This window comes from Streptomyces toxytricini, assembly GCF_014649915.1.
Lineage (GTDB): Bacteria > Actinomycetota > Actinomycetes > Streptomycetales > Streptomycetaceae > Streptomyces > Streptomyces toxytricini.
Genome location: NZ_BMTY01000017.1, coordinates 62,431 through 119,447 on the forward strand (window position 1 = coordinate 62,431; position 57,017 = coordinate 119,447).

The 57,017-nt window shown below is 74.4% G+C and carries 51 protein-coding genes (2 of these 51 only partly in view); 23 read left to right on the plus strand and 28 right to left on the minus strand.

The window, feature by feature from the left end; translation table 11 throughout:
• Positions 1–12, plus strand: partial view of a GNAT family N-acetyltransferase gene (locus tag IE170_RS21645; RefSeq protein WP_189811098.1) — the final stretch only. It extends 684 nt beyond the left edge of the window; 12 of the gene's 696 nt are visible here — the last part of the coding sequence; the start codon falls outside the window, past its left edge; the stop codon is at positions 10–12.
• Positions 13–182: 170 nt separating this feature from the next.
• On the plus strand, positions 183–2,153 hold the full coding sequence (locus IE170_RS21650) for an ATP-dependent DNA helicase (protein WP_189811099.1): 1,971 nt from the start codon (positions 183–185) through the stop codon (positions 2,151–2,153).
• 78 nt (positions 2,154–2,231) lie between these two features.
• Here the strand turns inward: IE170_RS21650 and lexA are convergent, their stop codons facing one another.
• Positions 2,232–3,029: a transcriptional repressor LexA gene (gene lexA / locus IE170_RS21655; RefSeq protein ID WP_189811100.1), complete on the minus strand. Its 798-nt coding sequence runs from the start codon at positions 3,027–3,029 to the stop codon at positions 2,232–2,234.
• A gap of 474 nt (positions 3,030–3,503) precedes the next feature.
• Between lexA and nrdR the strand changes: the two genes are divergently transcribed.
• From nrdR to IE170_RS21695, 8 genes are all read left to right on the plus strand, one after another.
• On the plus strand, positions 3,504–4,016 hold the full coding sequence (nrdR, locus tag IE170_RS21660; protein ID WP_114054505.1) for a transcriptional regulator NrdR: 513 nt from the start codon (positions 3,504–3,506) through the stop codon (positions 4,014–4,016).
• Positions 4,017–4,169: 153 nt separating this feature from the next.
• Positions 4,170–7,055 carry a vitamin B12-dependent ribonucleotide reductase gene (locus IE170_RS21665; protein WP_189811101.1) on the plus strand — a complete coding sequence of 962 codons (2,886 nt, stop codon included), beginning with the start codon at positions 4,170–4,172 and terminating at the stop codon, positions 7,053–7,055.
• Positions 7,056–7,218: 163 nt separating this feature from the next.
• The gene (locus tag IE170_RS21670; protein ID WP_189811102.1) at positions 7,219–7,824 is read left to right on the plus strand and encodes a YdbC family protein; all 606 of its coding nucleotides are present in this window, start codon (positions 7,219–7,221) and stop codon (positions 7,822–7,824) included.
• 73 nt (positions 7,825–7,897) lie between these two features.
• Positions 7,898–8,557, plus strand: coding sequence for a histidine phosphatase family protein (locus IE170_RS21675; RefSeq protein ID WP_189811103.1), 660 nt, complete (start codon positions 7,898–7,900; stop codon positions 8,555–8,557).
• A gap of 11 nt (positions 8,558–8,568) precedes the next feature.
• Positions 8,569–9,486: an ADP-ribosylglycohydrolase family protein gene (locus IE170_RS21680; protein WP_189811104.1), complete on the plus strand. Its 918-nt coding sequence runs from the start codon at positions 8,569–8,571 to the stop codon at positions 9,484–9,486.
• 1,040 nt (positions 9,487–10,526) lie between these two features.
• Positions 10,527–12,056, plus strand: a complete 1,530-nt coding sequence (locus IE170_RS32815) for a DUF4153 domain-containing protein (protein WP_373299035.1) — start codon at positions 10,527–10,529, stop codon at positions 12,054–12,056.
• A 547-nt stretch (positions 12,057–12,603) separates the two neighbouring features.
• Positions 12,604–13,314 carry a ribonuclease HII gene (rnhB, locus tag IE170_RS21690; RefSeq protein ID WP_189811106.1) on the plus strand — a complete coding sequence of 237 codons (711 nt, stop codon included), beginning with the start codon at positions 12,604–12,606 and terminating at the stop codon, positions 13,312–13,314.
• A 59-nt stretch (positions 13,315–13,373) separates the two neighbouring features.
• Entirely contained in the window at positions 13,374–14,012 is a 639-nt protein-coding gene (locus IE170_RS21695) for a hypothetical protein (RefSeq protein WP_189811107.1), read from the plus strand.
• Between the two features lie 125 nt (positions 14,013–14,137).
• On the opposite strand, the gene IE170_RS21700 is transcribed toward IE170_RS21695, so the two are convergent.
• Positions 14,138–14,767 (minus strand): hypothetical protein, encoded by a 630-nt coding sequence (locus IE170_RS21700; RefSeq protein WP_189811108.1) that lies wholly within the window; start codon positions 14,765–14,767, stop codon positions 14,138–14,140.
• A gap of 348 nt (positions 14,768–15,115) precedes the next feature.
• On the opposite strand from IE170_RS21700, the gene IE170_RS21705 reads away from it, so the two are divergent.
• Positions 15,116–17,275, plus strand: coding sequence for a RecQ family ATP-dependent DNA helicase (locus tag IE170_RS21705; RefSeq protein ID WP_189811109.1), 2,160 nt, complete (start codon positions 15,116–15,118; stop codon positions 17,273–17,275).
• Positions 17,276–17,296: 21 nt separating this feature from the next.
• Here the strand turns inward: IE170_RS21705 and IE170_RS21710 are convergent, their stop codons facing one another.
• From IE170_RS21710 to IE170_RS21815, 22 genes are all read right to left on the minus strand, one after another.
• A complete protein-coding gene (locus IE170_RS21710) occupies positions 17,297–17,905 on the minus strand; it encodes a response regulator transcription factor (RefSeq protein ID WP_189811110.1) in 609 nt (202 codons plus the stop codon).
• A 94-nt stretch (positions 17,906–17,999) separates the two neighbouring features.
• Positions 18,000–19,235 (minus strand): sensor histidine kinase, encoded by a 1,236-nt coding sequence (locus tag IE170_RS21715; protein ID WP_189811111.1) that lies wholly within the window; start codon positions 19,233–19,235, stop codon positions 18,000–18,002.
• Between the two features lie 82 nt (positions 19,236–19,317).
• Entirely contained in the window at positions 19,318–21,666 is a 2,349-nt protein-coding gene (locus tag IE170_RS21720) for a TOMM precursor leader peptide-binding protein (RefSeq protein WP_189811112.1), read from the minus strand.
• A complete protein-coding gene (locus IE170_RS21725) occupies positions 21,663–21,857 on the minus strand; it encodes a hypothetical protein (protein ID WP_189811113.1) in 195 nt (64 codons plus the stop codon). Before IE170_RS21725 ends, IE170_RS21720 begins: the two co-directional genes overlap by 4 nt.
• A 182-nt stretch (positions 21,858–22,039) precedes the next feature.
• A complete protein-coding gene (locus tag IE170_RS21730; RefSeq protein ID WP_189811114.1) occupies positions 22,040–23,236 on the minus strand; it encodes a cytochrome P450 family protein in 1,197 nt (398 codons plus the stop codon).
• Between the two features lie 83 nt (positions 23,237–23,319).
• Complete coding sequence (locus tag IE170_RS21735; RefSeq protein ID WP_189811115.1) at positions 23,320–24,270, minus strand: carboxymuconolactone decarboxylase family protein; 951 nt, start codon at positions 24,268–24,270, stop codon at positions 23,320–23,322.
• Between the two features lie 86 nt (positions 24,271–24,356).
• Entirely contained in the window at positions 24,357–25,208 is an 852-nt protein-coding gene (locus tag IE170_RS21740; protein ID WP_189811116.1) for a methyltransferase domain-containing protein, read from the minus strand.
• On the minus strand, positions 25,202–26,032 hold the full coding sequence (locus IE170_RS21745; RefSeq protein ID WP_229885038.1) for an alpha/beta fold hydrolase: 831 nt from the start codon (positions 26,030–26,032) through the stop codon (positions 25,202–25,204). Before IE170_RS21745 ends, IE170_RS21740 begins: the two co-directional genes overlap by 7 nt.
• Positions 26,029–26,679: a LysR substrate-binding domain-containing protein gene (locus tag IE170_RS21750; protein ID WP_189811117.1), complete on the minus strand. Its 651-nt coding sequence runs from the start codon at positions 26,677–26,679 to the stop codon at positions 26,029–26,031. Before IE170_RS21750 ends, IE170_RS21745 begins: the two co-directional genes overlap by 4 nt.
• A 1-nt stretch (position 26,680) precedes the next feature.
• A complete protein-coding gene (locus IE170_RS21755; RefSeq protein ID WP_229885043.1) occupies positions 26,681–27,505 on the minus strand; it encodes a DUF6182 family protein in 825 nt (274 codons plus the stop codon).
• An 8-nt stretch (positions 27,506–27,513) separates the two neighbouring features.
• A complete protein-coding gene (locus tag IE170_RS21760; protein WP_189811118.1) occupies positions 27,514–28,683 on the minus strand; it encodes a hypothetical protein in 1,170 nt (389 codons plus the stop codon).
• Positions 28,680–30,164 (minus strand): NAD(P)/FAD-dependent oxidoreductase, encoded by a 1,485-nt coding sequence (locus IE170_RS21765; RefSeq protein WP_189811119.1) that lies wholly within the window; start codon positions 30,162–30,164, stop codon positions 28,680–28,682. Before IE170_RS21765 ends, IE170_RS21760 begins: the two co-directional genes overlap by 4 nt.
• 2 nt (positions 30,165–30,166) lie before the next feature.
• Positions 30,167–31,021 (minus strand): class I SAM-dependent methyltransferase, encoded by an 855-nt coding sequence (locus tag IE170_RS21770; RefSeq protein ID WP_189811120.1) that lies wholly within the window; start codon positions 31,019–31,021, stop codon positions 30,167–30,169.
• 52 nt (positions 31,022–31,073) lie between these two features.
• Positions 31,074–32,756: a GH3 family acyl-acid amido synthetase gene (locus IE170_RS21775; protein WP_189811121.1), complete on the minus strand. Its 1,683-nt coding sequence runs from the start codon at positions 32,754–32,756 to the stop codon at positions 31,074–31,076.
• Entirely contained in the window at positions 32,753–33,382 is a 630-nt protein-coding gene (locus tag IE170_RS21780) for a nucleoside/nucleotide kinase family protein (protein ID WP_189811122.1), read from the minus strand. Before IE170_RS21780 ends, IE170_RS21775 begins: the two co-directional genes overlap by 4 nt.
• Positions 33,379–34,062, minus strand: coding sequence for an HAD family hydrolase (locus IE170_RS21785; RefSeq protein WP_189811123.1), 684 nt, complete (start codon positions 34,060–34,062; stop codon positions 33,379–33,381). The genes IE170_RS21780 and IE170_RS21785 overlap by 4 nt, the downstream gene beginning before the upstream one ends.
• A gap of 79 nt (positions 34,063–34,141) precedes the next feature.
• Positions 34,142–34,975, minus strand: coding sequence for an AfsA-related hotdog domain-containing protein (locus tag IE170_RS21790; RefSeq protein ID WP_189811124.1), 834 nt, complete (start codon positions 34,973–34,975; stop codon positions 34,142–34,144).
• Positions 34,976–35,063: 88 nt separating this feature from the next.
• Positions 35,064–35,282, minus strand: a complete 219-nt coding sequence (locus IE170_RS21795) for a tautomerase family protein (RefSeq protein ID WP_125542910.1) — start codon at positions 35,280–35,282, stop codon at positions 35,064–35,066.
• Between the two features lie 48 nt (positions 35,283–35,330).
• Complete coding sequence (locus IE170_RS21800; protein WP_189811125.1) at positions 35,331–36,233, minus strand: hypothetical protein; 903 nt, start codon at positions 36,231–36,233, stop codon at positions 35,331–35,333.
• On the minus strand, positions 36,226–36,846 hold the full coding sequence (locus tag IE170_RS21805) for a hypothetical protein (protein WP_189811126.1): 621 nt from the start codon (positions 36,844–36,846) through the stop codon (positions 36,226–36,228). Before IE170_RS21805 ends, IE170_RS21800 begins: the two co-directional genes overlap by 8 nt.
• Before the next feature lie 196 nt (positions 36,847–37,042).
• The gene (locus IE170_RS21810; RefSeq protein ID WP_114054533.1) at positions 37,043–37,285 is read right to left on the minus strand and encodes a phosphopantetheine-binding protein; all 243 of its coding nucleotides are present in this window, start codon (positions 37,283–37,285) and stop codon (positions 37,043–37,045) included.
• A 281-nt stretch (positions 37,286–37,566) separates the two neighbouring features.
• Positions 37,567–38,427, minus strand: a complete 861-nt coding sequence (locus tag IE170_RS21815; RefSeq protein WP_189811127.1) for a helix-turn-helix transcriptional regulator — start codon at positions 38,425–38,427, stop codon at positions 37,567–37,569.
• A gap of 187 nt (positions 38,428–38,614) precedes the next feature.
• Between IE170_RS21815 and IE170_RS21820 the strand changes: the two genes are divergently transcribed.
• From IE170_RS21820 to IE170_RS21835, 4 genes are all read left to right on the plus strand, one after another.
• On the plus strand, positions 38,615–39,409 hold the full coding sequence (locus IE170_RS21820) for a thioesterase II family protein (protein WP_189811128.1): 795 nt from the start codon (positions 38,615–38,617) through the stop codon (positions 39,407–39,409).
• A 143-nt stretch (positions 39,410–39,552) separates the two neighbouring features.
• Positions 39,553–40,380: a helix-turn-helix transcriptional regulator gene (locus tag IE170_RS21825; RefSeq protein WP_189811129.1), complete on the plus strand. Its 828-nt coding sequence runs from the start codon at positions 39,553–39,555 to the stop codon at positions 40,378–40,380.
• Between the two features lie 403 nt (positions 40,381–40,783).
• Complete coding sequence (locus IE170_RS21830; protein WP_189811130.1) at positions 40,784–41,818, plus strand: beta-ketoacyl-ACP synthase III; 1,035 nt, start codon at positions 40,784–40,786, stop codon at positions 41,816–41,818.
• Between the two features lie 135 nt (positions 41,819–41,953).
• Positions 41,954–42,616 carry an NADPH-dependent F420 reductase gene (locus IE170_RS21835; protein ID WP_189811131.1) on the plus strand — a complete coding sequence of 221 codons (663 nt, stop codon included), beginning with the start codon at positions 41,954–41,956 and terminating at the stop codon, positions 42,614–42,616.
• Between the two features lie 105 nt (positions 42,617–42,721).
• On the opposite strand, the gene IE170_RS21840 is transcribed toward IE170_RS21835, so the two are convergent.
• Positions 42,722–43,969 (minus strand): acyltransferase family protein, encoded by a 1,248-nt coding sequence (locus IE170_RS21840; RefSeq protein ID WP_229885047.1) that lies wholly within the window; start codon positions 43,967–43,969, stop codon positions 42,722–42,724.
• A gap of 530 nt (positions 43,970–44,499) precedes the next feature.
• Here IE170_RS21840 and IE170_RS21845 point away from each other — a divergent pair.
• The 4 genes from IE170_RS21845 to IE170_RS21860 all read left to right on the plus strand — a co-directional run bounded on the left by IE170_RS21845 (position 44,500) and on the right by IE170_RS21860 (position 47,895).
• Positions 44,500–45,798: an MFS transporter gene (locus tag IE170_RS21845; RefSeq protein ID WP_189811132.1), complete on the plus strand. Its 1,299-nt coding sequence runs from the start codon at positions 44,500–44,502 to the stop codon at positions 45,796–45,798.
• Between the two features lie 270 nt (positions 45,799–46,068).
• Complete coding sequence (locus IE170_RS21850; RefSeq protein ID WP_189811133.1) at positions 46,069–46,713, plus strand: NADH oxidase; 645 nt, start codon at positions 46,069–46,071, stop codon at positions 46,711–46,713.
• A gap of 114 nt (positions 46,714–46,827) precedes the next feature.
• The gene (locus IE170_RS21855) at positions 46,828–47,331 is read left to right on the plus strand and encodes a flavin reductase family protein (protein ID WP_189811134.1); all 504 of its coding nucleotides are present in this window, start codon (positions 46,828–46,830) and stop codon (positions 47,329–47,331) included.
• Between the two features lie 138 nt (positions 47,332–47,469).
• A complete protein-coding gene (locus IE170_RS21860) occupies positions 47,470–47,895 on the plus strand; it encodes a nuclear transport factor 2 family protein (protein ID WP_189811135.1) in 426 nt (141 codons plus the stop codon).
• A gap of 141 nt (positions 47,896–48,036) precedes the next feature.
• Here the strand turns inward: IE170_RS21860 and IE170_RS21865 are convergent, their stop codons facing one another.
• The 3 genes from IE170_RS21865 to IE170_RS21875 all read right to left on the minus strand — a co-directional run bounded on the left by IE170_RS21865 (position 48,037) and on the right by IE170_RS21875 (position 51,361).
• On the minus strand, positions 48,037–48,843 hold the full coding sequence (locus IE170_RS21865) for an AfsR/SARP family transcriptional regulator (RefSeq protein WP_189811136.1): 807 nt from the start codon (positions 48,841–48,843) through the stop codon (positions 48,037–48,039).
• Positions 48,844–49,095: 252 nt separating this feature from the next.
• A complete protein-coding gene (locus IE170_RS21870; protein WP_189811137.1) occupies positions 49,096–50,082 on the minus strand; it encodes an aldo/keto reductase in 987 nt (328 codons plus the stop codon).
• Positions 50,083–50,203: 121 nt separating this feature from the next.
• On the minus strand, positions 50,204–51,361 hold the full coding sequence (locus IE170_RS21875; protein WP_189811138.1) for an acyl-CoA dehydrogenase family protein: 1,158 nt from the start codon (positions 51,359–51,361) through the stop codon (positions 50,204–50,206).
• A gap of 260 nt (positions 51,362–51,621) precedes the next feature.
• Between IE170_RS21875 and IE170_RS21880 the strand changes: the two genes are divergently transcribed.
• The 4 genes from IE170_RS21880 to IE170_RS21895 all read left to right on the plus strand — a co-directional run.
• Complete coding sequence (locus IE170_RS21880; protein WP_189811139.1) at positions 51,622–52,872, plus strand: DUF4192 domain-containing protein; 1,251 nt, start codon at positions 51,622–51,624, stop codon at positions 52,870–52,872.
• 464 nt (positions 52,873–53,336) lie between these two features.
• Positions 53,337–55,304 carry a glycogen debranching N-terminal domain-containing protein gene (locus tag IE170_RS21885; RefSeq protein ID WP_189811140.1) on the plus strand — a complete coding sequence of 656 codons (1,968 nt, stop codon included), beginning with the start codon at positions 53,337–53,339 and terminating at the stop codon, positions 55,302–55,304.
• Between the two features lie 87 nt (positions 55,305–55,391).
• Complete coding sequence (locus IE170_RS21890) at positions 55,392–56,138, plus strand: NUDIX hydrolase (RefSeq protein ID WP_189811141.1); 747 nt, start codon at positions 55,392–55,394, stop codon at positions 56,136–56,138.
• A 132-nt stretch (positions 56,139–56,270) separates the two neighbouring features.
• Positions 56,271–57,017, plus strand: partial view of an ATP-binding cassette domain-containing protein gene (locus tag IE170_RS21895; protein WP_189811142.1) — the beginning only. 1,095 nt of this gene lie beyond the right edge of the window; the window shows 747 of its 1,842 coding nt (coding positions 1–747); the start codon lies at positions 56,271–56,273; the stop codon falls past the right edge of the window.

Sequence of the window (57,017 nt, forward strand, 5' to 3'; positions counted from 1 at the left end):
AGCCTCATCTGAGCCCGGCTCCCGCAGCGCGCCCCCGCCCTGCCGGGCCGCCTGCCGTCCTTCCCCCCGAAAACGGCCGGCGCGTGCCGCGGGGTTCCCGCCTCCCCGTCGCCCTTTCCGGTGATCGGCCATCCCGGTGATGGCCGTCACCGTCGGTGGCGCCCCGTAGGCTGGGGGGTGCTATGACGAAGCCCTCCCTCCCCGACCTGCTGCACGCCGCCGTCTCCGCCGTCGGCGGCACGGAGCGGCCCGGCCAGGTCGCCATGGCCGAAGCGGTCGCCGAAGCGATCGACGACAGCACGCACCGGCTGATCCAGGCCGGCACCGGCACCGGCAAGTCCCTCGGCTACCTGGTCCCCGCCCTCGCGCACGGCGAGCGCGTCGTCGTGGCCACGGCGACCCTCGCCCTGCAGCGGCAGCTCGTCGAGCGCGACCTGCCCCGGACGGTCGAGGCACTGCACCCGCAGCTGCGCCGCCGGCCGCAGTTCGCCATGCTCAAGGGCCGGTCGAACTACCTGTGCCTGCACCGGCTGCACGAGGGGGCCCCGCAGGACGAGGAGGAGGGCCTCTTCGACCAGTTCGAGGCCGCCGCCCCCACCAGCAAGCTCGGGCAGGACCTGCTGCGGCTGCGCGACTGGGCCGACGAGACGGACACCGGCGACCGGGACGACCTCACGCCCGGCGTCTCCGACCGCGCCTGGAGCCAGGTCTCCGTCTCCTCCCGCGAATGCCTCGGCGCGACGAAGTGCCCGTACGGCGCCGAATGCTTCGCGGAGGCGGCCCGCGAGCGGGCCAAGCTGGCCGACGTGGTCGTCACCAACCACGCCCTGCTCGCCATCGACGCCATCGAGGGCGCGCCCGTCCTCCCGCAGCACGAGGTGCTGATCGTGGACGAGGCCCACGAGCTGGTGTCCCGCGTGACCGGCGTCGCCACCGGCGAGCTCACCCCCGGGCAGGTCAACCGGGCGGTGAAGCGGGCCGCGAAGCTGGTCGACGAGAAGACGGCCGACTCCCTCCAGACCGCCTCCGAGTCCTTCGAGCGCGTGATGGAGCTGGCGCTCCCCGGCCGGCTGGAGGAGGTCCCCGAGGAGCTCGGGTACGCGCTGGCGGCGCTCCGCGACGCCGCACGCGACGTGATCTCCGCGATCGGGTCCACCAGGGACAAGTCCGTCGCCGACGAGGACGCCGTCCGCAAGCAGGCCCTGGCCTCCGTGGAGAACGTGCACGCGGTGGCCGAGCGGATCATCGCAGGCTCCGAGTACGACGTCGTCTGGTACGAGCGCCACGACCGGTTCGGGGCGACGCTGCGGGTCGCCCCGCTGTCGGTGTCCGGGCTGCTGCGGGAGAAGCTGTTCGAGGACCGCTCGGTCGTCCTCACCTCGGCAACCCTCAAGCTCGGAGGCGACTTCAACGGGGTCGCGGCCTCGCTCGGCCTGTCCCCGGAAGGCGTCGAGGCGGACGACGCGCCGGTCTGGCGGGGCCTGGACGTCGGCTCCCCGTTCGACTACCCGAAGCAGGGCATCCTCTACGTCGCCAAGCACCTGGCGACGCCCGGCCGCGAGGGCACCCGCGGCGACATGATGGACGAGCTCGCCGAGCTGATCGAGGCGGCCGGCGGCCGCACCCTCGGCCTGTTCTCCTCCATGCGCGGCGCCAAGGCGGCCGCCGAGGAGCTGCGCGGCCGGCTCGACCACCCGATCCTGCTCCAGGGGGAGGAGACCCTCGGCGAGCTGATCAAGAACTTCGCCGCGGATCCGCGGACCTGCCTGTTCGGGACGCTGTCCCTGTGGCAGGGCGTGGACGTCCCGGGTCCCAGCTGCCAGCTCGTGATCATGGACCGCATCCCCTTCCCCCGGCCCGACGACCCGCTGATGAGCGCCCGCCAGAAGTCGGTCGAGGAACACGGCGGCAACGGCTTCATGGCCGTCGCCGCGACGCACGCGGCGCTGCTGATGGCCCAGGGGGCGGGCCGCCTCGTCCGCGCCGCGGGCGACCGCGGCGTCGTCGCGGTCCTGGACCCGCGGCTCGCGACGGCCCGGTACGGCAGCTTCCTGAAGGCGACGCTGCCGAACTTCTGGTACACCACGGACCGCAACCAGGTCCGCCGCTCCCTCGCCGCGATCGACACGGCGGCCAAGGCCGACGGCAAGTAGCCCGGGTTCCGGGCCCGGGCATGGAACAGCTCCGGGACCGGCGCAGTGGGTCCCGGAGCTGGCTGGCGGTCGCCGGGTTCAGACCCGGCGCAGGACGGCGACGACCTTGCCGAGGATGGTGGCCTCGTCACCGGGGATCGGCTGGTACGCCGCGTTGTGGGGGAGCAGCCAGACGTGGCCGTCCTCGCGCTTGAAGCGCTTGACGGTGGCCTCGCCGTCGAGCATGGCGGCGACGATGTCGCCGTTCTCGGCGACGGGCTGGCGGCGGACCGTGACCCAGTCGCCGTCGCAGATCGCGGCCTCGATCATGGAGTCGCCGACGACCTTGAGGACGAAGAGCTCACCGTCGCCGACGAGCTGCCGGGGGAGCGGGAAGACGTCCTCCACGGACTCCTCGGCGAGGATCGGGCCGCCGGCCGCGATCCGGCCGACCAGGGGAACGTACGAGGCGGCGGGCTTGCCGGTGGTGTCCGTGGGCTGGGAGCTGGGCTGGTCCGAGCCGCGCACCTCGTACGCCCGGGGCCGGTGCGGGTCGCGGCGGAGGAAGCCCTTGCGCTCCAGGGCCATGAGCTGGTGGGCGACGGACGAGGTGCTGGACAGGCCGACCGCCTGGCCGATCTCCCGCATGGACGGCGGGTAGCCCCGGCGCTGTACGGAGTCCCGGATGACCTCGATGACCCGCCGCTGCCGGTCGGTGAGCCCGGAGCTGTCGGCGCGGATGCCTGGGGGGCGTCCTGGAAGGGAGCGAGCGGGGCGGATGGCGTCCGCCTCCTGGGTCAGGCTTGCGGTTGCGTCGTTCATGGCATGCACCGGCTCGAGTCGGCTTTGGGAGCGGTTCTGGGCAGTGATGGCGGCACTGTCTGCGGTGGTGGTCACGTCGGCGGCCCCTCTCGAAATGTTCTCCCTAGCTGGACAACGGTAATTGCTTTCGAAAGGTTGCGCCAAACACACGTTCGAGTGAAAAATCGCAGATCGCCCTGCGTGATCACCGTGGCAGGTGTATTGGGTTGTGTAATTCCGAACGGAGGTTCGGACGGTTCTCCGGTGCCTACGCTACCCTTCCCGGTCGGGTCGCGGCCCTCCGGTCCGGCCCCAGTGTGGCACCGCGCGCGGCCCCGTCCCGCACCGCGCTCCGCGACACGCGGTAGCGGACCCAATCCGCGGCGCCACAAGATCTAGTGGTTGTATGGGCGGCGCAACCCATACCTAGTGGTGCGGGGGAGCGCAGGGGTCTCACAGGCCCCATGGATCGCATATGCTTGGGCCTGCTCCACGGACCCCGGCAGAGTGACTCCGCCGCACAGGGCCCGGAGGGGTGATTCAGTCGTGCCTAGAGGAGGGTGAGGGACCATGCACTGCCCCTTCTGCAGGCACCCCGACAGCCGCGTCGTCGACAGCCGCACCACGGACGACGGCACGTCGATCCGCAGACGCCGCCAGTGCCCGGACTGCTCCCGTCGCTTCACGACGGTCGAGACGGCCTCGCTCATGGTGATCAAGCGCAGCGGTGTCACCGAGCCCTTCAGCCGCACCAAGGTCATCTCCGGCGTCCGCAAGGCGTGCCAGGGCCGGCCCGTCACCGAGGACGCCCTGGCCAAGCTCGGCCAGCGGGTCGAGGAGGCGGTGCGCGCCACCGGGAGCGCCGAGCTGACCACCCACGACGTGGGTCTGGCCATACTCGGTCCGCTCCAGGAGCTCGACCTCGTCGCGTACCTGCGCTTCGCGTCCGTGTACAAGGCGTTCGACACCCTTGAAGACTTCGAGGCCGCCATCGCGGAACTGCGCGAGCGGCGGCCCCGCCCCGAGGAGTGCGGGCCCGCCGGGACCCCCCAGGTCCCCGTGCCCGCCTCCGCCTCCGACTGACCGGACGGCCGCGCGCTCCGGCGCGGCCCGCCCGCTCGGCCCGGAGGCCGCCCGGCCCTGCCGGGAGAAGGAACGTAAAAAGACACAGCACTGTGCCTCGGAATAGCGCTGGCACTTTAGGGCGTTTTTGCCCGTATATGGGAGGCAGGCGGCATGACAGAGACGGCGAGCAGCTCGGCACGCGGTTCCCGCGCCAAGGGGACCAAGGGCGCCAAGGGCGGCCTGCGGATCGAGCGCATCCACACCACCCCGGGCGTGCACCCGTACGACGAGGTGAGCTGGGAGCTCCGTGACGTCGTCATGACGAACTGGCGCGACGGCTCGGTCAACTTCGAGCAGCGCGGCGTCGAGTTCCCCGACTTCTGGTCGGTGAACGCGGTCAACATCGTCACCAGCAAGTACTTCCGCGGCGCCGTCGGCACGCCGCAGCGCGAGACCGGTCTGAAGCAGCTCATCGACCGCATCGTGAAGACGTACACGAAGGCCGGTGAGGACTACGGCTACTTCGCGTCCCCCGCCGACGCGGAGATCTTCGAGCACGAGCTGACCTACGCCCTCCTGCACCAGATCTTCAGCTTCAACTCCCCGGTGTGGTTCAACGTCGGCACGCCGCAGCCGCAGCAGGTCTCCGCCTGCTTCATCCTGTCCGTCGACGACTCCATGGAGTCGATCCTCGACTGGTACAAGGAAGAGGGCATGATCTTCAAGGGCGGCTCCGGCGCCGGCCTGAACCTCTCCCGCATCCGCTCCTCCAAGGAACTGCTCTCCTCCGGCGGCAACGCCTCCGGCCCCGTCTCCTTCATGCGCGGCGCCGACGCGTCCGCCGGAACCATCAAGTCGGGCGGCGCCACCCGCCGCGCCGCCAAGATGGTCGTCCTCGACGTGGACCACCCGGACGTCGAGGACTTCATCGAGACCAAGGTGAAGGAAGAGGAGAAGATCCGCGCCCTGCGCGACGCGGGCTTCGACATGGACCTGGGCGGCGACGACATCACGTCCGTCCAGTACCAGAACGCCAACAACTCCGTCCGCGTGAACGACGAGTTCATGACGGCCGTCGAGAACGGCACCTCCTTCGGCCTGCGCGCCCGCATGACCGGCGAGGTCATCGAGCAGGTCGACGCCAAGGCGCTCTTCCGCAAGATGGCGGAGGCCGCCTGGGCGTGCGCCGACCCCGGCATCCAGTACGACGGCGTCATCAACCACTGGCACACCTGCCCCGAGTCCGGCCGCATCACCGCGTCGAACCCGTGCAGCGAGTACATGCACCTGGACAACACGTCCTGCAACCTCGCCTCCCTGAACCTGATGAAGTTCCTCGACGACGACGGCAAGGGCGACCAGTCCTTCGACGCCGAGCGCTTCGCCAAGGTCGTCGAGCTCGTCATCACCGCCATGGACATCTCCATCTGCTTCGCGGACTTCCCGACGCAGAAGATCGGCGAGAACACCCGCGCCTACCGCCAGCTCGGCATCGGCTACGCCAACCTCGGCGCCCTGCTGATGGCGACCGGCCACGCCTACGACTCCGACGGCGGCCGCACCCTCGCCGCGTCCATCACCTCCCTGATGACCGGTACGGCCTACCGGCGCTCCGCCGAGCTCGCCGCCATCGTCGGCCCGTACGACGGCTACGCCCGCAACGCCACGGCCCACAAGCGCGTCATGAAGCAGCACGCCGACGCCAACGCCGCCGCGCCGCGCACCGACGACCTCGACAACGCCATCTGGGCGGCGGCCACCGAGGCCTGGCAGGACGTCCTGCGCCTCGGCGAGAAGAACGGCTTCCGCAACTCGCAGGCCTCCGTCCTGGCCCCCACCGGCACCATCGGCCTCGCCATGTCCTGCGACACCACCGGTGTCGAGCCGGACCTGGCGCTGGTGAAGTTCAAGAAGCTCGTCGGCGGCGGCTCGATGCAGATCGTCAACGGCACCGTCCCGCAGGCCCTGCGCCGCCTGGGCTACCAGGAGGAGCAGATCGAGGCGATCGTCGCCCACATCGCCGAGCACGGCAACGTGATCGACGCCCCCGGCCTGAAGACCGAGCACTACGAGGTCTTCGACTGCGCCATGGGCGAGCGCTCCATCTCGCCGATGGGCCACGTCCGCATGATGGCCGCGATCCAGCCCTGGATCTCCGGCGCGATCTCGAAGACGGTCAACATGCCGGAGTCGGCGACCGTCGAGGAGATCGAGGAGATCTACTTCGAGGCGTGGAAGCTGGGCGTCAAGGCGCTCGCGATCTACCGCGACAACTGCAAGGTCGGCCAGCCGCTCTCCGCCAAGAAGAAGGAGGAGGAGAAGGCCGAGGTCACCGAGAAGACCGAGGAGACGATCCGCGCGGCCGTCGAGAAGGTCATCGAGTACCGGCCCGTCCGCAAGCGCCTCCCCAAGGGCCGCCCGGGGATCACCACCTCCTTCACCGTCGGCGGCGCCGAGGGCTACATGACGGCCAACTCCTACCCGGACGACGGCCTCGGCGAGGTCTTCCTGAAGATGTCGAAGCAGGGCTCGACCCTCGCCGGCATGATGGACGCCTTCTCGATCGCCGTGTCGGTCGGCCTCCAGTACGGCGTGCCGCTGGAGACCTACGTCTCGAAGTTCACGAACATGCGCTTCGAGCCCGCCGGCATGACGGACGACGCGGACGTGCGGATGGCGCAGTCGATCGTCGACTACATCTTCCGCCGCCTCGCCCTGGACTTCCTGCCGTTCGAGACCCGCTCGGCGCTCGGCATCCACACCGCCGAGGAGCGCCAGCGCCACCTGGAGACCGGCTCCTACGAGCCGCTCGACGAGGAGATCGACACGGAGTCCCTGGCCCAGTCCGCCCCGCTCGCGGCGGTCACCGCGGCCCCGCAGGCCCAGCCCGCGGCGGTCCCGGCCCCGAAGACGGCCCACTCCAGCGCCGAACTCGTCGAGATGCAGCTCGGCGTCTCCGCCGACGCCCCGCTCTGCTTCTCCTGCGGGACGAAGATGCAGCGCGCAGGCTCCTGCTACATCTGCGAGGGCTGCGGCTCCACCAGCGGCTGCAGCTGATGCCGTGAGAAGGGGGCCGACCGGTGGCGGTCGGCCCCCTTCGCCGTGCCCCGGGCCGGTCGCCCGTTCGGGATTCGGGCGCGGGTGCGGGTGGGGGAGGGGCGGTACGGGCCAACTTCCGCGGGGACTGACCGCGGAGCGCCCGGGCCCGTACGATGACGCCGTGCTGGTCAAGTGGATTCGCTGCACGGTGACGGACCGACGCGGGTTCGAGCGCGGGCAGCGCAAATGGGCGGGGCTGCCGGGGGAGCCGGGATTCCGGGGACAGGGCGGCGGATGGAGCCGGGGGCGGCAGGGGGTCGCGCATGTCTTCGCGTTCTGGGAGAGCCGTTCCTTCTACGACTCCTTCATGGCCCGCTCGCACGACCGGCTGGCCGCCGCCCAGGCCGGGACGTACACCGACGCCCGGGTGAGCCTCTTCGACCACCGCTTCGACGTGAAGACCGGCTTCGAGCCCCGCTTCACCGACGCCGACGTCGTCCGCGTCGCCCACACCCGGGTGCGTGAGGGGCGCGTCGACCACTTCGCGCTGATGCAGGAGAAGGTGTGGAACCCGGCCATGGCCGGGTCGCCGGGGATGGTCCGCGGCCTGTTCGGCGAGGCGCCGGGCCGCGAGTTCCTCGTGCTGTCGATGTGGCACGCCGCCGCGGAACACGGCAAGTACCGGCAGGAGCGGGTCGAGCGGCTCTCGCTGCGCGCGCAGACCGAGGCCGACGTCGAGGCCCTCACCGGCGACGTCGTCGACCTCGAGGCGTCCTGGACGGTGTGACCGTACGAAGATCGGAGGGTCGTACCGGCGTGCCCGGGTGTCGGGGGCGCCGTACGCCGCATAGGGTCGTGGGATGGCACGACCACGGCGCATCGTCCTCCTCCGGCACGGGGAGTCCGAGGGCAACGTCGACGACACCGTGTACGAGCGGGAGCCCGACCACGCCCTGCGGATGACCGGGCTCGGCCACGAGCAGGCCGAGGCGGCGGGCGTGCGGCTGCGGGAGCTCTTCGGCGAGGAGCGGGTGAGCGCGTACGTCTCCCCGTACCGCAGGACGCTGCAGACCTTCCGCGGCCTGGGGCTGGACCCGGCGCGGGTACGGGTCCGCGAAGAGCCGCGGCTGCGGGAGCAGGACTGGGGGAACTGGCAGGACCGGGAGGACGTCCGCCTGCAGAAGGCCTACCGGGACGCCTACGGCCACTTCTTCTACCGGTTCGCGCAGGGGGAGTCCGGGGCCGACGTCTACGACCGGGTCGGCTCCTTCCTGGAGAGCCTCTACCGCAGCTTCGAGGCCCCCGACCACCCGCCGAACGTCCTGCTCGTCACGCACGGGCTGACCATGCGGCTGTTCTGCATGCGGTGGTTCCACTGGTCGGTGGCCGAATTCGAATGCCTCTCCAATCCCGGGAACGGCGACCACCGGATCCTCGGCCTCGGTCCCGACGGCCGGTACCGCCTGGACCGCCCGTTCGAGCGGTGGACCACACCCGAGCCTTACGACCTGGACGGCTAAAGTGACGCGCGATGACCGCTGACTCCTCCTCCGAAAGGCGCTACGCACGCGCCCTCGCCAGCCTCCGCGGGCTGGCCCTCGGGGACGCCCTGGGCTCCCAGTACTTCGTCCCCGCCAACTACCCCTCCCTCAAGCGCCGTGAACTGCCCGGCGGTACGGGCACCTGGCAGTGGACCGACGACACCGAGATGGCGTGCTCGGTCCTCGCGGTGCTGGCCCTCCACGGGCGCATCGACCAGGACGCCCTCGCCGACTCCTTCGCCCGCCGCCACGACTTCGACCGCGGCTACGGGCCGGCAGTGAACCGGATGCTCCGCCTCGTCCGGGAGGGCGGGGACTGGCGGACGCTGGGCGCCGAGCTGTTCAACGGGCAGGGCTCCTGGGGCAACGGCGCGGCCATGCGGATCGCGCCGCTCGGCGCCTGGTACGCCGACGACCCGGAACAGGCCACCCACCAGGCGGAGATCTCCGCCTACACCACCCACCAGCACCGCGAGGCGGTCTGCGGTGCGATGGCGGTCGCCGCGGCGGCCGCACTCGCCGCGGACCCGGCCGGTCCGCCGAAGGCGGAGGACCTGCTGGACGGCGTGATCGCGCTCGTGCCGCGCAGCGCGGTGGGGGCGGGGCTGCGGCGGGCGCGGGACATGCTGGACTACGGGGACGCGACCACGGTGGCCGCCGTGCTCGGCTGCGGGCGGCGCACCACCGCCCACGACACGGTGCCGTTCGCACTGTGGTCGGCGGCCCGCTCGCTCGGCGACTTCGAGCGGGCGTTCTGGACCACCGCGCAGGTCGGCGGGGACGTGGACACCACGTGCGCGATCGTCGGCGGGGTGCTGGGGGCGCGGGGCGAAGAGGTGCTCCCCGCCGCCTGGCTGGCGCGCACCGAAGCGCTGCCGGCGTGGCTGCCGGAGGCGCCGGCGTACTGAGCCGGCGTGCGGGCTCGGTGTGCCGGGCCGGCGTACTGGGCCGGCGGCCCCGGCCGGTCGTGTGCGCCGGGGCGCACGTCGGCCCGCGCTTTGTCACGGTCCTGACACAGGCCCGGTCGGCCCCGGGGAACCCCCACGTCACGGCCCTACCCTGGCCGCTTGCCCCCGGCAGGCAGGCCGGGGCGGCCGACAGGGAGGGGAACCCGATGGCCACCACAGCAGACGGACCGAACGACGGCGACGCCGCCGGAGTCCCGGCCGACGCACCCCCGGTGGCGGGCGCGCAGCCCGCGGCCGCGGCGGACGCCGGTCGCGCGCCGGGGGCGGCGGAGGATGCGGCTGCGGAGCCCGGCACGGAGGCCGCGCCGACCCTGCCGCCACAGGCCGCGGTGCTGCAGGGGGGCGATGCGGCAACGCCGGCCGAGGCCGGGCCGGTGCGGACCCCGCGCAATCCCGAAGCCGCTCCGGGCACACCGGCCGCGCCTGCTGCACCGGAGCCGCGTGCCGGATCGGACGGGCCTGCGGTACCGGCTGCGCCGGCCGTGCCTGCTGTACCGGAGTCGTATTCCGGGTCAGACGGCCCTGCCGTACCGGCTGCGCCTGCCGTACCGCCTGCGGCCGCTGAACCGGAGGGCCCCTCCAGGGCGGACGCGTCTGCCGTGCAGGCGGTGCCCGTTGCGCCTGCCTCGTCGGAGGCGCCTCTCGTGGACGCTGTAGCGGCCACGCCGGCGGTTCCTGGCGGGGCGGCCGGTTCGGCGCCCTCCGCGCCGGATGCACCGGCCGCATCGACGGCGACGGACGTTCCTTCCGGTCGGGCCCCGTCCGGCGCGGCTGCGCCGTCCGGTGTGACCGCGCAGGAGCGGGCGCCCGCCGCGGCACCGGTGTCACCGCAGCCCGCCGCGGCCGCCGGCCCCGCGGGCGTCGGAGTCCCGGCCGGGGCTGCGGGTTACGGGGCGGCCGGGCGGGGCGGCGGGCATGCGGGGCCGCCCGGAGGCGGGGCTCCGCCGGGGTGGGATCCTGCGGCCTGGCGGCGGTATCAGGTGCGCCGGGAGCGCGCCCGGTCCGGGCCCTGGTCGGTGGCGCCGCTCGACTGGTCGGAAGCCGCCCGGCCCGCCGCGCCCGCGCCGCCGTCCACCGCCGTCCTGGTCTGCGCCGGCGCCGCCGGCCTCTCCGCGGCCCTGTTCCTCGGCGACGGCCTCGGTCCCGGCCTGCTGCTCGCCGCGCTGCCCGCGGTCGCCGCCGCGTACGCCGCCGCGCGCACCGCCGGCCGCGCCGCCCGCCCGTGGACCCTGTTCTGGGCCCTCGGCTGCTCGGCCCTGCTCGTCGTGCCCGTGCTGCGCGACGCCGCCTGGCCGACCACCGTCGCCCTCCTCGCCGCCGTCCTCGCCGGGGCGCTCGCCCTGCACGGCAGCCGCACCTGGGCCGGGGTGCTGCTCAGCCCCGTCGGCCTCACCGACGGAGCCGTCAACGGCGTCCGCTGGGCGTGGGCCGCGCTCCGCGCCCGGAGCACCGGCGTCGACCGCGACCGCTGGCTGCCCGTCCTGAAGGCCGCCGGCGTGGCCGCCGGGCTGCTCCTGCTCTTCGGCGCCCTCTTCGCCTCCGCCGACGCCGCCTTCGCGGACCTGCTCGGCGGCCTCGTCCCCGACGTCACCATCGGCGACGGCCCGCTCCGCCTGGTGCTGTTCCTCCTCGCCACCGTCGTCGCGCTGGCCGCGGCCCGGACCGCCGCCGCGCCGTTCCGCTGGGACCGCATCCGCACCACCGCCGGCAAGCCGCGCTCCCGCGTCGAATGGGCGCTGCCCCTCGTCGTCCTCGCCCTGCTCTTCGCCGGCTTCAACGCCGTCCAGCTCGCCGTCCTGTTCGGCGGCTACGACAAGGTCCTGGCCAGCACGGGGCTGACGTACGCCGAATACGCCCGCCAGGGCTTCTGGCAGCTGCTCTGGGCGACCCTGCTCACCCTGGCCGTGATCGCGCTCGCCCTGCGCTGGGCCCCCCGCGGCGGCCCGGCCGACCGGAGGCTCGTCCGCGGCGTCCTCGGCACGCTGTGCGCGCTGACCCTGGTGGTCGTCGCCTCGGCGCTGCGCCGCATGGACCTGTACGTGGACGCGTACGGGCTGACCCGGCTGCGGGTGTCGGTGGCCGCGATGGAGCTCTGGTTGGGCCTCGTCATCGTCCTGATCATGACGGCGGGGCTCTTCGGCGCCCGCTTGCTGCCCCGCGCGGTCGCCGGCAGCGCGGTGGCGGCCGCCCTCGCCTTCGGGCTGCTGTCGCCGGACGCGCTGGTCGCGGAGAAGAACGCGGACCGCTTCCGGGCCACCGGCAAGATCGACCTCGCGTACTTCCAGTCGCTGTCGGCGGACGCCGTGCCCGCGCTGGACCGACTGCCCGAACCCCACCGCTCCTGCGCCCTCCGCGGCATCGCCGAGGAGTTGGAGGAGCAGGGCCGCGCCCCTTGGTACGGGATGAGCCTCGGCGTGTACCGGGCCCGGCAGATCCTGGACGCGCGCCCTGCCGCCGCCCGTACCGGGGTCTGCTCGCGCCTCGGCACCTTCTCCGGCCGCAGCGGATGACCTCCGGCCCTCCGCACAAGCGACCACGGACGAACCCGAACGGGCGATTCCGGCAACGGAATTGGGGGCGCCCGGGCCGGGCCCGTGCCCAGGGGGCGGCACCGGCCAGCGGGGGGGGGCCACCGAGACGCGGACCGGCACCGCGGCACGGGCGCCCCTGCTCGCGGGGACGGCACCGGGCCGACGTGACGGCGGAGCCGGGCGATGCGCCCCCTTCGCCTCCGCGAAGTGAAGGAAGCGGGTCCGCGGCTCGGCCCCCGCCGGCGGGTGGGGGTCTGGCCGCGCCGGGCACCCGCAGGCTGCGGTGAATGCCGCACCGGAACAGGTACTCCCGGCCCCGCCTCGCCGGACGCAGGCGCACCTCCATGTCCGAGCCCCACCTCGCCGAGCGCCTCTCGATGTGTGCTCCAGCGAAGTTCTGCGCCGTCGAATGCTGCCCGTGGCCCGCCCCCGCAAGGCCCGGACGGCGCGGCGCCGGGCCCTCCCGGCCGCTCCGGCCGGGCCGGGGTGTGCAGGCGGCTCGGGGCGGCGTAACCTTGCTGGCGCCATGCCGTACGAAGCACCCACCCACACCGTCGAACGCTCCCTCCGCGCAACCACCGGCGCCAAGGTCGTCGCCGGGGTCGACGAGGTCGGGCGAGGGGCCTGGGCCGGTCCGGTCACCGTCTGCGCGGCGATCACCGGACTGCGCCGCCCGCCCGAAGGGCTCACCGACTCCAAGCTCCTCACCCACAAGCGGCGCGACGCCCTCCTCGAGGTCCTTGAGGCGTGGGTCACGTCGTACGCCCTCGGGCACGCCTCCCCGGAGGAGATAGACGAGCTCGGCATGACCGCCGCCCTGCGGCTGGCCGCAGAGCGCGCCCTGGAGGGGCTGCCCGTCCGGCCCGACGCGGTGATCCTCGACGGCAAGCACGACTACCTCGGCACGCCCTGGCAGGTCCGCACGGTGATCAAGGGCGACCAGTCCTGCGTCGCCGTCGCCGCCGCCTCGGTCATCGCCAAGGTCCGGCGCGACCGGCTGATGGCCGAACTCGGCTGTGTCGGCGGCGGGTTCGAGGGATACGCCTTCGGCGACAACGCCGGCTACCCCTCGCCCGTGCACCGCGCGGCCCTGGAGGAACTGGGGCCCACCCCGCACCACCGGCTGTCCTGGGCGTACCTCGACGCGCTGCCCCGCTGGCGCCACCTCAAGAAGGTGCGGCGCAGCGAGGAGGCGCTGGAGTTGGAAAACGGAGGCCAACTCGGCTTCGATTTCTGATCGCACCCACGTGCCCCCCGGCGGTACGTTTCGTACCGCTGTTTGATAGACATCAACCCATGCCTCTCACCCCCGAGGAGCCTCAGATTCACGAGAGTGCCCAGGGTCCCCGCGTCACGCCGGCCGCGAGCCGCACCGCGTCGACCCCCCGCCCCGTACCTGGTCCGCGTCCCGCAGCCGTCCCGCGGCCCGGGCGCCCCGGTCCCTCCCCCGCCGCGGCGAACCGCGCGGGTGCCGCCCCCCGGCCCGCGCCGCCCGCGCCGCGCATGCCGCAGGCCGCTCCCGCCGCACCGTCCGTGTCGGCGGCGGTCCCCCAGATCCAGCTGATCCCCGCCTCGGCCGAGGGCGCGCTGGACGCGGCCGAGGAGGCCGTGGACCTGCTGCTCGACACCGGGCGCGCCCCCGGCGACGTCCTCGTCCTCACCACCGGCGACCTCCACCCCTGGGCCGCGCACGAGCTGTCCTTCGGCGAAGCCGCCTACTGGGCCCAGCACGATGCCGGGGACGACGTCTTCTACGCGGACGCGGCGCAGGCGGAGCGCGCCTCCGGCCGTCCCGTCGTGGTCGTCGCCGTCAACGGGGGGCCCGCCTCGGCGGCCGCCTCCGTGCTGCCGGTCGCGCTGGCCCGGGCCGGCGCGCTGCTGATCGTGTGCGGTGACCCGAAGGAGATCAACTCCGTGCTGGGTGCGGGCGTCTGACGCCCCGTACCCCGGTACGGGCGAGGGGCGGGGCTGGCTGAGCCGGCCCCGCTGGAGCCCGCTCCGGGGTGCCGTACGCCCTCCGGGTGGCGGCCGCGGTGTCCGGCCAGGCCCGGCGGCCGCGGTCAGCGTGCCGCGGTGTGGCGCAGGGCCTCGGCCGCGCCGCCGCCGGTGCTCACGGCCATCGCGGCGAAGTCGGCCGCGGTGTCGCCGAGCCGCTCCGGCCGCGAACCCGCGTCGGGGCGCCGACCGCCGCGGCCCTCGCCGAGAACCTGCCAGCCGGTACGGGTCAGCGTGATGTAGGCGCCGCAGCGCAGCCCGTGCAGGGTGCAGGCGTCGCGCAGCCCCCACATCCAGGCGCCGTCCTCCACGGTCCACCGCTCGTCGCCGTCGCGGCAGTACATCAGCACCGCCGTCCGCACCGGGGTCCGGCGCCGCAGGTCGTGCGGGATCACCCGGCGCAGGCCGGCCAGGAGCGCGTTGCGGTAGTCCCAGCCGTCGCCGGACGCGGTCCGCTGGACGAACGACGCGCTCGCGACGAGCTCCTCCTCCGGGCCCAGGACGGCTATCACCGCGGTCGACGGCACCGGGCCGTGCCGCGAGTGGAGGCCGCTGACGAGCTCGCGGGGATTGCGCAGCAGCGGGATGCCGGCCGCCGTCCACTCGGCGGGCTCCAGCAGTCTTCCGTGCCGGCTGCTGCCGCCGGCCGTCGCAGTCAGAGACGCGGTCGAGGGCGGGGCGAATCCGAAGGCCACGGTCCTCCCTTCGGGTACACGCCCGCGGACGGGCACGGCTGGAGTGGGGGCGCGCCGCAGCACGGCCCAGGGAGTGCCGTCGAGCCGAGCGGGAGCACTCCGATTCTCGCGTGGGCCGAGAGCATGCGGCAACGAGCAATTGGAGCCGCCGACCGGAATTCGCCGGTATGCCGTTCATATCCTTGCCCAGCCGCGCTGACGGCGACTCATACGGCCGCAGATGAACGGCCTGTCGCCCCGCGCACGCGCCTCCCGCGGCCCGCGGAAAACCGGCCACCACCCTCCGCTTGCGGGGTGTCGCCCGCAGTGAGCTGGCCGACCGGCCCCTGCATCCGGTTGCATGGGGGTATGGACGATCCCGACCTGCGCGCCGAAGCCGATGCCGTACTCGCCGAGCTGGTGGGCGACCCGGGAGGATCCGCGCGGCTGCGCGAGGACCAGTGGCAGGCGGTCGCCGCCCTCGTCCGGGAGCGCCGGCGCGCCCTGGTCGTGCAGCGCACCGGCTGGGGCAAGTCCGCCGTCTACTTCGTGGCCACCGCCCTGCTGCGCCGCCGCGGCGCCGGGCCCACCGTGATCGTCTCCCCGCTGCTGGCCCTGATGCGCAACCAGGTCGAGGCGGCGGAGCGGGCCGGCATCCGCGCCCGCACCATCAACTCCGCGAACCCGGAGGAGTGGGACGCCATCCACGAGGAGGTCGAGCGCGGCGCGACCGACGTCCTCCTCGTCAGCCCCGAACGCCTCAACTCGGTCGACTTCCGCGACCAGATGCTCCCCAAGCTCGCCGCCACCACCGGCCTCCTCGTCGTCGACGAAGCGCACTGCATCTCCGACTGGGGGCACGACTTCCGGCCCGACTACCGGAGGCTGCGGGCCATGCTCGCCGAGCTCTCCCCCGGGGTGCCGGTCCTCGCCACCACCGCGACCGCGAACGCCCGCGTCACCGCCGACGTCGCGGAGCAGCTCGGGACCGGCGCCGGCGAGGCCCTCGTCCTGCGCGGACCGCTGGAACGGGAGAGCCTGCGCCTGGGCGTCGTCCGGCTGCCCGACGCCGCACACCGCCTGGCCTGGCTCGCCGAGCACCTGGACGAGCTGCCGGGCTCCGGCATCGTGTACACGCTGACCGTGGCGGCGGCCGAGGAGGCCACCGCCCACCTGCGGCAGCGCGGGTTCGCCGTCTCCTCGTACACGGGGCGGACGGAGAACGCCGACCGCCTCCAGGCCGAGGCCGACCTGCTGGCCAACCGCGTCAAGGCGCTCGTCGCGACGTCGGCCCTCGGCATGGGCTTCGACAAGCCGGACCTCGGCTTCGTCCTCCACCTCGGCTCCCCGTCCTCGCCGATCGCCTACTACCAGCAGGTCGGCCGCGCCGGCCGCGGCGTCGAGCACGCCGACGTGCTGCTGCTGCCCGGCAAGGAGGACGAGGCCATCTGGCGGTATTTCGCCGACACCGCCTTCCCGCCCGAGGCGCAGGTCCGGCAGACCCTGGAGGCCCTCGCCGACGCGGGCCGGCCCCTGTCCGTACCGGCCCTGGAGGCCGCCGTGGACCTGCGGCGCAGCCGGCTGGAGACCATGCTGAAGGTCCTCGACGTCGACGGCGCCGTCAAGCGCGTGAAGGGCGGCTGGACCAGCACCGGGCAGCCGTGGGCGTACGACGCCGAGCGCTACGCGCGGGTCGCCCGCCAGCGGGCCGCCGAACAGCAGGCCATGCGCGACTACGTCACCACCGACCGGTGCCGGATGGAGTTCCTCCGCCTCCAGCTGGACGACGCGGGGGCGGCGCCCTGCGGCCGCTGCGACAACTGCGCCGGCCCCTGGGCCGACACCGCCGTCTCCGCGGAGACGCTGACCGCCGCCGCCAGGGAGCTCGACCGCCCCGGCGTGGAGATCGAACCGCGCCGCATGTGGCCCACCGGCATGCCCGCCCTCGGGGTCGACCTCAAGGGCCGGATCCCGGCCGGCGAGCAGTGCTCGACCGGGCGCGCCCTCGGGCGGCTCTCCGACATCGGCTGGGGCAACCGGCTGCGCCCCCTCCTGGCGGACGGCGCACCCGACGGGCCCGTCCCCGACGACGTGCTCCGGGCAGCCGTCGCGGTCCTCGCCGACTGGGCGCGCTCGCCGGGCGGCTGGGCGCCCGACGTCCCGGACGCCTCCGCCCGGCCGGTCGGCGTCGTCGCCGTGCCGTCCCTGACCCGCCCGCAGCTCGTCGACTCGCTCGCGCGGGGCATCGCCTCCGTCGGCCGCCTGCCGTTCCTGGGCACCCTCGACCACACAGGCCCGGAGGGCGCGTACGCGGCACGCCGCAGCAACTCCGCGCAGCGGCTGCGGGCCCTGTCGGGTGCCTTCGCGGTCTCCGAGGAGCTGGCCGCCGCGCTGCAGCGGTCTGCCGGACCCGTCCTCCTCGTGGACGACAGCACCGACTCCGGCTGGACGCTCGCCGTGGCGGCCCGCCTGCTTCGGCGGGCGGGCAGCGGCGAGGTCCTCCCGCTCGTCCTCGCCACCACGGGCTGACGGGGCCGCGGCTGCCGCGGCCTAGACCAGCCAGCCCGCCTCGCGTGCGATGCGGATGGCGTCGACCCGGTTGCGGGCCTTCAGCTTCATCACCACGGTCGTCAGGTAGTTGCGCACCGTCCCCGTGGACAGGTGCAGCTCGCCGGCGATCTCGGCGGCCTCCGACCCCTGGGCTGCCATGCGCAGCACCTCGGTCTCCCGGTCGGTGAGCGGGCTCTCCAGGCCGTTCCAGGCGGCGACGGCGAGCTTGGAGTCGATCACCCGCTGCCCGGCCACCACGCGGCGGATGGCGCTGGCGAGCTCCTTGGGGGAGTCGTCCTTGAGGATGTAGCCGGACACCTGCGCGGCGAGCGCCCGGCGCAGGGTGCCGGGGCGGCCCAGGCTGGTCAGCATCAGCGTCCGGCACTCCGGCAGCTGCTCGTGGAGCTGGGCGGCCGCGCTCAGGCCGTCGAGGCCGGGGAGGTCGATGTCGATGACCGCGATGTCCGGCCGGACCTCCAGGGCTGCGGCCAGGATCTTGTCCCCGCGCTCCAGTTCGCTGACGACCTCCAGGTCGTCTTCCATTTCGAGCAGGGCGACGAGCGCGCCGCGCACCATGTTCATGTCTTCGGCCAGCAGGATCCTGATCACCGTTGCGAGCCCCCCGTCCGCGCGGTCGATCTTTGCACTTTAAATCATAACAACCGTCCCACAGCCGGTCGGCGGAGCGTGACGCGGGGTCAGCTCACGCCACCAGCCAGGTGCGTTCGCCTTCCGGCGAGTCCTCCAGGTCCAGGTCGACCGCCCCCTGGGCGGGGACCCGCGCGACCACTCGGAAAACGTCTCCCGGGCCGCGGTCGACCTCCAGCTCGCCGCCGACCGCGCGCAGGCGCAGGCCCAGGTTCCCCAGGCCGCTGCCGCTGTGCGGGGAGGCGTCGCGGTACCCCTCGGTCACGCCGTCGTTCGTGACCGACAGCGTCATCAGGCCGTCCTCCTCGACGGCCGTGATCTCGCAGTACGCCGCCCTGCTGTGCCGCAGCACGTTGGTGACGGCCTCCCGCAGCACCGTGGCCAGGACCGTGTCCACCGGCGGGCTGACCTTCACCATCCGCACGTCGGTGACCGCCTCGACCTCGGCGGCGCTCAGCACCGACCGCGCGGAGGCGATCTCCTCCTCCAGGGACAGGTCCCGGTAGCCGCTGGCCACCCGCCGCACGTCCGCCAGGGACTGGCGGGAGATCGCCAGGACGTCCTCGATCTCCTTCTTGGCCTTCGCCGGATGCGCCGGGATCAGCCGGTGGATCAGCTCGCCCTTGAGCTGGATGGCGGACAGGCTGTACCCGAGCAGGTCGTGCAGGTCGCGGGCGAAGCGGAGCCGCTCGCGGGTGACCGCCGCGCGCGTCAGCTCGTCCCGGCTCTCGTGCAGGACCCGCACCAGCTCCGACAGGCGGGTCAGGCCGAAGGTGACCAGCCCCGTCAGCAGGGTGGTCTGCACCAGGTACACGCTGTCGAGGACGGGGCGCCCGTCCAGCAGCGGCGGAACGAGCATGCTGACGCCCACGAAGCCGTACAGGCACCAGCCCAGGCGCGGCGGCAGGAGCAGCAGCAGGGAGCCCGCGAGGAACCCCGCCATGGCCCCCCACTGCGACTTCAGCGCGAGCAGGGGCAGGTAGGTGAAGGCCGCCTGCGCGCCCAGGGTCAGCGCCCGGCGCGCCGCGGGGGCCTGCTTGGCGCCGGCACGGGAGTGCAGCAGCTGCAGGCCGAAGACCGCGGCCAGGCAGAACAGGGCCGCCGCCAGGGCCGGGCCCTCCACCCCGGCGCCCAGGACGTTCAGGGTGGTGATGCCGACGTAGCAGAGGAGCGCGACGACGACGGTGACCTTGGCCATCCGCGGCGCCGGCAAGTCCCGGCTGCGCCGCAGAATCCCCTCGAACAGGACCGCCTCCGATGCATCATCCGAGGACTTGAGGCGGCCAGACATGTCAATCCCCCCATGGGCGTTCCGTGTTGCAGCCACCTTGAGCATAGGCGAGGAAGTCGGGCGGGCGCTGAAATCCGATCGCTCACACGAACAGAGGGATGGGATTGAGCTGGTCGTACGGTGTGGGTTCGGCCAGTCTGCCGAGTTCCACGGGCACGTCGAATAGCCGGCCGGGAGCGAATCTCGGCCAAAAATGACGCAGTCCCGGTACGACCGCTTTCGTCACCGAAATCCCCAGGTCCGGCCGCGTCTGGTCGAGGACCAACAGGTCCATGCCTTTCCGCCGGACCAGCTCGGTGATCGTTCGTACGTCGTCCAGGAGGTCCGCGGTACGGACCACCGGCCAGTCGGCGGGAGTCCGCGGCGCCGCCGCCGGATCGGCCACCAGGTACGGCTGGTTGACGACGGTCGCATGCCGCCACCACGACAGCGGTTCCGGGTCGGTGATCCCGTATCCCGTGCCGTCCGGCCGGGCGTCCCGCACCGCGGGCAGCAGCTGGGCCATCTCCGACAGCGCCCGGCGCAGCGCGACCCCCGGGTCGAAGTGCGCGCCGAAGCCGAACACCACGTCCTCGCCCGGCTTGTCGGTGCGCCGGGACAGCGCCGCGACCACCGGTATCCCCAGGTCCGAGGTGAGGTCGAGCGCCCACACCTCCCGGCCCGCCCGCCGCAGCCCGTGGCGGATCCGCTCGGTCCAGTCGTCGGCGAAGGCGTCCAGGTCCACGGCCGGCTGGCGGGTGCGGTTGTACCACCACAGGGCCACCGCGTCCCGCTCCACCAGCTCCATGAACCCCTGCACCAGCGCGTCCTCGGGGCTGCTGCCGGCCGCGTTGCCGTTGGAGTCGGCCCACGGGTCGTCCGGGTGCGGGGCCGGGGCCCGGCCGTCGCCGCGGGCGAAGTACAGCATCGAGGTCGGCAGCAGCCGCTGTTCGCCCCCGGTCAGGGACCACACCGGCGTCCAGTCGGTGGGCCGCGTCTCGTCGAACGGCGCCGACACGTAGTGGAAGCGCGAGGCGCGGGCGTTCCACAGGTCCCGCTCCGCGTACTGGCGGGCGCTGTAGAGCAGGCAGTCGTCGGGGTGGACGGCCGCCGCGCCCAGGCCGCGCAGCGAGTCGCGGACCGTCGGCTCGTCGCCGTGCCGGGTGCCGCTGTAGCGCTCGACCGCCTCGCACAGCGCGCCCGCACGGGCCTCCTCGGCGGTGCGGCCCTTGCCGCCGCTGAGCGCGCGCAGGCCCGAGCGGAGCCCGGCGAAGGTCGCCGACGCCATGGCCAGGTTGTGGCCGGAGGTGTAGGCGTGGGCGTCGTCCGGGGTGCCGGGCGCCCGCCGGATCTCCTTGACGACGCCGGTCACCGGGTCGACGAGGTGCCCGTACGCGGCCAGGAGCTGCGCGGGCGTGAGCGCCCGGTCCCCGTTCCCCCCGGCTGCGGCCGGGGCCTTGGGCCGGGAGACGGGGACGAACGGGGCGCGCACCCGGCGGGCGACGAGACCGGGGTCGCCGCAGGCGGGGCACTGGGGGAGCCGGTCCACGCGGTGGCCGGACGTGCGCAGCCGCAGCGTGTCGAAGGTGTGGACGTGGCCCTGCTCGGGGTGGCGCAGGCCCGCGAGCCACTTCGCGGCCTCCAGGACGGCGAGGTTCACGGCGAGCGCCGTCCCGGCGGCCAGCCCGGCCGGGGGCCGCGGAACGGGCCCGTCCAGGCCGAGGGCCCGGCGTACGGGGAGCTCGGAGTGGCGGTGGCCGCGCAGCCGGACGGCCAGGCAGTGCCAGCAGGGGCCGGTGTCCGGCCGGAAGAACGGGCCCACCCAGGGGTCGGTCCCGCAGAGCCGGACCGGCAGCCACGGCCGGCCGGCCGCGCGGTGGGCGGCGTCGGCTGCGGCGAGGCCGGGGGAGAGGTAGTCGTCGCACAGGACGAGGACCAGGGAGGCGTCGTCCACGTCGTCGGCGACGGCCACGCCGGAGGCCCGGCAGGCCTCCGCGACGGGCGCCGCGTCGAGTCCGGGCAGGGCCTCGATCGCGACGGACGCCCGGGACAGGTCGGCGGCGGCCCGGCCGCCGTCCAGCCCGGCCAGGTCCCAGTAGGCCTCGGCCTCGGCGGCGCCGGGCGCGGGGGACCCGCCGGCCGCGGTGGCGGCCGACGGGGAGGTGGGGCGGATCAGTCCGGCGGCGGTGAGGGCGGTGAGGGCCGCTTCGGCGTCCTCGGCCCCCAGGAGGCGGGAGGCCTCCTGGTGGACCGCGCCCGCGGTGCGGGTGCCGTCGAGGAGCGGGACGAGTACCTCCGCCTGGCTGCCGCCCAGCGCGGTCACCCCGCGCCGGGACACCAGGTAGGCGGCGTCGCCGGGCACGACCGTCGGCCGCAGGTGGGACTTGAAGCCCACCAGGCGGTCCGCGGCCGCCGGCGGCGCGGCCGGCCGCTCGCGCTCGGCAGTGCTCACGCGTCCAGCCGTCCGGCTATCGGGGTCGCCGGCTCGGCCAGCTGCGTCACGGCGCAGACCGTGAACAGCGCGTGCTGGGTGTCGGGCAGGGCGTCGAGGTGCTCGATGACGAGGCCCGGTCGGGCGGAGTGGGCGGGGGCCTGTGCGGATCCGTTGACGGTGGTGCGGGCACTGGCCGGAATGCTGGTCATGGTGGTCAGGTTCCCTTTGAGTTGTCGTCTGGCGGGTTTCGATCCGTTCACCGACGATTCTGCGAGGGAACAGGCGACCTCAGACAGTGCTGCCGTCACCATCACCGGATGAAGATTTCACATCTGCCGGTGGCATGACCACCGCGCGGGTGCCCGGCGCCGGCGGAACGCCAGGCTCCGCGCTACCAGCGGACGGGCAGGCCGCGGGGACCGCGGATGAGGAGCCCCGCCCGCCACGGGAGCGATGCCGGGTCGGCGTCCAGGGCCAGGGCGGGTGCCCGCTCCAGCAGTGCCACGAGGGCCGTGCGCGCCTGGAGCCGGGCCAGCGGGGCGCCCAGGCAGTAGTGGATGCCGTGGCCGAATGCGATGTGGCCGCCCGCCGGCCGGCGGATGTCGAAGCGGTCCGGATCCGTGAACCGCGCCGGGTCGCGGTCGGCGTCGGCGAGCGCGACCAGCACCAGCTCGCCGCCCCCCGGGACCACGGACCCGCCGATCTCCACGGGCTCCGTCGTGAACCGGTACGTGGTGGTCTCGACCGGCCCCTCGTACCGCAGCACCTCCTCTACGGCCCCGCCCGCCAGTGAGGGGTCCGCGCGCAGGGCGGCGAGCTGGTCGGGGTGGCGCAGGAGCAGCAGGACGCCGGACGCGATGAGGTTGACGGTGGTCTCGAAGCCGGTGACGAGCAGCAGCCAGGCCATGCCGATCAGCTCGTCCGCGGAGAGCCGGCCGCCGTCCTCGTCGGTGGTCCTGATCAGCGCGCTCATCAGGTCGCCGCCGGGCCGGGCGCGCATCTCCTCCACCATGCCGACCAGGTACCGGGTCATCGCGGCGGTCGCGGCCGTGCGGGCCTCGCGGTCCGGGCTGCTCAGCGCCTGCCCGGCCCAGTCACGGAAGGACGCGCGGTCCAGGGCGGGCACGCCGAGGAGCTCGCAGATCACGCCCATCGCCAGCGGGAACGCCAGGGCCTCGACGAGGTCGGCCCGCCGGTCCGGCCGGGCGAGCATCGCGTCGAGGAGGCCGTCCGCCAGTTCCCGCACCCGCGGGGCGAGCCCCTCGACGCGCCGCGGCGTGAACTCCCCGGCCACCAGCCGCCGCAGCCGGGTGTGGTCCGGCGGGTTCGAGCTCAGCAGGTTCTCGCCCGCGGAGAGCCGGGCCAGCGGCAGCTCCGGCGAGGCGTCCCGCCACGACTTCGACAGGCCGGGATGGGTGAGCGCGGCCCGGCAGGCCTCGTGCCCGACGACGAGCCAGGCCTCCGCGCCCTCGGGCGTGCGGATCCGGTGGACCGGGCCCCGCGCACGCAGGGCCGCGTACACCGGGTACGGGTCACGGGTGAAGTCCTCGCCGAGCGCCGCGAAGTCCGCCGCGGTCTCCGTGTGCATGCTGCCTGCCGTTCCCTTCGTCGGACGGTGTGCCGGAGGCCGCCCCGGCCCGCGCGGTCGGTGCGCGGGCCGGGGCCGGCCCGCTACGAGACGGAGGCCTTCCGCTTCTCGAACACCTCGCGCGCCACAGTGAGGGCGTTCAGCACCCGCGGGAAGCCCGCGTACGGCACCACGTGGATCAGCGCCTCCACGACCTGCGCCGGGCTCAGGCCGACGTTCAGCGCGGCGCCGATGTGCACGCGCAGCTGCGGGGCGGTGTCGCCGAACGAGGTGAGCGCGCCGACCGTGACGAGCTGGCGCCGCCGCGGCGACAGCCACGGCCGGTGGTAGACGTCGCCGAAGGTGAACTCGACGATGAACCGCCCCAGGTCGGGCGCGATGTCCTTCAGCGACTCGACGACCTCCAGGCCGTGCCGGCCGTCGATCTCCACCAGCTTGTCGACACCGCGCTTGTAGCGGTCGCGGGCGTCGTTCATGACCGGCGGCCGGAAGGCCACGCCGCGGTCGGCGAAGACCGTCCGGGCGACGCCGATCGCGTTCAGCACCCGCGGGAACCCCATGAACGGCACCAGGTGGATCAGCGCCTCGATCACCTCGGCGGGCTTCACGCCGACGTGCAGCGCCGCGTCGATGTGGAAGTTCAGCTGCGGCGCCGTGTCGCCCTGGGCAGTCAGCGAGCCCAGCGTCACGAGCTCCCGCTCGCGCAGGTCCAGACCGGCCCGCGGGTAGATGTCGCCGTACGCGAACTCGACGACGAACCGCCCGAGGTCGGGGGCGATGTCCTTCAGCGACTCGACGACCGCCGCGCCGCGCTCGCCCGAGGTCTCGCGCAGCACGGCGAGGCCGCGCGCGTACCGGGAGTTCCTGCCCGCCGCCGCGGCGGCGTCCGAGGCCGCGGCTCCGGCGGCCGGGGCTCCGGCGGCTGCCGCCGGGGCCGCGCCGAGCAGGCCCTCGGCCAGGCCGATTCCGACCAGGGCGCCGCCGGTCAGGGTGGTGCGGCGGGAGAATTCCGCGGTCTTCCGCGATGCATTCATGACGTCTCTATCCATTCGACAGGGGTGGGTTGTGGGGGAGGGAATCGGGTTGAATTCCTCTTCCGCCGGGAAGAGGACGGCTTTTTTCAAAGGGCTTTCGGAACCGTGCCGATCGCGATGGCGTTGCCCTCGCTGATGTATCCGTCCGGATCGTGCAGCGGATGGGCCGGATCCGCCGGGTCCAGGAACGGCGCCCAGTTCCCCGGGGCGCCTTCGGCCGCCGCCTGCCGGGCGAAACGCGCGCACGCGTTCGCGTAGAAGCGGAAGGCCGCCGGCGGGAGCGGTGCACGGTGCTCCATCAGCACCGTGCGCTGCCGCACCGCCTCCAGGCCGGCCGCGCGCAGCCACCGGTGGAGGTCCCGGCCGCGCAGCAGCTGGCGGGCGTACCCGGGGGAGGCGGCCGACCGCCGGAAGAGGTCGGTGATCAGGAAGGGGTCCGCCGGGCGCACCGTGCTCAGCGTGCCGTCCACGTCCTTCACGGCGACGAGCCCGCCCGGCCGGGTGACCCGGCGCAGCTCCGACAGCGCCCGAGCCAGCTCGGCGTCGTCGAGGTACTGCGTCGTGTTGGCACACCACACGGCGTCGAACGCGCCGTCCGCGTACGGCAGGTCGAGGATGCTGCCCTGCCGCACCTCCACGCGGGCCCCCGCGGGGTGCTCCCGCATCCGCGCTGCGGCCCGCGCCGCGTTCTCCGCGGCCAGGTCCACGGCGCAGACGCCGCCCTCCGGGCCGACCAGCTCCGCGATCAGCGGCAGGAAGGCGCCGCTGCCGCAGCCGGCGTCGAGCACCCGCCAGCCGGGCCGCAGGCCCACGCCGTGCAGCGCCTCCCGGTAGTGGCCGGCGCACGCCTCGAAGTGCTGGTCGACGATCTCCTCGTGCGTGAACGCGAGCCCCGTTGAGGCGGTGTACCCCCACCCCGCGTGGTCGGCCGTCACCATGCGCCCGCACCCGTCTTCCCGGCGCGGGCGAGCAGCCCGGCGAGCAGCCGTGCCGTCTCCCGCGGGGCCTCCAGCGGGGCGAGGTGGCCCACGCCGGGGAGGATCGCGAGCCGGCCCTGCGGCAGCGCCGCCGCGGTCATCCGCGCCTCGTCCGGGGAGACCAGCTCGTCCTCGTCGCCGATGACGACGAGGGCGGGCACCGCGGCCGCCCGCAGGACCGCCGTGGAGTCGGGGCGCGCCGCGACGGCCCGCTGTGTCCAGGCGACCGACTGCGGCGGCGCGGCCAGCGCCAGGCCCGTCACCCGGCCCAGGAGGTCGGGCCGCCCCACCCGCGTCGTGGCGCCGAGCAGCGACGGCGTCGTCGCCGCCACGAGGCGCTCGCGCGCTCCGTCGTCGAGGACCGCGTCGGCGAACCGCCTGCGCTGCTCCGCGGCCTGCGCGGTGTCGGCGGTGCCGCGGGCGGCCAGCAGGGCCAGGCCGCGGACCCGGTGCGGGTGGCGGCGCAGGAAGGCCATGGCCGTGTAGCCGCCCAGGGAGCAGCCGGCGAGGACGGCGGCGGCGATCCCCAGCCGGTCGAGCTCCGCGGCGAGGGCGTCCGCCACCGCGTCCAGCGACGGCTGCCCCTGCACGGGCGGCGCGGCGCCGAAGCCGGGCTGGTCGGCGGCGACGACGCGGTGGCCGCGGGCGCGCAGCTCCCGCGCGGTGCCGTCCCACATCGACGCGTCGAACGGCAGGGCGTGGAGGAGGACCACCGGCGGGCCGCCGGCGTCCTCCGCAGGCGGGCGTCCCGCCCCGGGCGCCGCCGCGTGCACGGCCGGGCTCACCGCTGCACCGCCCGTTCCGCGGCGGCGACGAACCGCGCCACGTGCCCGGGCGGTTCGACGCCCCGCAGCCGGCCGAAGGCGACCGGCGACGGCGGGAGGTCGTGCACCGGGATGATTTTGATGTCCGGCGGGAGGACGGCCTCCAGCGACCGGAACGAGACGTGGACGGCCGAACCGCCCCGCAGCAGTTCCGCGAGGGCGTCGAGGGTGGTCATCGGGTGGACGCGGCGGATCGGGCGGCCCCGCGGGGTGTGCGGCGGCACGACCAGGTCCCACACGTGCGGCGGGAAGCTGCCGGGGCACCGGAACGCCTCGTGGTCCGCGACCTCCTCGATCGACACCTCCGCGCGGCCGGCGAGCGGGTGGCCCGCGCCGACGAGCACGGCCCGCCCGTCGAAGGCGACGGGCGCGCTGACGGCGATGTCCGGCTCCAGCGGGTCGTACTTGAGGAGCATGATGTCGGCCAGGCCGGCGCGCAGCGGCGCGAACGGCTCGGCCACCTCGTAGGGGACGTACTCCACGGCGGACGGCGGGACGCCCGCGGCGGCGGCGATCCGCTCGGCCTGACGGGTGGAGCCGTGCACGCCGAGGCGGACGGGGCGCGGCGCGGCGGTCGGGGGAGCCGAGCCGGGTCGGGGTAACGGCACTTCAGACCTCCGTGGTCAGTCCGGCATACGCCTGGAGTTCGTCCGGGCGGTGGACGTCGGTGTCGACGCGCAGCATGGCGAGGGGGGCGCCCAGGCCGGTCAACCGCGGCACGAACCGCAGCGTCAGGCGGTCGCCGGGGCCGATCAGCCCGTCCAGGACGGCCTCGGCGAGCAGGTGGTTGACGTGGACGAGCGCGTCGGTGACGGTCACCTTCGCGGTGGCGACGTACAGGTCGCGGTGGACGGGGCGGCGCCCGCCCGGCCGGCCCGGCACGGTCACGTCGACCGCGGGAAGGGCGGTCAGCTCGTGCGACGCCTCGAAGGCCTTGAGGAGCCGGCGCAGGGTCGCCGTCGCCGAGCCGGGCGCCGGCGCCGCCCAGGCCGCCGAGTCGTCGCAGGCGACGTGGTCGAAGGCGAACCGGCCGCGCAGGTTGGCCGGGTTGCCCGCCAGGTAGACGGTCCGGGTGAAGGAGCGCCGCCACGCCTCGCGCGCCGCGGGTGCGAGGGAGAGGGCGAAGGCGCAGGTCTCCTTCACCCAGCGGGGCAGGTCGAGGCGGCCGATCACGACCACGGCCAGGACCTCGTCGGCCTCGACGCCGCGGCTGCCGTGGAAGCCGTCCCGCACGGCCCGCAGGGCCTGGGTGCTGGACAGGTCGAGGCGGTCCGCCAGCTCGGGGCGCGCGGACCGCACCCGGTCCGCGGCCGACTTGAGCAGCACCGCGGAGGACAGGGAGGCGGCCGGGGCGGCCGGCGGTGCGGGCGCGGCGAGCGCCGCGGGGCGCGCGGAACGGGCCGGCAGGCGGGTCGGGGAGCTGGTCGCGGTCACGGGACTGGTCATAGGAACACCGCCGACAGGAGTGCGGGATCGGGAGCGGGGCGGCCCCTGCCGAGCAGGGAGGACGCCAGCCGGTAGGGGTCGACGTACGTGTGGCCCCGCCGGTGCCGGTCGAGGGCGCCGGGCAGGTCGGCGGCGCCGGCCGCCGGGCCCTCGTCGGCGGCCCGGCGCAGCAGCCGGGCGGCCACCGACAGGCAGTTGCGCAGCAGGTCGTGCCGGAAGGACTGGGACTGGCCGGGGCCGAGGGTGGCGATGAAGTACAGGCGCATGCCGAGCCGGAGCGCGTCCGTCCCACCGCCGTCGCCGTCGCCGTCGCCGTCGCCGTCGCCGACGGCCTCGGCCGCGGCGTCCAGCAGGGCGCCCGCCGTGTGGCCGTGCCAGCCGCCGTGCCGGGCAGAGGTGATCCGGCCGTCGATCGGCACCCGGCCGATCGGGACGCGCCGCACCGTCGGCCCGAGCCGGGCCAGGACCCGGTTCAGGAGCTGGTAGTCGGAGTCGAGCTCGCGGTCGTAGAGCAGGACGACCTCGTCGTACCAGGGGACGAGCGGCATGAGCTCGCGCAGCGCGCACGCGAGGTAGTTGGGGCGGCCGTCGGAGGTGACGATCCGGCGCAGCGGCATCCCGTACCGGGTGAGGTCCAGGTAGACGGGGCCGCCGCAGTGCCGCTGGTCCAGGAGCAGTCCCACGGCGGCGAGCCGCTCCAGCATCTCCTCCAGCCCCAGACCCGGCGGCTGGTGCTCGCGCAGGCCGGGGTCGTGCATGCCGAGGCGCTCGTAGTGCCCGGCCCACAGGCGCAGCATCCGCTCGCTCGCCGGGTGGACCCAGCCGCCGTGCTCGACGGCGTCGCGGTAGGGCCGCAGGACGGCGGCGTCCTGCGGGCGGTCCTCGGACCGGTAGGCCACGTACAGGTCGCCGATCTCCTCCTCGGAGAGCTGGCCGTAGTCGGTCTCACCGCGGGTGCGGTCGAGGTACTCCCAGAAGCCGACCGTCTGCTCGGTGACGTGGTACGTGGTGTGGCTGTAGCGGTAGGTCACCGCGGCGAGCGGTGCGGTGGCCCGGAACATCACGTCGGTCCACAGCAGGCCCTTGAGGTGGCTGGGCGTCAGAGGCTTGGTCGGGGTTACCGTGACCGGAGCCAGCAGGACGTTCTTGCGGGGCTGCACCGTCATCCTCCTTCGCGGGCGGTGAGGGCGTGCCGGAGTTCGGCGGGAGTCGGCGGCCGCGGCCCCTCCGGGGCGGCCGGCCCGGGGCGGGCGCCCTCCGAGGCCCGTACCCGGTCCAGGAACGCCGGGTCGGCGAAGACCTCGGCGGGTGTGGCGAGGCTCGTCTGGATCCGGGTGAGCCCGCGCCAGACGGCGCGGTCGGCCGCGGCGGCCGCCGTCGCGGCGGCCCACAGGCCCGCGGGGACCGGCGGGACCGGCGGGCCGGGCGGCTCGGGCGGCCTGGCGGGCTCGCGGTCGGCGGCCGCCCCGGTCGCCTCGCGCCACTGGCGCACGCGCAGCCGGGAGTCGTGCACCCCCTTGTCGAACCAGGGGCGCAGCAGCCGTTCGGCGAGCCCGGCTGCGTCCCGCGCCAACCGGTCGTCGGCCTCCGGGCGGCCGTCGATCAGCTCCGCGAGCCCGAAGGCGTGTGCCAGGGCCAGGGACAGCCCGCGCCCGAACATCGGGTCGGTGGTGCAGGCGGCGTCGCCGACCGGGAGGAGCCCGCGGACGGGCCGCAGCCGGTCGGTCGCCGCGCCGCGCAGGACGTTCGGCGGCATGCCGGTCGCGCGGACCGGGCCGAGCGGCTCCGCGGCGTCCTCCTCGACCCACGGGGCGAGGTACGGGGAGAGCCGGCACGCGGCGGTGAACGCCTCGGCGCCGCGCAGCGCGGCCATGGCGCGGTCGCCGGGCAGGGCGCCGAGCGTGATGGCGAAGACGTCGTTGTCGGCGGGGTGCAGGACGGCCGAGTAGTGGCCCCAGATCCCCCCGGCGGCGTTGCCCCGGTTGAGCGGCCCGGGCAGCGGGCCGCAGGGGCGCCGCAGCCGGTAGAAGCGGCCGTAGGCGTGCAGCCGGCTGGGGCCGCTCAGGTCGTCCGCCACCGGCAGCCCGGCCGCGGCGAGCCAGGACCGGGAGGCGGATCGGCGTCCGGTCGCGTCCAGGACGAGGCGGGCCGGGATCCGCTCCCCGGTGTCCGCGACGACCCCCGCCACCCGGTGCCCGGACGGCCCGGCCGGGGCCGTCAGCAGCCCGGCGGCAGTGGTGCGGTGGCTGACGCTCACGCCCGGCACGGCCGCGGCGGCCCGGTGCAGGACGACGTCCAGGAGGGAGCGGCGGGCGACCAGGGTCACCAGCTCCTCCTCGCCGGGCTCCGCGGGGCCGCCGGGCGCCGCCGCGGCCAGGTCGAGGAGCCGTGCGCCGTCCGCGAGCAGGCCGTCGAGCACGTCGGGGGCGTGCCGGCGCAGCATCCGCACGCCGAGCGCGTTCAGGATGTGGTCGTGGACGGCCTGCGGGACCCCGGGCCGCCGCCACCGCTGCGCGCTCTCCACGGCCGGCCCGTCCGGCGGCGCGTCGCCCCGCTCCAGGACCCGCACCCGGTGGCCGCGCCGGCCGAGTGCCAGGGCCGCGGCGAGGCCGGCGGTGCCGCCGCCGGCGATGACGATGGCTGCCATCGTCAGCGTCGCCTGCCGTGCACGAAGAACACGCGCCGCACCTCGCGCACCGCGCGCGGCGGGACGGGGTCGGGCCAGCGCCCGAAGTCGGCCCCCGGCTCGCCGGGCTGCACGGCGCGGACGTCGAACCCGTAGCCCGCGAACAGGGCCTCCGGCTCGTCGGTGCCGAACACCCAGGGGCACCCCCAGCCCGCGAAGACGTCGAGCAGGCCCCGCATGTGGGGGAGGGTCAGCGAGGCGGCGTTGACGATGTCGGCGGCGATGCGGCTGCCGGGCGCGGAGAAGGCCGCCACCCGCTCCAGCATCCGGTGCGCGTCGGCCTCGGGGATGTAGTACAGCAGCCCCTCCAGCAGCCACGTCGAGGGGACCGACGGGTCGTATCCGGCCGCGGCGAGGCGGTCCTCCCAGTCGTCGGAGGTGAGGTCGACGGCCACCGTGCGGTGGTCGACGCGCGGCTCGGCGCCCCGCAGCCGCTCCGCCTTGAAGTCGAGGACGGCCTGCCGGTCGACCTCGAAGTAGCGGACGCGGCCCGGCCAGGGGAGCCGGTAGGCGCGCGAGTCCATGCCGGCGGGGGCCAGCACGATCTGCGTCGTCTCCGGATCGCGGGCCGCCTCCTGGAGGTAGTCGTCGAAGAACCGGGTGCGGATGGCGTTGTAGTCGGGGGTGCTGGGCAGGGTCCGCGGCCGGCCGGGCGGGAAGGTCGCCTCGCGGATCTCCCGCAGCAGCTCGGGGCCGGCCGCGCCGACGAGTCCGGCGGCGTACGGGTCCTCGTACAGGCGGTCCTCGCGGCGGGTCTCGGCGGCCCGCAGCGCCGCGGTGAGCAGGGCGGTCCGTTCGACGGGGTTGAGTACGGGCATGGTGGCTCCTTGGTGCAGGGGTGGGGCCGGAGGGCCTGCGGGCCGGGCTCGGTCAGCCGTTCGGCGTAGCGGTCAGACGCCCCCACAGCGCGTCGTCCTGCCGGAAGAGGCGGTCCTTGACCTGGGTGGGGCGGATGCCGGAGGCGACCGCCGCGTGCCAGTCGCGGTCGAAGGCCTCGGCGTCGAGGAGGCGCAGGGACGGGGCGGCCAGGCGGCCGGCCGCGCGGGCGGCGGCGTATCCGGCGGACTCGGCGGACAGGGCGCCGTCCAGGGCGGCCGTGAAGCGCTCGGCGTCGGCCGGCCGCCAGGGGGTGCGCGGGGAGACGGCGAAGACGTAGTGCGGGGTGCCGCCGGCCGACGGCTCGACCCGGCAGGCGGCGTTCCGCAGAGCGAGCCCGCCGGGGCGGAGGGCGGTGTGCAGGGCGCGGACGACCTCGGCGTCGCGCAGGCGCTCACCGGCGGCGTCGGAGCGGCCGCCGCGGCCGGCGTACTCGACCCGGGGGACCCCGCCGGCGGTGTCCACGACGCGGACCACGTCGCCGACCGCGTACCGGTACAGGCCGCCGACATGGCTGAACACCACGTGGTAGTCGCGGCCGGCTTCGAGCTCTTCCGGCAGCAGGGTGTCGCTGTCGGGGCGCAGGTCCTCCTCCGCGGGCACGAACTCGTACACCGAGGCGGAGGCGACGAGGCTGCCGGCCGACGGGTGCCGGTCCAGCGCCACGCCGACCGGGCCCTCGGAGGCGGCGACCGGAGCGGGCAGGACGGCGACGTCCGCGCCGAACTCCCCGCTCAGGGCGGGCAGGTAGAGGGAGGCCACCCCGGTCGTCCAGCAGAACAGCGCCCGCATCCGCGGCCACACCTGCGCGGGCCGCACCCCGCCGGAGGAGTCGGCGAGCCGCTCCAGCTCGGCGGCGCGCGCCGGGTCGGGCCGGCCGTGGGGCAGTCCGCCGAGGGTGCCGTCGCGGACCTCCTTCACGATGCGCGGCCACCACAGGTTCAGCTGGTACGGGACGGCGGCGACCATCGCCGGATTGATGCCGATCATGCAGCGCAAATCGGCCTGGACGGCGAGCCGTAGCCGCAGGTAGGCCCGCTCCAGGTGGTCGGCGGGGTCGGTGGGGACGGGGAGCGCCGCCCAGGGCGCGCCGGTGCCGGGTTCGGCGGAGAGGGGTTCGCCGAACCGGGCGCCGAAGTCGACCTGGCTGGCGCCGACGTGGGGCCGGCCGTCGGCCGTGGTGGGCGGGGCGGTGAGCGGGTCGTGCTTGAGGTTCAGGACGGCGTCGGGCCGCTCCAGCACCTCGGGGAAGTGCTCTACGAGGGGGGCCCAGGCCGCGTAGTAGAACGGCATGAAGGTCGTCTTCATGAAGCGGGGCGTGACGGGGACCTTCTTGTGCGCTCCCGTGCTGCCGCTGCTGGTGAAGTACACGGCGGGGGTGTCGGCGGACAGCAGGTTCCGCTCGCCGGCGGCCGTCCGCTCGATCAGCGGCGCATGGTCGGCGTAGTCGCGGACGGGGACGGCGGAGCGGAAGTCCTCCATCGTCAGGACGCGGCCCAGGCCGTGCGCCCGGCCGAACGCCGTGGAGGCGTTGAAGCCGACGAGGTCGGTCAGGACGCGCTGCTGCGCCTCCGGGAGGTCGGTGTGGTCCCGGGTGAGCCGGGTGCGGGCGGCGAAGACGCGCTCGCGGTAGCGGGCCGCGTGGCCCGGGGCGTGCCAGACGGAGGAAACGTTCATGCGGCCAGTACCTCCAGCACGGCCCTCGCCGCGCGGTCGGGGTCGGACTGCTCGGCGAGCACGGTCACCGGCACGTCGCGGACCTCCTCGAGCAGGATCTTCCGCAGGTTCTTCTGGTAGCGCTCGAAGTCCGCCCAGTGGCCGTCCCGGCCCTCGTACTCCAGGGCGTTGAGCCGGGCCCCGTCCGCCCTGCGGTGCCAGGCCGTCTCGGGGGAGACGTCGAGGAACACCACCCGGGCGGGCTGGGGGAAGGAGCGCCACCAGGAGTACAGGCGGCTGTCGCGGACGCCCGCCATCCGGCACTTCGCGAGGATCTTGTAGTAGTACGAGTCCACGAGCACCGGGACGCGCGGGTCCGGGCCGTCCAGCTGGTCCCTGAGGTGGACCACGGCCGTCTGCAGCACGCTCGCCATGAAGTCGGCGGAGTACGCGGTGCCCAGGCCCGGCAGGAGGTGCTCGTGCACGTCCTGCCGCAGCCGGTTGACCAGGTCGTGCTCGGGGGCGACGAACGCGCTGTCCGTCGACACCAGCCGCCAGTCGGGCAGCTGCGCCGCGAGGCGCCGCATGACCGACGACTTGCCGGCGCCGTCGGGCCCCAGCAGCACGTGGAAGTGCGGTCCGCTCATCGGGCGGCGGCCGTCGTCTCGGCGCGCAGGGCAAGGCGTTCGCGCAGCTCGGGGTCGTCGCCGACGGCGACGGGGTGCCCGACGAGCTCCAGCATGGGCAGGTCCGAGACGTGGTCCCCGTACGCCCAGCAGTCCCGCGGGTCGGTGTCGGGGCGGGAGGACAGGTGGGCCCGTACGGCCTCCCGCTTGCCCTCGCCGATGACCGGCACGGCGACCTCGCCCGTGTACGTCCCGCTGTCGGCCAGCGGGCGCGTGCACAGGATCGCATCGGCGCCGATCTCGCGGGCGAGCGGTTCCAGGAGGGGCGGGAAGGAGCCGGAGACCAGGACGACGGACGCGCCGGCCGCCCGGTGGCGGTGCAGGGCCTCGCGCGTGGAGTCGATCCAGAACCCCCGGGTGGAGGCGGCGCGTTCGGTGAACCAGTCGTCCGCCAGGGCGGTGACCGCCGCGACGTCCTCGCCGGCGTAGTGCCGGTAGTAGGCGCGGTTGATCTCCTCGCGTGGCACGCCGTCGGCGGCGCGCCGGCGGAGCACGGCCATGATCCGCTCGTACTCCTCCTCGCCGGCCGCGCCGTGCAGGCGCACCAGCCGGTAGTGGAGGAAGTCGAACATGCTCTTGACGGTGATCAGCGTCTCGTCGACGTCGCTGAAGACGGTGTAGGTCCTGCTTGTGTCTGACATGGGTTTGGCTCCTTGCGGGGGCGGTCGGCGGCCCGCCGTGCGTACGGGCCGCCACTTCAGGTGCAGCTGTCCGCCGTGGTCACGGCGCGCCCACCCCGGACCGCACCGGGGCGGTGGCCGCCGCCTCCGCCGTCGCCAGGGCCACGCCGTCCTGGAGGGAGCGCTGCGCCGCCCGCGTCTCCTTGGCGTGGGAGACCTGCGTGTCGAAGGCGGTGAAGCGGACGTCCATGCCCGCGGTCTCCGATCCGCCCTGCGTCACGGACAGTTCGCAGTGGAACGTGGTCCGCGTGTGGTGCGGCGAGCGGTGGGACAGCACGTGGCACCGCACCACCGCGGGCAGCGGGAAGAGGAAGTTGCGGTACCGGGTGGAGAAGGAGTCGATCACGAAGTATCTGCTCCCCACGGCCTCCGTCGGCAGGTAGAACTGCTCGGCGACCGCGATGAACATCTGCCGCGCCGCCTCCGTGGCCAGCATCCCCTGCATGTGCTGGCCGGTGACGTGGTCGGACATGACCTCGTTGCCGGCGTCCACGAGCAGGTCGGCCTCGTACCAGTCGGTGCCGACGGGCCGCGGGTCTGAGATCAGCACGTTCTCCGGGCGGTGCTTGTGCGCGATCTCCCGCCCGGCGCGGGTGTGCAGGGCCTGGTCGTCGATGGCGACCCGGTCCCCGAGCCCGCGGCGGTCCAGGGTGTCGCGGATGAACCCGACGTCGAACAGGGAGACCCCCTGCCCGAGGGTGATCCGCACGGGGCCGCTGCCGGCGTCGTCCGGGAACGCCCCGCTCTTGATGCGCTTGGCGAGCTGGGAGACCGTGAACACGCCTTCGTGGTGCGCGAACTCGGCGAACACGTCGCCCACGAGGAAGAGCGCGCCCGGCTTGGCCTCGACGGCCTGGGATGTTTCCTGGGTCATGGCTGGTGACCTTTCCCGTTGTCCTGGGTGGATGTCTGGCGCGCGGCCCCCCGGCGGTCGTCGCCCGGTCCGCCGGGGGCTCATCGCGTCATTCGGTGGTGCGCCGGCTCAGTTCGGGGAACTTCGGGTCGCTGCCCAGTGCGCCGCCCTCCGCCCAGCGGTTGCGCGGCACCTCCTGGATGTAGACGGTGATCTTGTCCAGCGGTGCTCCCGTGACGCGCCGGACGGTCCGGGTGAGCTCCTCCAGGAGCTCCTGGGACTGGGCGTCGTCCTGGCCGTCCCAGGTGGTGACGGAGATGATGGGCATGGGACCCCTTCCGGGTTCAGGTGGTTCTGCTCTGCCGCGTCGGGCCGGTCAGGTCTGCGGAGCGGCGGTGGTCCGCAGGTCCAGGAAGGACGGGCCGCGCAGTTTGAGGTGGGCGTGGATGTCCCCGCCGAGGCCGAACTCGCCGATGGCGCCGCCGTAGCTGCGCTGGTAGCTCATCCACAGCACGACCACGTTGATGATCCGGTTGGCGTCCGGGAGGCCCGGGTCGGGGAACGGGTTCGGCAGGGTGGCGTGGTAGCTGCCGGTGCCGTCGGCGTCGGTGGTGAACACGTTGGGCACGCCGAGCGGGCCCGGACGGGTGGGGCCCGCGGGGTCGAGGTCGCGCGCCCGCAGCGACATCACCGTGTAGACGCTGTTCGGTACGAGCCGGGAGAACCGGAAGTCGAAGGTCCCGGCGTGGCCGTCGGCGGTGACGGCGACCTCCAGCGTGCCGCTCGCCCGCATCCACTCCCCGAACGTCACCGGCTCGGTGACCTTGGGGCCGTCCTCGGCCCGCAGGTCGGGGATCGGCACCTCGTGGAAGGCGTGGCTGGGGCGGACGACCCGGTCGGCACCGGGCAGCTGCTCGGGCGCGAACACCATCGGGTAGTTGTTGCACGGCAGGGGCAGCGGCAGCGTGTGCAGGACGACGTCCCGGTCTGCGCCGTCCGGGTCGGTGTCCAGCTCGCGTACGACCTCGTACGGGGCCAGTCGGCCGAACTCCGGGACGGGGCTGGCGGGCGAGACGACCGCCGCGCCCCACTCGGGTGCGGTCCCGCCCCCGGGCGCGGGGCGGTTGACCATGCCCACCACCAGGAAGTTCCCGTCGCCGTCCATGACCTCGCTCGGCGGGTACAGCGGGCCCTGCGTGGTCAGGGAGAGCTCGTGGACCTCCCTGCGGTGCGGGGTGGCGGCCCCTGCGGGGGCGGCCGCCGTCGCGGTGTCAGACATCGGCGCGCTTGTAGACGCGGGTGTAGAGGCCGCTCTCGCCGCCGACGATGTAGCGGTCGCCGGCCTGCTGGACGATCTCCTGGTACTCGGGCGAGGTGAAGACCGCCTGGTACTGCTCCGGTGCGCACTCGAAGCCGGACACGAACATCACGCCGGGCTCGCTGCTGAGCAGCGAGTGGTACGCCAGGAACGCCTTCACCTCGTCGGCCCGCCGGACGACGTTGAAGATCGTGTTCTCGCGCCACTCGCGGTACGCCGCGTACTCGCGGGGCTTGACCTCGATGTGGCGCAGCTGGACGTACGGGGTCGCCGGGACGGGATCGGCGACGTCCTTCGGGGCCTCGATGAAGTCGAGGAGCTGGCGGCGGAAGTCGGTGGCCAGGTCCTCGGAGACGAGGTCCCACAGCTCGTGCCAGCGGGCGTTGAGGGCGGCGACCTCGGACACCTCCGCGACGGGGGTGATCTCCAGGAGGTTGTCGTCGTCCAGGCTGCGGTAGAGGGCGCGGCCGGCGATCGGCTCCTTCTGGTTGAACTGCTGCCACTGCTCCAGGACGTGGTCCGCCTTGCCGGGGGCCGCGGCGACTTCGTTCAGGACGAGCAGGGTGGAGGACATGCGGGTGTTCCTTTCGGACGGTGCGGTAAGGGCGGTGGGTGGTCCGGCGGGTGACGGTGCGGGGTGGGGCCCGCTCCTGGGGATCCGTGCCGAACCGGTGTGGGGGGATGCGAGGGGCCGGGGATCGGGAAGGCCCCGGGGCGCGGACCCGTCGGGCCCGCGGAGTGGGGGGTGCGAGGCGTTCGAGGGGCGGGCGTCAGGCGACGGGGACGCCCTTGGAGGCGATCACCGCGGCGGCTTCCGCGACGGTCTGCTCCGGGACGAGCTCGCCCATCTCGATCTCCACGCCGAAGGACAGCTGCAGGCGCAGCGCCAGCTCCTCCAGCAGCAGCGAGTCGATCTCCATGGCCTCGAACGTGGTGTCGGGCGTGACGCCCGCCGTCGAGACCTCCAGCTCACCGAGGACGGTGACGACCCGGCTGACGATCGAATTCTCCATTACATTCCTCCGTGAATCAAGGGGGAACGCCGAAATCCCGGGGCCTGTGAGCCCGTTGGGAACGGCATGCCGCCGTTGCGAGAAAGAATGGAACCGGTGAATTCAGGGGATCGAATCCTCCGCGTCCCAACGCATTCATCATGGGATCCGCGAACGTGCGGAGGAAGTGTCTCCCGATCATGGTGGTGCGAACACCACCTGTGGGAAAACCGGTTGCGCCGGGCCCCGTACGGCATCCGGCCGGACGGCGTGCCGTGTGCCGGCCGGGGCCGCCGGACGGCTCAGGCCGCCTCGGCCCCGAACCCGGCCGGCTCGGCCCGGCGGCCGACCCGCTCCGCCCCGGACTGGGCGATGTACAAGGTCAGGAGGGATTCGGGGCTCTCCGGCACCCGCATCACCACCCGGTCGAAGACCGTCACCCCGGCCTGCGGCAGCGCGATCCTGCGCAGCCCCTGATTGGGTCCGACCACCTCGTGACAGTCCCACAGTTCCGCGAAATGCGGACTCATCTCGCTGAGCCGGTCCGCAATACGGCCGAATTCCGGGTCCTGCGGGAAGCGGGCCGACTGCGCCCGGAACTGCGCGACGAGACCCCGCCCCACCTCCTCCGTGTCCGGGTATTTCTCACGGGTCGCCGACTCGGTGAAGAACTTCACGACGCAGTTGTGCCCGCGCGTGCCGATGTGGAAAAGGGAGCGCGCCGAGCGGCTGGCGAGTTCGACGCGCCCGTACCGGTCGGTGATGTACGCCGGATTCGGCGACCAGCCCTCGACGAGCGCCCGCATCCGCGCGTGTCCGCCGTCCTGGCCCCGGTCCGGTGTGCGCGGGGGCGGGTTGTGGCCGGCCAGCCGGTGGAAGTAGTCGCGCTCGCAGTCCTCCAGCCGCAGGGCGTTGCTGACCGCGTTCACGATGCCTTCGGAGACGTTGATGTCCCGGCCCTGTTCGAGCCAGGTGTACCAGGACACCCCTACCCCGGCGAGGGCCGCCACCTCCTCGCGCCGCAGGCCGGGGGTCCTCCGGCGGTCGAAGTTCACCAGCCCGACCTCTTCCGGCGTGATCTGCTCCCGGCGGGCCCGCAGGAAGTGCCGCAGCCTCGCTCGCCGCAGCAGTCCGGATGCCGGTGCGGATGCAGCTGTCTGCATGTATCGACTTCTTTCCTTCTACACAGGACTTCGGTGACGGATGGCGGTGGGCGGACGGCGGGTGCCGGGGGGAGCAAGCGGGGGATGCGGGGCGTGCGGCCCCGGCTGTCGGCCCCACCGCTGGTGGTGGCACCAACCGGTTCGACAGACACTCCCTCCCGCCGGCACCCGGCATCACACTGGCGGCATGTTCCACACAGCGGAGAACATCCCGGCAGCCACGGCGGCGGGTACGGCGGAGCGCGTCCCGAGGAGGAACAGGACCGCTCGGCTCCGCCTGTTCTGCTTCCACCACGCGGGCGGCAGCCCCTGGTCGTTCGCAGGCTGGGGGCAGCACCTCGGCCGCGGCGTCGAGGTGGTTCCGGTGTCCATGCCCCCGAGGTCGTCGGCCCCGGGGGGCGTCCCCGGCGCCGTCAGCACGATGGACGCCCTCGTACGCGAGGTGACACGTCAGCTGACTCCCTTCCTCGACGGGCCGTACGCCTTCTACGGGCACAGCATGGGATCGCTGGTCGCCCACGGCGCGGCACAGAGGATCGTCGCCGCAGGGCGGCGCCCACCTGCGTCTTTCGTGGCCGGTGCCCACCGCGCGCCGCACCTTCAGGCTGCGCCCGGCCCAACCGTAGGACTGTCCGATAGTGCGTCCCTCGAGCTGTTGTTGGGTCTCGGTGGAGCCGGTCGGCTGCTCCGCGAGAGCCCCGCGCGCATGCGGTCCGTGGTGCACCGGCTGCGCGAGGACCTCCGCGTCGCCGCCACCCACCGGCATCCGGTTGCCGGCCACCGGCCGCTGCCCTGCCCGGTCCACGCCATGCTCGGCGACCGGGACCCGCTGGTCCCGACCGCGGACGCCGAGGCATGGCGACTCCACACGAGCGGGCCGTTCTCGTTCCGCGTGCTGCCCGGCGGGCACTTCTTCCACCGCGAGGACAAGGGCCGCTTCTTCGCCGAGTTGGAGGACGTCCTGTGGGACGGCGTACGCTGACGCTCATTCATGGAACCGGTGGGAATCCCGAATTGGCGGCAACCGGCGGGCCCGGCGGTGTATGCGCCTGTGTGGCCCGAACCGCGCGCAGTGTGATTCTCGCCGCTGACAGTGCGTGTCGGTGTGACCTACCTTCGGTCGGTATGGACGCCACGCCCCCCGGGACCGAGACGAAGAAGAAGCGGCGCACCCAGCTGGCGCACTTCCTGCGCACCCGCCGAGCCGCACTCTCCCCCGAGGACGTGGGCCTGGCGGCTGCCGGCAGGCGCGCCAGGGTCGGCCTGCGGCGCGAGGAGGTCGCGGTCCTGGCCGGAGTCAGCGCGTCCTGGTACGCCTGGCTGGAGCAGGGCCGGCCCATCAAGGTGTCGGACGGCATCCTGGACGCGATCAGCTCCGCCCTGCGGCTCGACGAGCTCGAACGGGTCCACCTGTACCGCCTCGCGGACGCCAACCCGCCCGTCCCCCTGCGGCCCGCCGACACCGCCGACCCGGAGGTCTTCCAGCGGATGGTCGACACCCAGCTGTCGGGGCCCTCCTGCGTCATCGACCGCTACTGGGACGTCGTCGCCGCCAACCGCCAGGCCGCCGACCTGCTGCGCCTGACCCGCGACGGCAACGGCAACTTCCTCACCAGCCTGTTCACCGGCACCCACGGCACCCGCTGCCTGAACCGGCCGGAACTGGCACGGCGGATGGCCGCCCGGTTCCGCCTGCAGGCCTCGTACGGGCCCGACGACCCGCGCTACGAGCAGATCGCCGACGGCCTGGCAGCCGCCGACCCCTTCTTCGCCGACCTGTGGGACCGCCACGAGGTCGAGGCGTTCGGCCCGGCCGCCGTCGAGGTCGACGACCCGCAGGCCGGGCACCTCTCCTTCGTGCTGTTCACCATGGACCTGGACGACGCCGCCAGCCATCGCCTCCTCGTGTACCTGCCTCCCGGCATCGCCGGCCCCGCGCCGGTCTGGCCGTAGCACCCTGTCCCGCCCACCCGAAGCCCCCGGCCCGCGGCCGGGGGCTTTTCGCGTGCGCGCCGCAGGGAGGGTGGTGTTCCGCCGCCGGGAGGGTGGTGTTCCCGCCACCACCGCCCGTACCCACAGTGCCCGTACGGTCTGGAACGCGCCCGGCCGGCGGCGGAGAATCGACGTACGCATCCGGGACGGCGCGCCGTACGCGCCGTCCGTGCCGGGTCGCGCCCGCCGGCCGTGCACCACGGCCCGCCGGCGACGCCGTTTCGCGTCCGCCCCTCTTGCCCGGGCGGAGCGCGGCCCCTTTCCACCGTGCCCGGTAGCGGCATTCCGCACCGGCGACCAGGGAGGCCACCTTGACCTACGTGTTGCCCCAAGCGCACCCGTCCGCAGCGCCGGAGGTGGCGGCATGACCCGGGCAGCCGTCCTCACCGGCCTCGGGACGTACGTCCCGCCCCGCGTGGTGACCAACGACGACCTCTCCCGCACCATGGACACCACCGACGAGTGGATCCGCACCCGTACGGGCATCACCCGGCGCCACTGGGCCGACCCCGGCACCGCCACCGGCGACCTCGCGGTCGAGGCGGGCGCGCGGGCCCTGAAGTCGGCCGGGTCCGCCGACGTCGACCTGGTGGTCCTGGCGACGACGACCCCCGACCACCCGTGCCCGGCGACCGCCCCCGACGTCGCCGCCCGGCTGGGACTGGGGAACGTGGCCGCCTACGACATCGCCGCCGTGTGCAGCGGGTTCGTCTACGCCCTCGCTGCCGCGGCCGGTGCCATCGCCTCCGGCACCGCCGAACGCGTCCTCGTCATCGGCGCGGAGACGTACTCCACCATCCTCGACCCGGCCGACCGCACCACCTCGGTCATCTTCGGCGACGGCGCCGGGGCCGTGGTGCTGCGGGCCGGCGACCCGGACGAGCCGGGGGCGCTGCTGGGGTACGACCTCGGCAGCGACGGCTCGCTGAAGGACCTCATCATGGTCCCCGGCGGCGGTTCCCGGCAGCGCTCCGAGGCGGCGGGCGAGGCCGCCGACGGCGCCGGCTCCTCCGCCGGCGGGCGCCCTGCCGACAGCTACTTCACGATGCAGGGCAAGCACGTCTTCCGGCACGCGGTCACCCGCATGGCGGCCTCGTCCAAGGAGATGCTCCGGCGTGCGGGATGGGAGCCGGCGTCGGTGGACTGGTTCGTCGGCCACCAGGCCAACGTACGCATCCTGCACGCCGTCGCCGACCAGCTCGGGATGGACCGCGGGCGCACCGTCGTCAACCTGGACCGCGTCGGCAACACCTCCGCCGCCTCCATCCCCCTCGCCCTCGCCGACGCGATCGCAGGCGGGCAGGTCGGCCCGGGCGACCGCGTGCTGATGAGCGCCTTCGGCGGCGGCGTGACGTGGGGCTCGACGGCCCTGGTCTGGCCGGACGTCACCCCCCACTGAAAGCCCAGCCCACAAGTCGGCCGCCGGTCACAGACGACCGGCGGCCGACGGCCGTCTGCACGGACCGGCGGCCACAGACACCGCAACCTCACACCCCAGGCCCCACGGGCCGCACGCGAAACAGGAGTTGCAAGCATGGCCCCCACCACCGGATCGGCCCGCCCCATGACCATCGGCATCCTGGGCGCGGGCAACATAGGGCGCCCGCTCGGCCGGCACTGGCTCGCCGCCGGGCACACGGTGACCTTCGGCTCCCGAGACCCGGGCCGGCTCGGCCCGTTCGTCGAACTGCTCGGCGACCGGGCCCGCGCGGCGACGTACGCGGGGGCCGTCGAGGCCAGTGACGTCGTCCTGCTGTCCGTCCCGCACCCGGCGCTCGGCGGACTTCTGGAGCAGCTGGCGGGCCGGCTCGCCGGGAAGACCGTCATCGACGCGACCAGCCCGATCGGCGTCTCGGAGGAGGGGCTCTTCGTCTCGCAGCTCCGCCCGGGCACCACCCAGGGCAGCTGGACCGCCGAGCGGCTCCCGCACAGCTCGGTCGCCCGCGCCTTCACGCACTTCCCCGACGAACTCCTGTGGTCGCGGGGCACCCAGCAGCGGCACTTCTGGGGCATGGGCATCGCCTCCGGCGACCCGCAGGCCCGCCGGGTGGCGGAGGCCCTGGTCCACGACGCCGGCTTCGTCCCCGTCCACCTCGGCGATCTGGAGGCGTCCGCCGCCGTGGACCCGGGCGGCAGGCTCTTCGGGTACGTCTCCACCGCCGCGGGCCTGCGCGCGGCGGTCGGACTGGCCGGCTGACCGCGGGCCCGTACGGTGCGCGCGGCGTACGTGAGCACCCGCAGCCGGGAACGACGTACGGCCCGTCCCCCCTTCGGGGACGGGCCGTACGGTCGGCGGCTGCGCCTACCTCTCGCCCGCGCCCTGAGTGGCGAGGGAGAGGGGCTCGGGGGTGGGGCGCACGGCCGCCGGCTTCTTCCGCGGGTTCGACCAGCGGCGCGTGATCGGCCGCTCCACCAGGGCGTACAGCGCCCAGGAGGCCAGGATTCCGGCGGCGATGAACAGCACGGCGAGGGCGACCGCCTCGGGCACCGAGTAGGCCTTGCTGCCGAGCAGCTTCCACAGGCCGACCATCACCGTGTAGTGGACCAGGTAGAAGGCGAACGAGATGTCGCCGAGCCAGACCATCACGCGGTTCCGGAAGAGCGTGAACCGGCCCTCGGCGTCCGCGATGGCACCGGCGGCGATCAGCAGGGCGGCCGGGATGACGCAGACGGCGCGCGTCGAGTAGATGGGCGGGAGGAAGTAGCCGACGGCGTAGCTCGCGGCCAGCAGGACGCCGGACCACACCATGCCGATGTTGCGCCAGCGCCCCGCCATCACCGAGCGGGCGACGAGGATGCCGAGGGCGAAGTCCAGCACGCGGGGCAGCGGCAGGATGTAGGAGACGAAGTACTGGTTCACCGACGTGTCGGGCTCGGTGTCCATCATCGCCGTGCCGGCCGGGACCAGCAGCTCCGACAGGAACGGCGTCGCGATGATCCCGGCGGCCACGGCGGCGGCCCACAGGTTCAGCCGGTGCGCCGGGATCTTGCGGATCCAGTGGATCAGGACGGGGAAGAGGAGGTAGAAGACGGCCTCCACGCCCAGCGACCAGCCGGCAGGGTTCACACCGAAGTTGATCGCGAAGTCCGGATACCAGACCTGGACCATGAAGAAGTTGAGCAGCCCGATGGTCGTGTCCGTGATCGGCGCGGCGAACACCAGCATGGCGAGCGCCCAGACGAGCACGTAGTTCGGGACGATCTTGAGGAACCGGCGGCGCCAGAAGCGCGGTGCGGTGTCCGTCTCCCGGGCCGACCAGGTCAGTACGAAGCCGCTCAGCACGAAGAAGAACGTGACGCCGAGGGCGCCGGCGTGGGCGACCGCGTCGTAGTAGGAGACCGCGGCCGAGCTGCTGCTGAGCCAGGGCACGCCGAGGAAGGCCAGGAGCGCCGCGTGGTAGAGGAACACCACGAAGGCCGCGGGGAAGCGGAGGCCGGTCAGCGTGTCGAGGCGGATCACCCGGGCACGTCCGGGCGCCGCAGGCCCGGCGGGCGGGGACGTGCTGCCCGCCGTCTCGAGCTCCGTCACACGCATGCTGTCCGTCGACACGTTTCTGCTCCTTCAGAAGAGGGGGATCCGCGAACTGAGTGGTGCCACGAGTGCGGCGGTGGCGGACTTCCGGCGACGGTGCCGGACACGCCGGGGCTCTGATCCGAGAGGGGGGAACGGGCCGGACGAGAGGCCGGGGAAGGGGGCCGGGAGGATCGCTCCACGGCTGCGCACCACGGGTGGCGACCCGGCGGCATCGGATGCCTGAAAGCTACCGGAATCACCGCCACCGTGCCGGGGTCGGTTCATCCGGGTGGTGCCACCACCACCGTCACGGGAGGCCGACACGGCAGCACACGCACGGGTTTCGGCCGGGCGGCGCAGCGAACCGGCCACCGACAGGTGCTCCCACCACCACGATCAGGAAGCACTTCATCCGCCCGCTGCGGGCGCCGCACAATGCGTCAGCGAACCTCATCGGCGCGAGCTGAACGGGCACCGGCATCCGCGCACATCCCCGCGCTCCGGGCCGCCTCGAACACGACGCCTCCCGCCACCCCCACCGCCGTACCACCGACCCGGGAGCCACCATGTCCCACAGTGCCACCAGCCCGCGCACCGACCACCTCGGAGGCGGGGACCCCGCCGCCGGAGCCCTCGCCACCGCCCCGCCGCCCGGCCGCGCCGACGCGGCCGCCCCGGCCCCCGAGGCCCCACCGGGCTCCGCATGGCGCGGCTGGCTGGCCGTGATCGGGCTGGCCCTCGGCGTGTTCTCGTTCGTCACCACCGAGACCCTCCCCATCGGCCTGCTCCCGTCCATCGCCGAGGGCACCTCGGTCTCCCTCGGCTCCGCGGGCTTCCTGGTGACCGGCTTCGCCGCCATCGCCGCCGTGACCGCGGCGCCCCTCACGGCGCTGACCGGGCGCATGGACCGCAAGTGGCTGCTCGTCACCCTCATGGCCTTCTACATCGCCGGCAACCTCATGGCCGCCGTCGTCTCCAGCTACGCCCTGCTCCTGACCGCGCGCATCATCGTCGCCCTCGCGCACGGCGTGTTCTGGTCCATCGCCATCGCCGTCGCCGTCCGGCTCGTCCCCGAACGGCACGCCGTGAAGGCCACCTCCGTCGTCCTCGGAGGCATCTCCCTCGCCTCCGTCGCCGGCACCCCGCTGGGCACCGCCGTCGGCCAGTCCGCCGGCTGGCACACCGCGTTCGTCTGCGTCGGCCTCCTCGGCTTCCTCGTGCTCGCCGCGAGCCTGCTCTTCATGCCGGCCCTCCCGGCCAAGGGCCGCGGCGACCTGAAGGCGCTCGTCCACGTGCTGCGGCACCGGGCGCTGCGCGTCGCCGTCGGCGTCACCGCGCTCATCATGAGCGGCCACTTCCTCGCCTTCACGTACGTCGCCCCGTACCTGGAGGAGGTCACCGGCATCCGCCCGTCCCTCGTCGGCGCGCTGCTGCTCGTCTTCGGCGCGGCCGGCCTCGTCGGGAACTTCGCGGCCGGCGCGGTCGTGGGCCGGGCCCTGCGCACCAGCCTGATCGCCAGCACCGGCCTGATGGCGCTCATCATGGCGGTCATGTACGCGGGCGGCGCCAGCGGCCCGCTGGTCATCGCGATGCTCGTCTGCTGGGGCATCGTCTACGCGGCGCTGCCGGTGGCGCTGCAGACGTGGGTGATGCGCCTGGTCCCCGAGGAGAGCGAGGCCGCCTCCTCCCTGTACGTCGCCGCGTTCAACGGGGCGATCGGCATCGGCTCCTTCATCGGCGGCCTGGTCATCGACGCCTCCGGCCCGCGGCCGGCGATGCTCGCCGCCGGCGCCTTCGCGCTCGCCGCGATGCTCGTGACCTTCTTCTTCGGCCGGAAGAGCGGCGGAGCCTCCGCCCGCTCCTGACCCCGGTGTGCCGCGGGCCGCGGCGCCGCAGCCGGCCGTGCCGACGGGCGCCGGCCCCGCAGCGGCGCCGCGGCCGCCGCACGTCCGGGCATCGCCGCCCCGACTCGGCGGACGGACTTCCCCGGACTCCGTCAACTCGCCCCGCCCGCCGGCCGGCAGGAGCCTGCGACTCGACGAGGATGCGTGGTGGCCGTTCGGCGCAGAGCTGTCGTGGGCCGGGGGCCGGCTCCATACTCGACGAATCCCTCCGCCAGGCAAGAGAGGTGCGATATGCGGCGTACGACCGGAGGGCCCCGGACCTTCCATCTCTGGTCGCTCTCCGAAGACGTCATCATCGACCAGGGGGCCGGCGACGCGCTGCTGCTCACGAGCCGCTGGGGGCAGGACCGGCTCGAGCGGCCCAGCCCCGCCGTGCGGGAGGTGCTGCGGAGGATGGAACTGGGACCGGTGCTGCTGGCCAACGCCCTGAGCAGCCCCGAGGACCACTGCCGCGTCGCCCTCCCGACCCTCGACCGGCTCTCCCACCTCGTGGTGCGCACCCTCGGCGTGGACGACCTCAAGGGGCCGCTGCTGTCGGTGTTCCCGCTGTCGTCGGCGGCGCCGTTCGTACGGATCCGCCCGACCGGCGACTGCCGCGTACGGCTGCCCCGGCACGTCGCGCTCACCGTGCCCGACTCCGGCGTCGGCTGCGTACTCGAGTCCGACGAAGCCCCCCACCGGGTCGTCCTGCACCGCCAGGAGGCCGCCTGGGTCGCAATGACGCTGGCCTGGCCCACCACGCTCACCGCGGTCTCCGCGGCCCTCCCCCTGCCGCGACAGGTCACCGAGGACATCGTCGGCTACCTCGCCGGCGCCGGCCTGGTCGCCCTCGTCGACGAACACGGCATGACCGGGGACGCACCGCGTCCCGCTTGAACGCTCCAGAGCGGCCCGCTCCGGCCTCGAGGGTTCCTCCAGGCACCTTCTGGCCACTGCCTCAATAGTGCCGCCAGCAGCGGGAGAGGCCCGCGACTGGTCGACGGAGTGGACATGCTGAACGCGGATGCATTCCGCCAGGTATTCGGTACGTTTCCAACCCCGGTGGCGATCGTCACCACCCTCGGCGAAGACGGCGAGCCGAGCGGATTCACCTGCAACGCCTTCTCCGCGGTCTCCGCGGCCCCGCCCCTGCTCCTGGTGTGCGTCGGCAAGGGATCCCGGACCCTCCCCGCGATGCTCTCCTCGGGGGTGTTCGCACTGAACTTCCTCGCCCGGCAGGGGCAGGCGACGGCGCGGACCTTCGCGGGCAAGTCGGAGGACAAGTTCGCGGGCGTCGCCTGGCGCGCCGGGCTCGCGGGGGTGCCCGTGCTCACCGAGGCGGCCGTCGCGTACGCGGGCTGCCGGCTCGTCCAGACCGTCGAGGCGGGGGACCACCTGCTGCTGATAGGGCGGATCGAGGAGAGCGAGACCTACCCCGGCACCGCCGCCCTCTACCAGCAGGGGGAGTTCGGCACCTGGGAACCGGAGCGCCGCCTGGCCCTCCAGACCCTCTGACAGCACGGGGCCGCCGCACCCGCAGACCGCGGGCGCGGCGGCCCCCGCGCCGGGCCGCACCACCGGGTCTCGAGGGGATCTCAAGCGGTCTGGTGCATCTTGCCCACGTCATTTTCCGCCCCGACACGGAGGTCGGCCATGAGCGCCGCGGTGAGCAGCGAACTCTACGCCCAGGTACAGCACTTCTACGCCCGCCAGATGCAGGCGCTCGACAACGGCCGGCTGGAGGAGCACGCCGGGACGTTCACCGAGGACGGCAGCTTCGCCCTCACCCCGGGCACCGCGCCCGCGGTCGGCCCCCAGGCCATCCTGGAGGAGCTGCGCGCCTTCATGAAGCAGTTCGAGGGCAACCCGACGCAGCTGCGCCACCACTTCAACCAGATCGTCCTGGACCCGCAGGAGGACGGCAGCCTCGTCTCGACGGTCTATGCCCTGATCGTGCGGACCCGCCCCCAGGAGCAGCCGGAGATCGGCGTGAGCATCGTCCTCCACGACGTCATCGACACCGCGGGCGACCGCTTCCGGCTGCGCTCCCGCGCCGTCAGCTACGACCAGGCGGCCTGACCGGCGGCCGGCGGCCGGCGGCCGGCGCGCGGCGCGGCGGACCCCGCCGGAACGCACGAAGCTCCTGGCGGACACGGACCCGTGGATCGTGGGCCCGTGCACCAGGAGCTTCGTCGTTGCGTGCGTTCCCCCGTGCCTCGGCTAGGCGGACAGCGCATGGGGGACCGGGGCGGACAGGTGCAGGTCGGTGTCGTTGGACAGGATGGACTGGTGCAGCCGCTGGAGGCGCGGCGACGGCTCCACCCCCAGCTCCTTGATCAGGGCGTGGCGCAGCGCCTGGAAGGCGTCGAGCGCGCGCCAGGGGTGTCCGGCGCGGTACAGCGCTGTCATCAGCTGGGCGGAGAAGGTCTCGTGGATGGGCTGCTGGCTGACCAGCATCCGCAGCTCGCCGATGATCTCGGCGTGCCGGCCCAGGCTGAGGTCGGCGTCGAGGCGCATCTCCAGCGCCCAGGCGCGCTCCTCCTGCATGCCGATGACCTCCGTGCCGAGGATCTCCCCGACGGGTACGTCGGTGAGGGCCGGCCCGCGCCACATGTGCAGGGCGCGGCTGAGGTGCGCGGACGCCGAGCCGGGGTCGTCGTCGGCCAGGGCGCGGTCGCCTTGGCGGACCAGCTGCTGGAACTCCAGCAGGTCGAGGGTGAAGTCCTCCGGGGCGAGCCGGTACCCGCCGTAGCAGGTTGCCAGAACGTCCTTGGCCGTGCGGCCGGTGCGCTCCACGCCGGCTTCCGTGAGTTTGCGGCGCAGTTGGAGGATGTAGGTCTGGAGCGTGGTGGCGGCGCTCCGCGGGATGGCGTTCCCCCACAGTTCCGCCATCAGCGTCTCCACCTGCACGACGCGGCCCGCGCGGATCGCGAGCAGTGCGAGGATCTGTCGGGGCTTGCCGGCGGTCGGCACTACGGAGGTGTCGTGCATGCGGGCTTCGAGCGGTCCGAGAACTCCGAATTCCATGGAGCCAGCATCGCAGTCCGGTCGAGCCGCGAACCAGTGACGCGGACACGGGTGGACGTGAAGATCTCACATGCCGCAGGGCGGGGCCCGGACCGGATGCCCGGACGGTAGCCCGGGGGCGCAGGAGCAGCCTGGATCCCCGCTCACAGGGCCGTACACGGCCGCGCGGGCGGCGTCCCCGCTGCGGGCGGCGTCCCCGCTGCGGGCGGGGACCCCGCCCGGAGGGCACGGTGCCCCGGGCGCTCCCGGACCTCAGCCGTTGACGAAGCCGAGGCCGGTCGCGTCGTACCGAGTGCCCGAGAACCGCCCGGGCGGGGCGACGGCTTCGATCGCGGCGAGGTCCTCGGGGGACAGCTCGACGGCCAGGGCCGCCAGGTTCTCCTCCAAGTAGCGCACCCGCCGCGTGCCCGGGATCGGCACGACGTCCTCGCCGCGGTGCTGCAGCCAGGCCAGGGCCAGCTGGCCGGGGGTGACGCCCTTCGCGGCGGCCAGCTCCTCCAGCCGCGCCACGATCGCGAGGTTGCGCTCCCGGTTGCCGTCGGCGAAGCGGGGGTGCCCGCGTCGGACGTCGTTGTCGGCCAGCCCGTCCACGGAGGCGTAGTTGCCGGTGAGGAAGCCGCGTCCGAGCGGTGCGTAAGGGACGAAGCCGATGCCCAGTTCGCGGCAGACCGGGGCGATCTCCGCCTCCAGGTCCCGTGACCACAGCGACCACTCGCTCTGCAGCGCGGCGATCGGGTGTACGGCGTGCGCCCGTCGGATGGTCCCGGCGCCGGCCTCGGACAGCCCGAGATGGCGGACCTTCCCCGCCTGCACGAGCTCGGCCATCGCGCCGACGGTCTCCTCGATGGGCACCTGCGGGTCGACGCGGTGCTGGTAGTACAGGTCGATGTGGTCGACCCCGAGCCGGCGCAGCGACGCCTCGCACGCCTGCCGCACGTAGGCGGCGTCGCCGCGGACCCTGGTGGGCTCGCCGAGGCGGTTGGCGAAGCCGAACTTCGTGGCCAGGACGACCTCGTCGCGGCGGCCGGCGACGGCCTTGCCGATCAACTCCTCGTTGTGCCCCGAGCCGTAGAAGTCGGCAGTGTCCAGGAGGGTCACTCCGAGGTCGAGGGCGTGCCGCAGCGTCGCGATCGACTGCGTGTCGTCCGTGGCGCCGTAGCCGTGGCTCATGCCCATGCAGCCCAGGCCCTGTGCGGAAACCGCCAGTGTGCCCAAGCGCCGGGTGGGGATGTCGGTCATGCTGTGCCTCCTGGGCGGGTCGGTGCCTGCCCGTCATGCTGGTCGTTGGAGCGCGCTCCATGTCAAACGGGGCGTTGCCGCCGGCCGGCGCCCGCGGCACCGGCCGGCGTACCGGTCGGCGTCAGCGGGGGAAGGAGTGGGACGCGTACTGCGCCGCGGCCGGGTCGAAGGTCAGGGCTATGTGGGTTGCTATCGAGTTGACGTCGCGCCAGATCCGCTGGAGCGGGCTGTCGGAGGTCTGGCCGGAGGTCCCGGCGGTGGCGAACAGCCGGTTCACCGCGTTCACCAGCAGCTCGGTGGCCATGGCGTAGTCGCGGACGTTGCGGGAGGTCTCCTCGGCCGTGATGCGCGCGCCGCCGTCGGCGAGGCGAGCGGCCCGTTCCAGCAGCAGCGCGGCGGCGTCGATCTCGCCGGCGCTGCGGGCCAGGACCGCTTCGTACGTGCTCCGGGACGGGCCCGGAACCCCCGGTCGGCCGGCGCCGCGCTCCAGCCGCTGCACGGTGTCGCCGGTCCACAGCCGCAGCGCCTGGCGCGCGGCGCCGAGGGCGATCGGCGCGCAGGAGAGCCCGTTGACCGCCTGAATGGGAACGGTGTGGCAGTCCGCGTCGGAAGCGAGGGGCAGTCCGTCGAAGAGGCGCTGCCGCTCGGTGCTGCGCCACTCCGGCACGAACACCTCTTCGGCGATCAGGGTGTTGCTGCCGGTGCCGCGCATGCCCGAGCCGGTCCAGGTGTCCTTGACGGCGTAGTCGGCGCGGGGCAGGGCGAACAGCCGCGCCGGCGGCGGCCCCGGCGGGGTGCTCCCGTCGCCCGGTACGACGGCGCAGAGCACGGCCCAGTCGGAGTGGTCGACGCCGCTGATGTACGCCCAGGAGCCGGACACGCTCCAACCGCCGGGCACCGGAACGGCCTTGCCGGCGGGGGAGAGGGAGCCCACCACGAACGCGTCGGGCCCCTCGCCCCATATCTCGGCGTGCGCCTCGCGCGGCAGGCAGGCCGCCATCCGCGCCAGACTCGACGCGACGGAGGCGCACCACGCGGTCGCGGCGCAGCCCTCGGCCACGGTGGCGACGGCGGCGTTGAACTCCTCGAACGTGCCCTCCGTCCCGCCGAACGGTGCGGGGACGAAGTGCCGGGCGAATCCCGTCCGCAGCATGCGCTCCACGACGTCGGGTGCCAGGCGGCGCTGGTCCTCGGCGTCGGGGGCGTGGCGGCGGGCCAGTTCGGCCAGTTCCGCCGAACGGGCCACCAGTCCGGTCCCCCGGCCAGTCTGAGTGTGCATCCCTGCCTCCTACTCGGCGCCGATGATCGGAGCGGACCATGGCACAGCCCGGTGGACCACCGCTCGGATCGTCCTCGAGCCGTCCATGACCGCTCCACCGCCCCGAAAGGAGTGGTCGCGGCCGTGCCCCCTCGCCATGGGACCGGAGGCCGGCCCTTTCGCGCCACCCCTGTGGAAATTGAAGGATCAAAATCTCGCTGGCCAAGGAGAGTTATCCACAGGGCTTTCGGGAGCGGCGCCGGCCGCGGGACCTTCGGGGCATGACGAACGACCACGCATCCCGCACCCCGTCGCACGAGCCGTCCGCCCGCCCGCCGGGAGACCCCGCCCCGCCGCGGGTCACCCTGCGCAGCCCGGGCGAACTCGCCGACGCGCTGCCGTACATGCTCGGCTTCCACCCCACCGACTCCCTCGTGATGGTCGCCGTGCACGGCGAGGGCGGCCGCTTCGGCGGCCGGCTCCGGCTCGGCATCCCCCCGGCCCCGGCCGAATGGGAGGACACCGCCCGGCAGGTCGCCGAGTGCCTGGTCCACGGCAGCGAGCGGCGCGGCCGCCGGCCCGACGGCATCATCCTGTTCCTCTGCCAGGACCCGGTGCCGGGAGACAGCGCCCAGCGGGTCATGACCCGGCTGCGGCCCCTCGCCCATCGGATCCGGCTGGCCTGCGGGACACTTGAGGTGCCGGTTCTCGAAGCGGTGTGCATCTCGGGCGGCCGCTACTGGTCCTACTGCTGCCCCGACGAGCGCTGCTGCCCCGCCGAAGGCCTCCCCCTCGCCGCCCCCGGCACCTCCGTGGCGGCGGCGGCCGCCACCTTCGCCGGACTGAGGATCCGCGGTTCCCTGCGGGAGTTGGAGGCCGGGCTCTCCCCGCTCCGCGGCCCCCTGGCCCGGGAGATGGAACAGGCCCTCGACCGGGCCGCAGCCGCCCTCGTGCCGAAGATCCTCGACGGGGCCACCAGGGAGCAGGTCGGCGCCGAGACCGTCACCCTGGCCCGAACCCTCCTCCGGCGCCTCGCCCTCGCCCCGCCGGCCGAGGGCGGCCCCTGCGCAGACGACTGGGACGACGCCCTCCTCGGCCACGACGAGGCCGCCTCCGTCATCCTCGGCCTCCAGGACCGGGAGACCAGGGACATTGCGGCCGAGTGGATGGAGGACGACGAATCGGCGGCCGCCCTGCGCCTGTGGCGCGCCCTCGCCAGGCGCTGCGTCGGCGCCTACGGGGAGCACGCGGCGGCCCCCCTCACCCTCGCGGGCTGGATCTCCTGGTCCGCAGGCGACGAGCCGACAGCCCGCATCGCCCTCGGCCTCGCACTCCGCGCCGACGCCGACTACCGCTTCGCCCAACTCCTCCACCACGCCTGCAACGAGGGCATCGACCCGGAGGGCCTGAGGGCCTGCCTGCGCGCCGAACGCAGGCGCAGGAACCCACGCCGCCCGACGGCCGCCGAAACCACCCGGCCGCCCGGCCGCCGCACCCACACCCACCGCCGCCGGAAGGGAACGGACCGATGACCCACCGCCCGCCCCACCAGCCGACCCTCCCACCGAAACGGATCCCGCGTAAGCCAATGTCGCAGGCAGACGGCACGACCAGCCCCTCCCACCCCGCCGCAACACACCGCCGCCGCACCCACCCCGGTCCAGGCTGCTCCTACCCGGTCCGGCGCGCCCCGCATCCGGGTACGGTCCCGTGCTCCGGCAACGCCGTCCGGACGTCCCGCTCCACTCCCGCACGCGACCGGTCTGTGCGCCCCGACCGCACCCGCCCCGAACCCGGGGCGGGCTGCCGGGAGCCACGTGGCGGGGCGGCCGCGCCTGACGCCGGGCGGGCTGCTCGTGCAGGGTTGCGCCCCGTCGGAGAGGGCCGGGGCGTGACCCGGGTGGGGGCGGGGGCGTTCCCCAGGAGGGTGGCGGGGGCCCGGCCGCGCCGCCGCCGAGAACCGACCGGAGCGCAGACAGTCCACACGAGGCGACCCATGGCCCACCCCGCACTGCCCGCCCCCCGGCCCGAACTGCCGCCCGTGCACGGCGCGGTCATCTGCGTCTCGGCGCCCTGCCTGGTGATCTCGCCCGAACACGGCCAGCTCACCGGGCGGGGCATGGAAGGGATCTACCGCTCGGGGCGGCGGCTGCTCTCCCGCTGCGTGCTGCGTGTCGCCGGCCGGGAGCCGGTGGCCGTCCAGGGCCGCAGCACCGGGGCGGACCGGGCCGTGTTCACCGCGGCCGTCCGCACCGGCGCCGAGGCCGGCCCCGACCCGGACATCGGCGTCGAGCGCGTGCGGCACGCCGACGGCACGGAGCGGATCGTCCTCCGCAGCTTCAACGCCCGGCCTGTGCGCCTGCCCGTGGAGGTGCTCCTCGGCACCGACCTCGCCGACCTCGCCGCCGTCGCCGCCGGCCGGGCCGGGCCCGAACTGCCGGCCGGGGTGCATGCCGCCGGCCTGCGCTGGAGTACGGGCGACGCCCAGGCCGTCACCACCGCCGACCCCGCCCCCGACGACGCGCTCGCCTCCGCAGGGCTGCTGCGCTGGCAGCTCGACCTGCAACCGGGGGAGTCCCGCACCATCGAGCTGCGCACCACGCAGTCCCGCACCGCACGGGCCCCGGCCGGGCAGGTGGCCAACCCCCTGGCCGACGCCCGGGCCGAGTGCGACGACCCGCGCGCCGAAGCGTGGTTCCGGAGCAGCGCCGCCGACCTCGGCGCCCTCCTGCTGCGGGACCGGGAGGAGCCGGCCGACGCCTTCGCCGCCGCCGGTGCGCCCTGGCGGCTCGGGCTCGCCCCCGCGGAATCCCTCTGGGCGGCGAGGATGGCCCTGCCCCTCGGCACCGGGCTTGCCGCGGCCACCCTGCGCACCCTCGCCCGCACCCAGACCGGCGGCCGCGGGCCGGACACCGGGAAGATCCCGGGGCCGCTGCGCGGCGCCGGGCCGCAGCTGCCGCCCGGCTGCACCGGCACCGAGGCCACCCTCGCCTTCCCCGCGGTCCTCGCCGAGGCGCGTCGCTGGGGACTGCCCGATCCGGAGGTCGAACCGCTGCTCCCCGCGGCCGAGCGGTGCCTGGACTGGCTGCGCGCCTCCCTCGACGAGGACGGCTTCCTCCCCGACCCCGACCCCGGGCCGCGCCGCTGCGAAACCCAGGCCCACGCCCATCGGGCCGCCCTGCTCGGGGCCGACCTGCTCGACGCGTACGGCCGGCCCGGCGGACCGCAGTGGCGGGAGTGGGCGGCCGCCCTGCGGGACCGCTTCCGGCAGCGGTTCTGGATCGACGGCCCGGACGGCGGCCGGCCCGCCGCCGCGCTCCACCCGGACGGCCGGCCGCTGCCCCGGCTGACCGGAGCCGCCGCCCACCTCCTCGACACCGGCCTGCTCGGCGGGGGCCGGCTCGCCCCCGGCCTGCTCGACCCGGTCCGCACCGAGCAGCTCGCCCGGCTGCTCGGAGCCCCCGCCATGGACTGCGGATGGGGGCTGCGGAGCATGGCCGTACGGGAGCCCGGGCACAACCCGTTCGGCCACCGCTCCGGCGCGGTGCGGCCCCACGAGAGCGCCGTCGCCGTCGCCGGACTCGCCCAGGCCGGCTTCGAGAAGGAGGCCGCCGCCCTCCTGGGGGGCCTGCTCGACGCGGCCGAGGGCTTCGGGTACCGGCTGCCCGAGATGTACGCCGCCGACCAGCGCACGGCGGGCAGCGCCCCCCTCCCGCACCCAGCGGCCTGCCGCCCCGCCGCGGTCGCCGCAGCCGCCGGGATCCACGCGCTCACGGCGGCCGCAGGGATCCGCCCCGACGCCCCGGCCGGCACCGTCGCGGTCGCCCCCCTGCCCGGCGCGCCGCTCGGCGCGCTGCGCCTGTCCGGCCTGCGGGTGGCGGGCGAGCCCTTCGCCGTCCGCGTCAGCCGCCTCGGCCTCGGCATGGTGGAGGAGGCGGCGGATGCGCTCCAACTCGGCGGGTAGGCCGGTCAGCGCCGACGGCTTCCGGGTCTTTGCCCTCCGGATCTTCAAAGCGCTGTTTATCGTCAGGAAGACGACTATGATCGCGGCATGTCTCCCTACGACCCGTCGGCCTTTCCGCCGTTCGCCGTCACCGTCGACCTGGTCGTCCTCACCGTGCGACGCCACGCCCTCTGCGCGCTGGTCGTCCGGCGCGGCGAGCAGCCGTTCCAGGGGCGCTGGGCCCTGCCCGGCGGCTTCGTGCGCGGAGACGAGGACCTGGGCGCCGCGGCCGCCCGCGAACTCGCCGAGGAAACCGGCCTGTGCGCCCACGATCCCGCGGAGCCCGGCGCCGGCAACGGTGCGCACCTGGAGCAGCTGGCCACGTACGGGGACCCGAAGCGGGATCCGCGGATGCGCGTGGTCAGCGTGGCCCACCTCGTCCTCGCCCCCGACCTGCCCGCGCCCCGCGCCGGAGGCGACGCCAACAGTGCGCGCTGGGCCCCCGTCGACGAGCTGCTCGCCGCCGAGGACGAGCCGGGCGCCGGGCTCGCCTTCGACCACGCCACCATCCTCGCGGACGGGGTCGAACGCGCCCGCTCGAAGATCGAATACTCCTCGCTGGCCACCGCGTTCTGCCCGCCCGAGTTCACCGTGGGCGAACTGCGCCGGGTCTACGAGGCGGTGTGGGGCGTGGCCCTCGACCCCCGCAACTTCCATCGCAAGGTCACCGGCACCCCCGGCTTCCTGGTGCCCGCCGGGGGGACGACGACCCGTCAGGGGGGCAGGCCGGCGCAGCTGTTCCGGGCCGGCGGGGCCACCCTGCTCAATCCACCGATGCTCCGCCCGGAGGCCTGACGCCCCAGTCGGCGGCAGCGCCGACACGGCGCCGCATCAGGTGTCCATTACGGGGCAAACCGGGCATATCGCGTTACCTTGCGGGGGTACCCACCCTGCCGCAGAGCGGTCACACCCCCCGCGAGGGAAGCGATGCTCCAGGCCATCGGACTCACCAGCCGCCCCCGTCGACACCTCCCGCCGCTCGTCGACGACCTCACCTTCGAGGCCCGACCCGGCGCCGTCACCGCCCTCCTGGGCGACGAGGGCTCGGGCAAGACCACCGCCCTGCGGCTGATGTTGGAACTCGAACCGGGCCGGGGCGTGACCTACTTCCGCGGGCGCCCGCTCCACCGGATCCCGCATCCGAGCCGCGAGGTCGGGGTGCTGCTCGGCGACGTCCCCGGCAACCCCGCGCGGACGGTCCGCGGCCAGCTGCGGATGCTGTGCGCGGCCGCCGGGGTGCCCGCCGCGCGGGCCGACGCCGTGCTGGAGGTCGTCGGCATCGCGGGGCTCCGCGACGAACGCCTCGGCTCCCTCTCCCTCGGCATGGACCGTCGGGTGGCCCTGGCCGCCGCCCTGCTCGCCGACCCCTGCACCCTGCTCCTCGACCAGCCCTGCGCCGGGCTCTCCCCCCGCGACCGCGGCTGGATGCACACCCTCCTGCGCGGACACGCCGCCCTCGGCGGGGCGGTCCTGTTCACCACCGACGACGCGAAGGAGGCCGCCCGCAGCGCGGACCGCGTCGTGAGCATCGACCGGGGCCGGCTCGTCGCCGACCAGGACGCAGCCGAATTCGCCCGGACCCGGCTGCGGCCGCGGGTCGCCGTACGCACCCCGCACGCCGCCCGCCTGGCCGACGTCCTCAACCGCGAAGCCCGCGCCGGGCAGCGCCCGGTG

Bases quoted from the DNA above. Each gene is read 5' to 3' on its own strand.
- IE170_RS21650 (WP_189811099.1), top strand. From the start codon at position 183: ATGACGAAGCCCTCCCTCCCCGACCTGCTGCACGCCGCCGTCTCCGCC.
- nrdR (WP_114054505.1), top strand. From the start codon at position 3,504: ATGCACTGCCCCTTCTGCAGGCACCCCGACAGCCGCGTCGTCGACAGC.
- IE170_RS21665 (WP_189811101.1), top strand. From the start codon at position 4,170: ATGACAGAGACGGCGAGCAGCTCGGCACGCGGTTCCCGCGCCAAGGGG.
- IE170_RS21675 (WP_189811103.1), top strand. From the start codon at position 7,898: ATGGCACGACCACGGCGCATCGTCCTCCTCCGGCACGGGGAGTCCGAG.
- IE170_RS21680 (WP_189811104.1), top strand. From the start codon at position 8,569: ATGACCGCTGACTCCTCCTCCGAAAGGCGCTACGCACGCGCCCTCGCC.
- rnhB (WP_189811106.1), top strand. From the start codon at position 12,604: ATGCCGTACGAAGCACCCACCCACACCGTCGAACGCTCCCTCCGCGCA.
- IE170_RS21695 (WP_189811107.1), top strand. From the start codon at position 13,374: ATGCCTCTCACCCCCGAGGAGCCTCAGATTCACGAGAGTGCCCAGGGT.
- IE170_RS21705 (WP_189811109.1), top strand. From the start codon at position 15,116: ATGGACGATCCCGACCTGCGCGCCGAAGCCGATGCCGTACTCGCCGAG.
- IE170_RS21715 (WP_189811111.1), bottom strand. From the start codon at position 19,235: ATGTCTGGCCGCCTCAAGTCCTCGGATGATGCATCGGAGGCGGTCCTG.
- IE170_RS21725 (WP_189811113.1), bottom strand. From the start codon at position 21,857: ATGACCAGCATTCCGGCCAGTGCCCGCACCACCGTCAACGGATCCGCA.
- IE170_RS21730 (WP_189811114.1), bottom strand. From the start codon at position 23,236: ATGCACACGGAGACCGCGGCGGACTTCGCGGCGCTCGGCGAGGACTTC.
- IE170_RS21735 (WP_189811115.1), bottom strand. From the start codon at position 24,270: ATGAATGCATCGCGGAAGACCGCGGAATTCTCCCGCCGCACCACCCTG.
- IE170_RS21740 (WP_189811116.1), bottom strand. From the start codon at position 25,208: ATGGTGACGGCCGACCACGCGGGGTGGGGGTACACCGCCTCAACGGGG.
- IE170_RS21760 (WP_189811118.1), bottom strand. From the start codon at position 28,683: ATGACGGTGCAGCCCCGCAAGAACGTCCTGCTGGCTCCGGTCACGGTA.
- IE170_RS21765 (WP_189811119.1), bottom strand. From the start codon at position 30,164: ATGGCAGCCATCGTCATCGCCGGCGGCGGCACCGCCGGCCTCGCCGCG.
- IE170_RS21770 (WP_189811120.1), bottom strand. From the start codon at position 31,021: ATGCCCGTACTCAACCCCGTCGAACGGACCGCCCTGCTCACCGCGGCG.
- IE170_RS21775 (WP_189811121.1), bottom strand. From the start codon at position 32,756: ATGAACGTTTCCTCCGTCTGGCACGCCCCGGGCCACGCGGCCCGCTAC.
- IE170_RS21780 (WP_189811122.1), bottom strand. From the start codon at position 33,382: ATGAGCGGACCGCACTTCCACGTGCTGCTGGGGCCCGACGGCGCCGGC.
- IE170_RS21785 (WP_189811123.1), bottom strand. From the start codon at position 34,062: ATGTCAGACACAAGCAGGACCTACACCGTCTTCAGCGACGTCGACGAG.
- IE170_RS21790 (WP_189811124.1), bottom strand. From the start codon at position 34,975: ATGACCCAGGAAACATCCCAGGCCGTCGAGGCCAAGCCGGGCGCGCTC.
- IE170_RS21795 (WP_125542910.1), bottom strand. From the start codon at position 35,282: ATGCCCATCATCTCCGTCACCACCTGGGACGGCCAGGACGACGCCCAG.
- IE170_RS21800 (WP_189811125.1), bottom strand. From the start codon at position 36,233: ATGTCTGACACCGCGACGGCGGCCGCCCCCGCAGGGGCCGCCACCCCG.
- IE170_RS21805 (WP_189811126.1), bottom strand. From the start codon at position 36,846: ATGTCCTCCACCCTGCTCGTCCTGAACGAAGTCGCCGCGGCCCCCGGC.
- IE170_RS21810 (WP_114054533.1), bottom strand. From the start codon at position 37,285: ATGGAGAATTCGATCGTCAGCCGGGTCGTCACCGTCCTCGGTGAGCTG.
- IE170_RS21815 (WP_189811127.1), bottom strand. From the start codon at position 38,427: ATGCAGACAGCTGCATCCGCACCGGCATCCGGACTGCTGCGGCGAGCG.
- IE170_RS21820 (WP_189811128.1), top strand. From the start codon at position 38,615: ATGTTCCACACAGCGGAGAACATCCCGGCAGCCACGGCGGCGGGTACG.
- IE170_RS21825 (WP_189811129.1), top strand. From the start codon at position 39,553: ATGGACGCCACGCCCCCCGGGACCGAGACGAAGAAGAAGCGGCGCACC.
- IE170_RS21830 (WP_189811130.1), top strand. From the start codon at position 40,784: ATGACCCGGGCAGCCGTCCTCACCGGCCTCGGGACGTACGTCCCGCCC.
- IE170_RS21835 (WP_189811131.1), top strand. From the start codon at position 41,954: ATGGCCCCCACCACCGGATCGGCCCGCCCCATGACCATCGGCATCCTG.
- IE170_RS21845 (WP_189811132.1), top strand. From the start codon at position 44,500: ATGTCCCACAGTGCCACCAGCCCGCGCACCGACCACCTCGGAGGCGGG.
- IE170_RS21850 (WP_189811133.1), top strand. From the start codon at position 46,069: ATGCGGCGTACGACCGGAGGGCCCCGGACCTTCCATCTCTGGTCGCTC.
- IE170_RS21855 (WP_189811134.1), top strand. From the start codon at position 46,828: ATGCTGAACGCGGATGCATTCCGCCAGGTATTCGGTACGTTTCCAACC.
- IE170_RS21860 (WP_189811135.1), top strand. From the start codon at position 47,470: ATGAGCGCCGCGGTGAGCAGCGAACTCTACGCCCAGGTACAGCACTTC.
- IE170_RS21865 (WP_189811136.1), bottom strand. From the start codon at position 48,843: ATGGAATTCGGAGTTCTCGGACCGCTCGAAGCCCGCATGCACGACACC.
- IE170_RS21870 (WP_189811137.1), bottom strand. From the start codon at position 50,082: ATGACCGACATCCCCACCCGGCGCTTGGGCACACTGGCGGTTTCCGCA.
- IE170_RS21875 (WP_189811138.1), bottom strand. From the start codon at position 51,361: ATGCACACTCAGACTGGCCGGGGGACCGGACTGGTGGCCCGTTCGGCG.
- IE170_RS21880 (WP_189811139.1), top strand. From the start codon at position 51,622: ATGACGAACGACCACGCATCCCGCACCCCGTCGCACGAGCCGTCCGCC.
- IE170_RS21885 (WP_189811140.1), top strand. From the start codon at position 53,337: ATGGCCCACCCCGCACTGCCCGCCCCCCGGCCCGAACTGCCGCCCGTG.
- IE170_RS21890 (WP_189811141.1), top strand. From the start codon at position 55,392: ATGTCTCCCTACGACCCGTCGGCCTTTCCGCCGTTCGCCGTCACCGTC.